The sequence below is a fragment of the Paenibacillus sp. sgz302164 genome (genome assembly GCF_056120505.1).
Genome location: NZ_JBVYOL010000023.1, coordinates 56,341 through 114,011, shown reverse-complemented (window position 1 = coordinate 114,011; position 57,671 = coordinate 56,341). Strand labels below are relative to the sequence as shown.

The 57,671-nt window shown below is 53.2% G+C and carries 52 protein-coding genes and 1 other annotated feature (1 of these 53 running past the window's edge); of the genes, 13 read left to right on the top strand and 39 right to left on the bottom strand.

What is annotated here, in order from left to right:
- Positions 1-496: 496 nt before the first annotated feature.
- The 7 genes from AC0LWT_RS30115 to AC0LWT_RS30085 all read right to left on the bottom strand — a co-directional run bounded on the left by AC0LWT_RS30115 (position 497) and on the right by AC0LWT_RS30085 (position 5,978).
- Positions 497-718 carry a hypothetical protein gene (locus AC0LWT_RS30115; protein ID WP_474684975.1) on the bottom strand — a complete coding sequence of 74 codons (222 nt, stop codon included), beginning with the start codon at positions 716-718 and terminating at the stop codon, positions 497-499.
- Between the two features lie 167 nt (positions 719-885).
- Entirely contained in the window at positions 886-2,187 is a 1,302-nt protein-coding gene (locus tag AC0LWT_RS30110; RefSeq protein WP_474684974.1) for a UDP-glucose dehydrogenase family protein, read from the bottom strand.
- A 33-nt stretch (positions 2,188-2,220) separates the two neighbouring features.
- Positions 2,221-3,102 carry a UTP--glucose-1-phosphate uridylyltransferase GalU gene (galU, locus tag AC0LWT_RS30105; protein WP_474684973.1) on the bottom strand — a complete coding sequence of 294 codons (882 nt, stop codon included), beginning with the start codon at positions 3,100-3,102 and terminating at the stop codon, positions 2,221-2,223.
- Positions 3,099-3,956, bottom strand: a complete 858-nt coding sequence (locus AC0LWT_RS30100) for a PHP domain-containing protein (RefSeq protein ID WP_474684972.1) — start codon at positions 3,954-3,956, stop codon at positions 3,099-3,101. Before AC0LWT_RS30100 ends, galU begins: the two co-directional genes overlap by 4 nt.
- Before the next feature lie 76 nt (positions 3,957-4,032).
- Positions 4,033-4,944, bottom strand: coding sequence for a selenium metabolism-associated LysR family transcriptional regulator (locus AC0LWT_RS30095; RefSeq protein WP_474684971.1), 912 nt, complete (start codon positions 4,942-4,944; stop codon positions 4,033-4,035).
- 122 nt (positions 4,945-5,066) lie between these two features.
- A complete protein-coding gene (locus AC0LWT_RS30090; protein WP_474684970.1) occupies positions 5,067-5,504 on the bottom strand; it encodes a hypothetical protein in 438 nt (145 codons plus the stop codon).
- A gap of 210 nt (positions 5,505-5,714) precedes the next feature.
- Entirely contained in the window at positions 5,715-5,978 is a 264-nt protein-coding gene (locus AC0LWT_RS30085; protein ID WP_474684969.1) for a YlbG family protein, read from the bottom strand.
- A 49-nt stretch (positions 5,979-6,027) separates the two neighbouring features.
- Between AC0LWT_RS30085 and AC0LWT_RS30080 the strand changes: the two genes are divergently transcribed.
- Positions 6,028-7,032, top strand: coding sequence for an asparaginase (locus AC0LWT_RS30080; RefSeq protein WP_474684968.1), 1,005 nt, complete (start codon positions 6,028-6,030; stop codon positions 7,030-7,032).
- Here the strand turns inward: AC0LWT_RS30080 and AC0LWT_RS30075 are convergent.
- The 9 genes from AC0LWT_RS30075 to rfbH all read right to left on the bottom strand — a co-directional run bounded on the left by AC0LWT_RS30075 (position 7,029) and on the right by rfbH (position 19,173).
- The gene (locus tag AC0LWT_RS30075; protein ID WP_474684967.1) at positions 7,029-7,475 is read right to left on the bottom strand and encodes a YlbF/YmcA family competence regulator; all 447 of its coding nucleotides are present in this window, start codon (positions 7,473-7,475) and stop codon (positions 7,029-7,031) included. The two genes, AC0LWT_RS30080 and AC0LWT_RS30075, sit on opposite strands and share 4 nt — an antisense overlap.
- A gap of 66 nt (positions 7,476-7,541) precedes the next feature.
- On the bottom strand, positions 7,542-9,557 hold the full coding sequence (locus AC0LWT_RS30070; RefSeq protein WP_474684966.1) for a helicase-associated domain-containing protein: 2,016 nt from the start codon (positions 9,555-9,557) through the stop codon (positions 7,542-7,544).
- The gene (locus AC0LWT_RS30065) at positions 9,535-11,289 is read right to left on the bottom strand and encodes a DNA repair helicase XPB (RefSeq protein WP_474684965.1); all 1,755 of its coding nucleotides are present in this window, start codon (positions 11,287-11,289) and stop codon (positions 9,535-9,537) included. The genes AC0LWT_RS30070 and AC0LWT_RS30065 overlap by 23 nt, the downstream gene beginning before the upstream one ends.
- Before the next feature lie 459 nt (positions 11,290-11,748).
- Positions 11,749-13,008 (bottom strand): glycosyltransferase family 2 protein, encoded by a 1,260-nt coding sequence (locus AC0LWT_RS30060; protein ID WP_474684964.1) that lies wholly within the window; start codon positions 13,006-13,008, stop codon positions 11,749-11,751.
- Between the two features lie 18 nt (positions 13,009-13,026).
- On the bottom strand, positions 13,027-14,133 hold the full coding sequence (locus tag AC0LWT_RS30055; protein WP_474684963.1) for a glycosyltransferase family 2 protein: 1,107 nt from the start codon (positions 14,131-14,133) through the stop codon (positions 13,027-13,029).
- A gap of 48 nt (positions 14,134-14,181) precedes the next feature.
- A complete protein-coding gene (locus AC0LWT_RS30050; protein WP_474684962.1) occupies positions 14,182-15,945 on the bottom strand; it encodes a thiamine pyrophosphate-binding protein in 1,764 nt (587 codons plus the stop codon).
- 3 nt (positions 15,946-15,948) lie between these two features.
- Positions 15,949-17,067: a CDP-glucose 4,6-dehydratase gene (rfbG, locus tag AC0LWT_RS30045; RefSeq protein ID WP_474684961.1), complete on the bottom strand. Its 1,119-nt coding sequence runs from the start codon at positions 17,065-17,067 to the stop codon at positions 15,949-15,951.
- Positions 17,068-17,080: 13 nt separating this feature from the next.
- Entirely contained in the window at positions 17,081-17,851 is a 771-nt protein-coding gene (rfbF, locus tag AC0LWT_RS30040) for a glucose-1-phosphate cytidylyltransferase (RefSeq protein WP_474684983.1), read from the bottom strand.
- A complete protein-coding gene (gene rfbH / locus AC0LWT_RS30035) occupies positions 17,848-19,173 on the bottom strand; it encodes a lipopolysaccharide biosynthesis protein RfbH (RefSeq protein ID WP_474684960.1) in 1,326 nt (441 codons plus the stop codon). Before rfbH ends, rfbF begins: the two co-directional genes overlap by 4 nt.
- Positions 19,174-19,306: 133 nt before the next feature.
- On the opposite strand from rfbH, the gene AC0LWT_RS30030 reads away from it, so the two are divergent.
- On the top strand, positions 19,307-20,779 hold the full coding sequence (locus tag AC0LWT_RS30030; RefSeq protein ID WP_474684959.1) for a glycosyltransferase: 1,473 nt from the start codon (positions 19,307-19,309) through the stop codon (positions 20,777-20,779).
- 200 nt (positions 20,780-20,979) lie between these two features.
- Positions 20,980-21,504: a thermonuclease family protein gene (locus tag AC0LWT_RS30025; protein WP_474684958.1), complete on the top strand. Its 525-nt coding sequence runs from the start codon at positions 20,980-20,982 to the stop codon at positions 21,502-21,504.
- Between the two features lie 30 nt (positions 21,505-21,534).
- On the opposite strand, the gene AC0LWT_RS30020 is transcribed toward AC0LWT_RS30025, so the two are convergent.
- A complete protein-coding gene (locus AC0LWT_RS30020) occupies positions 21,535-21,723 on the bottom strand; it encodes a hypothetical protein (protein WP_474684957.1) in 189 nt (62 codons plus the stop codon).
- A gap of 117 nt (positions 21,724-21,840) precedes the next feature.
- Here AC0LWT_RS30020 and AC0LWT_RS30015 point away from each other — a divergent pair, with 117 nt between their 5' ends.
- The gene (locus AC0LWT_RS30015; protein ID WP_474684956.1) at positions 21,841-22,752 is read left to right on the top strand and encodes a LysR family transcriptional regulator; all 912 of its coding nucleotides are present in this window, start codon (positions 21,841-21,843) and stop codon (positions 22,750-22,752) included.
- On the opposite strand, the gene AC0LWT_RS30010 is transcribed toward AC0LWT_RS30015, so the two are convergent.
- The 4 genes from AC0LWT_RS30010 to AC0LWT_RS29995 form a co-directional block, all read right to left on the bottom strand.
- Positions 22,712-23,785 (bottom strand): Gfo/Idh/MocA family protein, encoded by a 1,074-nt coding sequence (locus tag AC0LWT_RS30010; RefSeq protein ID WP_474684955.1) that lies wholly within the window; start codon positions 23,783-23,785, stop codon positions 22,712-22,714. The genes AC0LWT_RS30015 and AC0LWT_RS30010 overlap by 41 nt on opposite strands.
- A gap of 33 nt (positions 23,786-23,818) precedes the next feature.
- Positions 23,819-24,967 (bottom strand): Gfo/Idh/MocA family protein, encoded by a 1,149-nt coding sequence (locus AC0LWT_RS30005; protein ID WP_474684954.1) that lies wholly within the window; start codon positions 24,965-24,967, stop codon positions 23,819-23,821.
- 183 nt (positions 24,968-25,150) lie between these two features.
- Complete coding sequence (locus AC0LWT_RS30000) at positions 25,151-25,588, bottom strand: CBS domain-containing protein (protein ID WP_474684953.1); 438 nt, start codon at positions 25,586-25,588, stop codon at positions 25,151-25,153.
- Positions 25,589-25,680: 92 nt separating this feature from the next.
- A complete protein-coding gene (locus tag AC0LWT_RS29995) occupies positions 25,681-26,850 on the bottom strand; it encodes a M20 family metallopeptidase (RefSeq protein ID WP_474684952.1) in 1,170 nt (389 codons plus the stop codon).
- A gap of 213 nt (positions 26,851-27,063) precedes the next feature.
- Between AC0LWT_RS29995 and AC0LWT_RS29990 the strand changes: the two genes are divergently transcribed.
- Positions 27,064-27,411 (top strand): YugN family protein, encoded by a 348-nt coding sequence (locus AC0LWT_RS29990; RefSeq protein ID WP_474684951.1) that lies wholly within the window; start codon positions 27,064-27,066, stop codon positions 27,409-27,411.
- Between the two features lie 13 nt (positions 27,412-27,424).
- Positions 27,425-28,582, top strand: coding sequence for a putative lipid II flippase FtsW (gene ftsW, locus AC0LWT_RS29985; protein ID WP_474684950.1), 1,158 nt, complete (start codon positions 27,425-27,427; stop codon positions 28,580-28,582).
- Positions 28,583-28,614: 32 nt separating this feature from the next.
- Here ftsW and AC0LWT_RS29980 read toward each other — a convergent pair whose 3' ends face one another.
- Positions 28,615-28,998, bottom strand: a complete 384-nt coding sequence (locus AC0LWT_RS29980) for an Asp23/Gls24 family envelope stress response protein (RefSeq protein WP_474684949.1) — start codon at positions 28,996-28,998, stop codon at positions 28,615-28,617.
- 167 nt (positions 28,999-29,165) lie between these two features.
- Between AC0LWT_RS29980 and cax the strand changes: the two genes are divergently transcribed.
- Positions 29,166-30,212 carry a calcium/proton exchanger gene (gene cax, locus AC0LWT_RS29975; protein ID WP_474684948.1) on the top strand — a complete coding sequence of 349 codons (1,047 nt, stop codon included), beginning with the start codon at positions 29,166-29,168 and terminating at the stop codon, positions 30,210-30,212.
- Positions 30,213-30,238: 26 nt separating this feature from the next.
- Here cax and AC0LWT_RS29970 read toward each other — a convergent pair whose 3' ends face one another.
- The 4 genes from AC0LWT_RS29970 to AC0LWT_RS29955 all read right to left on the bottom strand — a co-directional run bounded on the left by AC0LWT_RS29970 (position 30,239) and on the right by AC0LWT_RS29955 (position 33,899).
- Entirely contained in the window at positions 30,239-30,526 is a 288-nt protein-coding gene (locus AC0LWT_RS29970) for an Fpa/YlaN family protein (protein ID WP_474684947.1), read from the bottom strand.
- Positions 30,527-30,647: 121 nt separating this feature from the next.
- Entirely contained in the window at positions 30,648-30,896 is a 249-nt protein-coding gene (locus tag AC0LWT_RS29965) for an HPr family phosphocarrier protein (protein ID WP_474684946.1), read from the bottom strand.
- 110 nt (positions 30,897-31,006) lie between these two features.
- On the bottom strand, positions 31,007-31,690 hold the full coding sequence (locus tag AC0LWT_RS29960) for a TVP38/TMEM64 family protein (RefSeq protein WP_474684945.1): 684 nt from the start codon (positions 31,688-31,690) through the stop codon (positions 31,007-31,009).
- Positions 31,691-31,913: 223 nt separating this feature from the next.
- On the bottom strand, positions 31,914-33,899 hold the full coding sequence (locus AC0LWT_RS29955) for a sensor domain-containing diguanylate cyclase (protein WP_474684944.1): 1,986 nt from the start codon (positions 33,897-33,899) through the stop codon (positions 31,914-31,916).
- Between the two features lie 365 nt (positions 33,900-34,264).
- On the opposite strand from AC0LWT_RS29955, the gene rpsD reads away from it, so the two are divergent.
- Positions 34,265-34,864, top strand: a complete 600-nt coding sequence (rpsD, locus tag AC0LWT_RS29950) for a 30S ribosomal protein S4 (RefSeq protein WP_474684943.1) — start codon at positions 34,265-34,267, stop codon at positions 34,862-34,864.
- Between the two features lie 370 nt (positions 34,865-35,234).
- Positions 35,235-35,462, top strand: a complete 228-nt coding sequence (locus tag AC0LWT_RS29945) for a hypothetical protein (protein ID WP_474684942.1) — start codon at positions 35,235-35,237, stop codon at positions 35,460-35,462.
- A gap of 222 nt (positions 35,463-35,684) precedes the next feature.
- Here the strand turns inward: AC0LWT_RS29945 and tyrS are convergent, their stop codons facing one another.
- Complete coding sequence (gene tyrS, locus AC0LWT_RS29940) at positions 35,685-36,947, bottom strand: tyrosine--tRNA ligase (RefSeq protein WP_474684941.1); 1,263 nt, start codon at positions 36,945-36,947, stop codon at positions 35,685-35,687.
- A 44-nt stretch (positions 36,948-36,991) separates the two neighbouring features.
- Positions 36,992-37,257, bottom strand: a binding site (T-box leader).
- Between the two features lie 140 nt (positions 37,258-37,397).
- Between tyrS and AC0LWT_RS29935 the strand changes: the two genes are divergently transcribed.
- Positions 37,398-40,553, top strand: a complete 3,156-nt coding sequence (locus AC0LWT_RS29935) for a transglycosylase domain-containing protein (RefSeq protein WP_474684940.1) — start codon at positions 37,398-37,400, stop codon at positions 40,551-40,553.
- 1,897 nt (positions 40,554-42,450) lie between these two features.
- On the opposite strand, the gene acsA is transcribed toward AC0LWT_RS29935, so the two are convergent.
- Positions 42,451-44,175 (bottom strand): acetate--CoA ligase, encoded by a 1,725-nt coding sequence (acsA, locus tag AC0LWT_RS29930; protein WP_474684939.1) that lies wholly within the window; start codon positions 44,173-44,175, stop codon positions 42,451-42,453.
- A 242-nt stretch (positions 44,176-44,417) separates the two neighbouring features.
- Here acsA and AC0LWT_RS29925 point away from each other — a divergent pair, with 242 nt between their 5' ends.
- Entirely contained in the window at positions 44,418-45,056 is a 639-nt protein-coding gene (locus AC0LWT_RS29925; protein ID WP_474684938.1) for a GNAT family N-acetyltransferase, read from the top strand.
- A 38-nt stretch (positions 45,057-45,094) separates the two neighbouring features.
- Positions 45,095-46,282: an acetoin utilization protein AcuC gene (locus AC0LWT_RS29920; RefSeq protein ID WP_474684982.1), complete on the top strand. Its 1,188-nt coding sequence runs from the start codon at positions 45,095-45,097 to the stop codon at positions 46,280-46,282.
- A 256-nt stretch (positions 46,283-46,538) separates the two neighbouring features.
- Here AC0LWT_RS29920 and AC0LWT_RS29915 read toward each other — a convergent pair whose 3' ends face one another.
- The 7 genes from AC0LWT_RS29915 to AC0LWT_RS29885 all read right to left on the bottom strand — a co-directional run bounded on the left by AC0LWT_RS29915 (position 46,539) and on the right by AC0LWT_RS29885 (position 53,912).
- The gene (locus tag AC0LWT_RS29915; protein WP_474684937.1) at positions 46,539-47,240 is read right to left on the bottom strand and encodes a 5'-methylthioadenosine/adenosylhomocysteine nucleosidase; all 702 of its coding nucleotides are present in this window, start codon (positions 47,238-47,240) and stop codon (positions 46,539-46,541) included.
- A 43-nt stretch (positions 47,241-47,283) separates the two neighbouring features.
- Positions 47,284-48,288: a catabolite control protein A gene (gene ccpA, locus AC0LWT_RS29910; RefSeq protein WP_474684936.1), complete on the bottom strand. Its 1,005-nt coding sequence runs from the start codon at positions 48,286-48,288 to the stop codon at positions 47,284-47,286.
- 169 nt (positions 48,289-48,457) lie between these two features.
- A complete protein-coding gene (locus AC0LWT_RS29905) occupies positions 48,458-48,865 on the bottom strand; it encodes a hypothetical protein (RefSeq protein WP_474684935.1) in 408 nt (135 codons plus the stop codon).
- A gap of 141 nt (positions 48,866-49,006) precedes the next feature.
- On the bottom strand, positions 49,007-49,537 hold the full coding sequence (locus AC0LWT_RS29900; protein WP_474684934.1) for a type 1 glutamine amidotransferase domain-containing protein: 531 nt from the start codon (positions 49,535-49,537) through the stop codon (positions 49,007-49,009).
- Positions 49,521-51,278: a phosphoenolpyruvate--protein phosphotransferase gene (gene ptsP, locus AC0LWT_RS29895; protein ID WP_474684933.1), complete on the bottom strand. Its 1,758-nt coding sequence runs from the start codon at positions 51,276-51,278 to the stop codon at positions 49,521-49,523. The genes AC0LWT_RS29900 and ptsP overlap by 17 nt, the downstream gene beginning before the upstream one ends.
- Entirely contained in the window at positions 51,275-53,164 is a 1,890-nt protein-coding gene (locus AC0LWT_RS29890) for a glucose PTS transporter subunit IIA (RefSeq protein WP_474684932.1), read from the bottom strand. The genes ptsP and AC0LWT_RS29890 overlap by 4 nt, the downstream gene beginning before the upstream one ends.
- A 109-nt stretch (positions 53,165-53,273) precedes the next feature.
- A complete protein-coding gene (locus AC0LWT_RS29885) occupies positions 53,274-53,912 on the bottom strand; it encodes a hypothetical protein (protein WP_474684931.1) in 639 nt (212 codons plus the stop codon).
- Positions 53,913-54,116: 204 nt separating this feature from the next.
- On the opposite strand from AC0LWT_RS29885, the gene AC0LWT_RS29880 reads away from it, so the two are divergent.
- Positions 54,117-54,680: an NAD(P)/FAD-dependent oxidoreductase gene (locus tag AC0LWT_RS29880; RefSeq protein ID WP_474684930.1), complete on the top strand. Its 564-nt coding sequence runs from the start codon at positions 54,117-54,119 to the stop codon at positions 54,678-54,680.
- A gap of 84 nt (positions 54,681-54,764) precedes the next feature.
- On the opposite strand, the gene AC0LWT_RS29875 is transcribed toward AC0LWT_RS29880, so the two are convergent.
- The 4 genes in view from AC0LWT_RS29875 to crcB are tightly spaced (at most 32 nt apart) and all read right to left on the bottom strand, a layout consistent with a single transcriptional unit that may run on beyond the window.
- Entirely contained in the window at positions 54,765-55,190 is a 426-nt protein-coding gene (locus AC0LWT_RS29875) for a CoA-binding protein (RefSeq protein ID WP_474684929.1), read from the bottom strand.
- Between the two features lie 11 nt (positions 55,191-55,201).
- The gene (locus tag AC0LWT_RS29870) at positions 55,202-56,011 is read right to left on the bottom strand and encodes a C39 family peptidase (RefSeq protein WP_474684928.1); all 810 of its coding nucleotides are present in this window, start codon (positions 56,009-56,011) and stop codon (positions 55,202-55,204) included.
- A gap of 32 nt (positions 56,012-56,043) precedes the next feature.
- The gene (gene aroA, locus AC0LWT_RS29865) at positions 56,044-57,339 is read right to left on the bottom strand and encodes a 3-phosphoshikimate 1-carboxyvinyltransferase (protein ID WP_474684927.1); all 1,296 of its coding nucleotides are present in this window, start codon (positions 57,337-57,339) and stop codon (positions 56,044-56,046) included.
- Positions 57,340-57,354: 15 nt separating this feature from the next.
- Positions 57,355-57,671 carry the 3' portion of a fluoride efflux transporter CrcB gene (crcB, locus tag AC0LWT_RS29860; protein WP_474684926.1) on the bottom strand. It continues 43 nt past the right edge of the window, so only the last 317 of its 360 coding nucleotides appear in the window; its start codon lies off the right edge, out of view — the gene reads right to left on this strand; it ends in the stop codon at positions 57,355-57,357.

The window sequence follows — 57,671 nt, the reverse complement described above, 5'->3', positions numbered from 1 at the left end:
GTTGAGCAAACGTACATTGGAGAACCGCATCTCTATTAACGGTTAGATAACTTGCGAAAATTTGATTGTTAATCAAGTGACAGGCTAGTGGAACCGGGGAGGGCACAGCCTCTCCTGCACGGGTTGCGGCGCTGAAGTGGGGGCAACGGTGGCTTCGCGGGGAGAAAACCTGCAAAAGTGCAGGAATTTTCCGGAAAAGCGGATCGTTTTGCTGAAAAGCCTGCGATAGTGCAGGAATTTTCGATGAAAATGATTCTAAACCTACGTTCGCGGCAAAATTCCTGCTCAATTGCAGGAATTTTTCACGGCTAGCGTATCAACCGTGCAAAAACTGTACTTTTGCAGTTTTTTTCGCTCAAACAGGCAAATTGTGCAACCGGCTCTGGCGTGTGGGTTTCTGGGCAACCTGAAAAGTACAAGTATATGCTCCTAGGAGTCTATCCGCCGGAGTTACTTTTGTGCATACCGGGTGAGTAATGACTGCATATATTGCCGCTTACGCTGCATAATGACTGTCATTTTGCTTATATATACCTTCTACGTGGTTGATCGGACAGACTCCTAGATGGCCTTGTTTCGAACTATTCCTACAAATCGGCAGTTTTGACCGCTCAAAAGCGGGCTCAAACGCGTCATGACCGGGAGTTCTTGCATTTTGCAGGTTTTCCCCAGTGGCCCCGCCTTCTTCTGCAACGATGTTCTGCATCACTGGTGACATGCCCAGCGGCTCCTTTCCAGCTTTCACATCGTACGGAATGTGCTAAGAGCCTAGCCGGGCACAGAGGCCTGAAATGATGCCTCCGCAACGCAAAAGACGCCTCCATCCCACGCACATCGTGGTTTCGGGGCGTCTTTTGTGTTGCTCGAGCCGGTTTCGCACGGTTCTTAGGACCTTCCGATGGAAACATAGCGGAAGCCCTGCCTCCTCATCTCGTCAGGCTCGAACATGTTCCGGCCGTCGACGATGATCGGCTGTTTCAGCAAATTGCGCACGGTCTCATAGTCCAATGTGCGCAGAGAATCCCATTCGGTGGCGATGATCATTGCATCAGCGCCGATCAAGGCTTCGTAAGGGTCGGTGAACAGCCCGACCCCGGATAGCAGCCTGGCCGCAGGCACCGCGGCAGCCGGATCGTAAGCGGCGACATCGGCGCCCTGCCGCTGCAGCGCGACGATGATATCCAGCGCCGGCGCATCCCGCAAATCGTCCGTGTTCGGCTTGAAGGCGAGCCCCATGACGGCCAGGCGTTTGCCTTCCACGGTGCCGCCCAGCGTCCTGCGGATTTTGCGGACGAACCGTTCCCGCTGCAGCTGGTTCACTTCAATGACCGAGCGCAATATTTTGAAATCGTAGTCAACGTTTTCGGCAATTTTCAGCTGCGCTTTCGTGTCCTTCGGAAAGCACGAGCCGCCGTAGCCGATACCGGCGTTCAAAAAATGGGGACCGATCCTGCGATCCAGTCCCATGCCGCGGGCAACGATGTTGATGTTGGCCCCGACTTTTTCACACACGTGCGCCATTTCGTTAATAAAGGAAATTTTGGCGGCCAAAAAAGCGTTCGATGCATACTTGATCAACTCTGCGCTCTCGCGGTCCGTCATCAGCATCTCCACGTTCAAAGGCGCGTGAAGGGCGGCGATCCGCAGGCCTGCTTCGGCATGGTCCGAGCCGATAACGACCCGGTCCGGATGGAACGTATCGTAAATCGCCGATCCCTCCCGCAAAAATTCGGGATTCGATACGACGTGCGCCGATATGGCGCCTGGCAGCAGTTCCTTGAGCTGGTTTTCGATCAACCGGCCCGTTCCGACCGGAACCGTGCTTTTGATAACGATCGTTTTGGAATCGTTCATATGAGCTGCAATGCTGGCGACTGCGCTGCGGACTTGCGTCATGTCCACGTCGCCGTTGTCAAACGCCGGCGTGCCTACGGCAATGATGATCACTTCGGAATTCAGAACAGCCTCGGCGATAGAGGTTGTAAAGGAGATTCGTCCCGCTTCCAGGTTGGATGCGACAAGCTCTTGCAGCCCCGTTTCGTATATCGGGATATCCGCCTGCTGCAAACGGGCGATTTTGACTTCGTCCCGGTCGACGCAAATGACCCGATTACCGAGTTCGGCCAAACAAGCCCCTGAAACCAACCCCACATACCCTGTTCCGATGACTGCGATCCGCTCTGTCATTGCCGCTCTACCTCCCAGGCTTGGCTGAAGTCTCTATTCCATGTCCCACTGCCGGCTCAGCGCTTGCAAATATGCTTTCACTTCGCTTCCAAGATCCGGCCGCTGCAGCGCCAGTTCGATCGTCGCTTCAATATAGCCCAGCTTGTCGCCGACGTCGTACCGCTTCGCCTGCATCAAATAAGCGACCATCTGCTGCCGCTTGTTCAGCGTGCGAAGCGCGTCGGTCAGCTGGATTTCTCCGCCTCTTCCGGGCTCCTGCTCCTCCAAAATTTGAAAAATGTCCGGCTCGATAATGTACCTGCCGATCACCGCCATATTGGATGGAGCGGATTCCCGGTCCGGCTTCTCCACCAGATCTTCGATCAAGCTGTAGCCGCCCAAGTTTTTGGCCGGAGAAACGATCCCGTATTTGCTGACATCTTCCCACGGCACTTCCTTTACGGCGATGACCGAAGTCTCGGTCTGCTCGTAAATATCGATCATCTGTTTCAGCCCGGGCGTCTCCGCTTGCAAAATATCGTCGCCGAGCAATACGGCGAACGGCTCGTCGCCGATAAATTTCCGCGCGCACAGGATCGCATGACCGAGTCCCAGCGGTTCCTTTTGCCTAATGTAGTGCACATCAGCCAAATTGGAGACGGATTGCACCGTTTCAAGCAGCGCCAAATTTCCTTTTTCCTCCAAAATCGACTCCAATTCGACAGATTTGTCAAAATGGTCTTCGATGGCCCGCTTGTTGCGGCCCGTAACGATAATAATATCTTCAATGCCGGAAGCCATCGCTTCTTCGACAATATATTGAATGGCAGGTTTGTCTACAATCGGCAGCATTTCTTTGGGCTGCGCTTTGGTCGCCGGCAAAAATCTCGTGCCCAGGCCGGCTGCCGGTATAATCGCTTTGCGAATGTGCCTCATCGCTGATGTCCCTTCTTTCTGCGCAGATCGTCAAGTACGCCGACGCCGATTCTTCTGGCTCCGATCGGAGCATGGAAGACGACGCCTCCCCGTTCGCCGTGAAAATCCGAGCCTGCGGTAATAAGCAGCCCGCTTCGCTGTGCCAACTGCAAATACTTGGCTTCCTCTTCGGGCGTATGGTCGGAATGAAACGCCTCAATGCCGTCCAGGCCTTGGGCGATAATCTGTTCGACCAGCTCATCGTCGTGGTAGATGCCTGGATGGGCAAGCACGGCCGCTCCTCCCGCTTCATGAATCCACTGGATCGCCTCAGCCGGCTCGATTCTCGGCGGATTGGCGTATGCCGCGGCGCCTTTGCCCAAATATCGGTCAAAAGCTTCGCTGACCGATGCGACGGCTCCCTTTTTCAAAAGCACGGCCGCAATGTGCGGCCTGCCGACCGTGTCGCCTTTCGTTTTCACATTCGCGACTTCGTGCAGCACTTCCTCCATCGTGATGTCGATCCCCAGTTGCTGCAGCCGCTCAATAATCATTTCGTTGCGGCGATCTCTCGTTTCACGCAGCGTTTCGAGCCTTTGCTGAAGCTGCGGATCGTTAATATCGATATAATAACCGAGCACATGAATGTCCTGATTGCGGGCAACTGTGCTGATCTCTACTCCGGGAACGACTTCAATGCCGAGCTTGCGGCCTTCCTGAACGGCTTCCGCAACGCCTGACACCGTGTCGTGATCGGTTATGGCAATAGCTGCAAGTCCCGCTTCGTAAGCCATTTGAACGTTCGCCGCGGGCCGCTGCGTACCGTCAGAAGCTGTCGTATGCGTGTGCAGATCCGCTTCCGTGCGTGTGGTCATGGCGATTTCCTCTTTCCTCATTTTAATTGATTTGTATGAACGGACGGTAAAGCAAGCTGCATAGTTGTGTTAAAATTTACAGCCATTGGCTCAAATTTTCCTGACGGAGAAACGTCATGAAGCTGACCGCCGAAATCGGCAGCAGCGTCGAGCTCAAATAAATGGCGTAAAAGCTGCGCTCGAAGCTGATGTTCTCGATCTGCTTGATGTGCAGCAAGCCGAGCGTGACCTCGTGCTTGACGGAAGACTGCGACAAAATGGAGATGCCGAGCCCCGCCTCCACCGCCGATTTGATCGCCCCTGTGCTGCCGAGCTCCATCACGATGTTCATCGCGCTGTAATCGATGCTCCGCCGGGCCAGCTCCTCTTCCATTACCCTTCTCGTGCCCGATCCTTGCTCGCGAAGGACGAACGGATATTTCAGCACCTCGTCAAAGGAAACGGTTTCGAGATCAGCCAGCGGATGGTTCGCCGGCACGATCAGCTTCAGCTCGTCGCTCAAAATCGGTTCCGTATGTACGTCCGGGTGCCGGATCGGCGCTTCGACAAGCCCGAAATTCAGCTGATGCCCGAGCACCTCGTCCAAAATCTGGGTCGTATTCATGACCTTCATCGATACCGAAATGTTCGGGTACTCCTTGCTGAAAGGCCCGAGCAGCCGCGGCAATATGTATTCTCCCATCGTCAAGCTGGCCCCGAGCTGAAGCCTGCCTTCGATCATTCGCGTAAATTTGGACATCGCAACATCGGTCTCGCGAATCAGTTCTATGCTGCGCTTGGCAAACGGCAGCAGGGCTCGTCCCGCTTCGGACAGCTCGATTCTCTTGGTGCTGCGGTGGAACAGCTTTACGCCGAAATAATCCTCCAGCGCCTGCACCTGCATCGTCACGGCCGGCTGTGTCATATGCAGCGCTCCGGCGGCATGGGAAAAGCTGCCCTTTTCCGCCACGGTAAAAAATATGTGCAATTGATGAAAATTAAGTGCCATCGCGTACCGCCTCTCTTTGCTCCATTATATGAAAAACGCCAACCGGAGTCCATTCGCCGCAGACAAACACAAAAAGAGCATGCCGAAAAGTTCCGCATACTCTGCATCCAAGTTTTATTCGGTTACCTGCGTTTACGGCTGTTTTTGATCAAAGTCATTCGGCGCGAATGGCGGAGCCAAGAGTAATAAGATTTTAAATCCCGAAGCTCTATCGTCTCCGACATTTTTCCGAGGAATGTGACAATAATCATCTTGTGCAGCGGATTGCCGGCAATGTCGGTTTCCTGTTCCAGTTCCGTAAACTCGGCGACAACGACAAGATCTTCATCGATCAAATACACATCCTGCTCGTTGCGGTAATAGGAAACGATCTTGCCTGTTTTCAGCTTTTCCCATAGAAAAGCGCAAATCTCTTCCAAAGAACCGTTGTCTTCAGATACCCGATCTGTCCATCTCAGCTTTGCGTGATTGGTGATCACGACATCCGCTACTTTTTTGTCGCCTAGTTGAACGAAGAATGGTTCGTAAGTACTCCATCGTCCCATTGCCTTATCTTTCATGATCACAACCCCTCTCCTACCGAAAATGAGACCGATTACCTATTGTTAGAGATAAGTATGTTTTATTTTACTTTAACTCATTCTGTTTTTCCATGTCAAATTCTATGAAATGATACATACATATTTACGAATTCTCAAAAAAATACCTCTATTCGGAAAATTCACACAAAAAGAAAAAGCTTCTTTCGAAGCTTCTTTTGCACTGTCGCCTCAAAGGGTGTAAAATCTAGTTTTGTCCGGCATATTACTATTGTATTCCGTTTTAATTTCGTTGCGGTAAGAGCGCTCTACCTTTTTGACGTACGGCAGCTTTTGGAGACTTTTTATCGTTTCGTCCAGCTTGCTTGTATGAATATAGAGTACCGCGTAGCTCATCTTTTTGGATATGTAATGGAGAGAACCGAACCGTTCCAAATTTCTGGCCGCTTTCGTGTCGCTCACCCAGACAATTAATCCGCTTCGCTCAATGATCATCTTTCTTGTCCCTCTTTTCGAAAAAACCTGTTATGGAGTGAAACCAGCTATGAAAATGAGCCATTCAATCGTCCGCGTCGGCCGCGGAACGATTACGGAAAGCATCCACCGCGTACATTTCGCGGCGGTGAATACACAGGGGACGCTGCTGCATGAAGCAGGCGACCCGCACCTGCTCACCTTCGCCCGTTCCACGGCGAAGCTGATTCAAGCGCTGCCGGTCATCGAATCCGGCGCGGCGGACCGTTTCGGCCTGACCGAGGCCGAAATCGCCTTATGCTGCGCTTCCCACAACGGGGAAGCGGAACATGTCGGCGTCGCCCAGTCGATTCTGGGCAAGCTCGGTTTGACGCATGCGCACCTGCAATGCGGCGCGCATGAGCCTTACCACGCGCCGACTGCGCAGCGGATGCGCGAGCGGGGCACGGCCCCGACCACTTTGCACAACAATTGCTCGGGCAAGCATTCCGGGATGCTCACGCTTACGATGCATCTGCAGGCGCCGACGGAGTCGTATATGAGCATCGACCATCCGGTTCAGCAGCTCATGCTCGAAGCCGTCTGCGCGATGTCCGGCGTAGCCAAAGAACGTATGTATTTGGGCATAGACGGCTGCGGCGTGCCCGTATTCGGCATGGAGATCGACCGCTTGGCGCTCGCTTTTGCCCGGTTAGGACAGCCTGACGGGCTGGACCCGGCGCGTGCAAGCGCTTGCCGTCGGATCGTCGACGCAGTCCGAAAATACCCCGCCAACCTCGCCGGGCAAGATCGTTTCGATACACAGCTTATTGAAGCTACGAACGGGCGAATTGTCGGCAAAATGGGGGCGGAGGGCATGTTTGCGCTCTCGATTCCCGATCAGGGCTTGGGCTTCGTACTCAAAGTCGAAGACGGCAACCAACGGGCGCTGTACCCGGCCGTCGTCGAAGCTTTGAAACAGCTCGGCCTGATCAGCGAATCCGAGACGAACGCCCTGGCCGCCTTCCATTCACCGGCGATTCACAACTGGCAAGGAACCGAAGTCGGGCAAATACGCCCGGATTTCCGGGTTTAACCGCAGTTGCCGCTGCAGCTTCCGCCTGAGCCGCAGCCTTTGCCTACGGGCAGAGGATTGTTGCTCGGCACTTTGATCGATTCGGATACGGCATGAGCGATCGTCGTGGACACCTTATACAACAAGTCGTCCAACCGGTCCTCAGCCTCCTTGAATCGGCGTACGGCCTCCACCGCGTCGAGCTGCTTTTGGACTTCGCCAACCGCCTCCAGCGCTTCGTGGTAACTGGGGTGATAGTGTCCGAACCGCTCGCATTCCTCGAAAGCGTCTTTTTTTCTCGCGAACACGGCTTTCAACTGCTTGACTTCGGAGCTGTTCTCCATAGCGGACTTCCAATATAAATAATCTGCCACTTCGGCAGAGGAATTAATCATATCGCCCATGTCGTATGCCTGCATAAGAATCGCGGACATATCAAGCGTTTCGGTCTCCGTCATACTCATCGTTTCATCCCAGCCTTCCTCTCTCTTTGTCTGATAGCAGCTTGCCTCTTCATCATATCACAGTTCTTATAGACTTTCTTCCTTTTCTTCATCATTAATGCCCGGCAAAATAATTTTCATTTGCTCCCAGCCGTCGCCGGAGAGCTGAATTTCGCGCTGCTCCTCAACGCCGACAAGCGTCCAGCCCGAACGGTCCTCATGGAGAGCTTGCGGCACGATGATCCTGTCGCGCCCTTCCTGGCGCAGCTTGACGAAGCTTTTCCACCCGATCGCTTTGCGGATCATTTCTTTGCGGGTCGACCCGTGGTACGTGCCGAACTCCTTCAGCCATCTCGCAGGAACGTCCTGCAAGTCCGGATAAAGCTCCTCCCAATCCGGCAATGACGAATCGATTTCGTACAGCCGGATACTATCCCGCGAATAAAAAATGCCCTCCGGCTTCGGCGCCTCCGCAGTCGGCCCTGCCGCGTCGGGCTCCATATCCTCGAATGCCGCGCGCTGCGCGGGTGCAGGCTGCATTTTTTTCGGATTGTAGCCGATCTGTTCGATAGTTTTGCGAATCAACGGCAGGTGCTCGCGCCCCACGATAAAATCGCGCGCCCCGATTTGCTCCAGCAAATACGGCTTGCATTTTTCATTGCTGCCGATGGATTCGGCAATTTCCGCAGACTGGCACCGCAGCAGCAGCGCCTCCTCAAAATACAGCTTGCCGACCTGCTGTTCCCACTGCGTCAAAGTAACCGCTACATGTTCCGGCACTTCAAAATAGGCGTGCTGCCGTAAAAAGCCGATGATCCGCTCTGCGCTCCCGCCTTTTCCGGAAGCCCGGAGAAAGCTTTCTTTGGTCACTTTGTAGACACGAACCGTGTCCGAGCTTTGCAGGTCGGCGAAAGCCGCAACTTCCCACTCGGTCAAAAGCGGCACGTCGGGAGGAAGCAGCAGCTCGAAATCCGGCTGTACGTAAAATTGGGCTTTCCGCTCGCCGCTGCCGTTTCCCTTAGCGTTGCTAGTTCCTGTCGATGCATGCAGATGAATCAACGGGCGGAACCAGAGCATGCCTATCGCATCCGCGGCCAGCTCCAGCCAGCCGAACAAGCGCAGCGGCTCGACCCATTGCTCAAGCAGCGCCGAGCGAATTTGTTCCTTATTCGCGAAATGCTGCGGTCCCGAACATCGACCGATTTCGGCCGCGATGTCATCCAGCGAACGCCAATGAAAGTTGTCCGCTTTGTCCATGAGAGCGATCCCGTGCTGAAGCCATGCCGGGGCAGGAACGTACAGCTCGCGCCAATGCGCATAAAGGATCGACTCCTGAGTCTCGTACGGAAGCGCAAGCCAATCCGTCAGAGCTTTGTGCCGGATTGCCAATCCGGCAGGCGCCGTACCGAGCACGTCAAGCCGGATGGCGAGTTCCAGCATCACGGCCGTGAACGGGTCGTACACATCTTTGTACGCATACGCAAGCCCGGTCCCCCGCAAAATCGCGCCGCCCAAATCCGGGTGTCCGATCAGCTTTTGCAGCTGTTTTTTATGCAGTGTCCCTTTCGATGTGAGCGGAAGCCCGTCTTGTCTCGAACAGTTCGCCATAAAATGGAAAAACTGCTGAGCCAGCCCTCTTGGGCAAGCTGCGGCAGGTGCAAGCACCTCCAGTTCGGCCTCCCGCTCTTCCGGCAGCGTGCGAATCCGGATGTCGGGAAAAAGCAGCGTTTGCCAGGCTGCAAAGCCGTCCTCCGGCAGTACAAAAAGCTTTTCTCCCCAAGCTTTGCGAAAGGCGGCAATGACGCCGTGCTTGCGCAAACCGGCAAGACCCGCATGGATTTCCGCTCCGGACATCCGCTTGCCGGCTTCTTTTTCCAACGCTTGTCCTGTAAAAGGCTCGCATCCGAATGCCCCCAGAATGAGCCTGAGCGTATTCGTCTCGGCTCTGGTCATCGACTGAAGCAGCCGTTCCAGAAATTTCGCCTCCGTCAACAGGACGTGCACCGTCACGCCTTCGCGGACAAAGTCCTGCACCCATGACTGCCGCTCCATCGACTGTTTGAAAGCAGGGGGCAGTTTGCTATGTATATGCTCGTATTTCATCGTATCCGCCTTTCTGATCGTCCTGTATCCGTTCCCAATCGATCGAACTGTATTGATACCCCTGCTCGACAAGGAAAAGCTGCCTTTTCAGCGCAAAATCCTGCTCCTTCGTATCCCCGCTGATCACGGAATAAAACACCGCTTTATTGGCAGCTCCGCTTTTCGGCCGCAAAATACGCCCGAGTCTCTGGGCTTCTTCCTGCCTCGAACCGAAACTTCCCGACACCTGGATCGCCACCGCGGCGTCCGGCAGATCGACTGCGAAATTCGCCACTTTGGAGACGATTAATACGGGAATGCTGCGCTCCTTGAACTGCCGGTACAGCTGTTCCCGCCGCTCATAAGGCATTTCTCCGTTGATGACTGGGGCTCCCGTCAAAGCGGATATTTGCTCGAGCTGCGCCAAATACTGGCCGATGATAAGCGTCGGTTCATTCGCGTGAAGCTTGAGCAGGCGGGCAATGACCGCAAGCTTGGCTTGATTTTCCCCGGCAATCCGAAACTGGCTCCTGGCGCCGGATGCTCCGTACCGCTCGCGATCGGCGGTTTGCAGCGGCACACGGACCTCCTTGCATTCGACCGCAGCGATCCAGCCTTGGGACTCCAGTTCCTTCCAGGCCATTTCAAACCGCTTCGGACCTACGAGCGAAAATACGTCTTCCTCCCTGCCGTCCTCCCGAATGAGCGTGGCGGTAAGCCCCAGCCGGCGCGTCGCCTGAATATCGGCCGTAGCCCGGAATACGGGGGCCGGAAGCAAATGCACTTCGTCGTAGATGATCAGCCCCCAATCCCTGTCGTTTAAAAGATGCATATGGGAAAAAGCGTCTTGCTTGGAAGCCCTGTGCGTCAAAATTTGATAGGTGGCGATGGTGACGGGGCGAACTTCCTTGCGGGCTCCGTTATATTCGCCCACCTGCTCTTCGGTCAGCGTCGTTTTCGTTAATATTTCGCTCTTCCACTGCCGTACCGAAGTTACGTTCGTTGTCAGAATAAGCGTCGCGCAATTGAATCTGGTCATGGCGGCGATGCCGATGACGGTTTTTCCCGCTCCGCATGGGAGCACGAGCACTCCGCTGCCTCCGTTGCCGCTCCCGCTTCGGTTTCGGCCTGCCGGTCCGGTGCCCCCGAATGCGTCTACAGCGCTTTTTTGATAGTCGCGAAGTTGAAATGGCTCCGCCGCCGCGGATTCGACATAATCGCGAAAACGGATAGGCACATGCTCGCCGTCCCGGTAAGCCGCCAAATCTTCGATCGGATACCCCAGCTTGATCAGCTCCTGCTTCAGCACGCCTCTGCTTTCCGGGGTTATGGCAATCGCTCTGTCGCCGCGCGAGTCGACAATATAATTTTTCACGGATTCGCAGGCCGTAATTTCTTTGAGCACAACCGTATCCTCGCTGACCAGGTACAGCTCGTTCCCGACATTTTCCATCCGCAGCAATCCGTATCGTTGGGTGTATTTGCGAATGCCGCTTAGTACGGCGGTCGGCAAGCCAAACTTCGCATGAAGCTGCAAAAATGCCGTCATTTCCTCCACTTTCACGCCGGCCGCTGCTGCATTCCAGAGCGACAACGGGGTGATCCGGTACGTGTGCAGATGGTCCGGGCTTTTTACCAGGTCTGCAAACCGGGACAGCATGCTGCGCGCGGCCTCGAAATCGTCGTGATGCGTTTCGAGCAGAACGGTGAAATCATTTTGCACAATGAGAGGCCGGGCCGGGTCGAATTTCAAAATAGCGCACCTCCTTCAAAACTGCTTTTTTATAGTATGAAAGTAAACATTATGATTTAAACAGGCCGGGCATAATTTTTGGCGCAGCCATTTATTAAACGGCTAGGCCGGGCAGTGCGAAAAACCTGCGAAAATCCCCATGACGTCGTGAATGTCACCCCACAGAATGAAAATAATCAGGTCTGCTGGCTTTTGAGAGACCCGTCCGCCAGATCCGGCCTGACTGGCCTCACGCGAAGAAAGCCTGCGAAAGTGCAGGCTTTTTCCGGGAATGGGGTCCGTTTTGGCGAAAAGCCTGCGATTGTGCAGGAATTTTCGACTAAAACGAGTCTGAGCCTATGTTTGCGGCGAAAAGCCTGCACATTTGCAGGAATATTTCCTTGCCAGCGTTTCAACGAGCAAAAAAACTGCACTTTTGCAGGTTTTCTCCGCAATGCTGGGCAAATGTGCCGCTTGCTCTCATTGCTGCTCCACGCTTCTCACCTGAATGCCGCTGTCTATCCGATATCTCCCACTGTCCGGATTGACGGCCAATTCCTTTAAACGCTGGAATCCGCTTTTTTTCCGGGTCATGAATCGGTAACGCGTTTGTTCTTCATGATCCTGAATTTCGGCGGTTTCTTTAAAGTTTATGTGGCGGATCAGCGTAATGGTTTCAACTTCATCGTCAATAGACAGTTTCAATCCGGTAAACTTTCTCTGTTCTTCGGCAGCCAGCGTGTCGCCGGCCTCCAGCCAAAGCACGAAATCCTGAGTCGCCATATCGAAAGCGAACCGATAGGCGGCAGCATCGTCGTCGTCCCCGAAAAATTCGTAAATGTCCGACGTATACGGGTCTGCAAGGCCGATCGTTTGATCGGTCGAACCGCAATCGACAATGATAATTTCATCGACGATGTCCGCCACCGAAGCCAGGGAAGATTGGATCAGGTGCCCCGCATTTTTCACAATCATGCAAAGGCTGACCGTCATCGGCTGCTTATAAATTAAATGATGAATGTTGTCCCCCCATTTGTCAGATGCCTTTTGCCTGTTTTCCGCAAGCAGCGTACCCAAATTTACGTCTTTCAAAATGTTCATAGTCGCATGTCCGAAATGATGGATATACGAATCCTGCGCAACCAGCAGCGAATAGCCTTGCCGTATAGCTCTCAGGCAAAGATCGTCATCTTCGTAATTTCCCAGGCCGAATCGTTCGTCAAATCCACCGATCTCATCCAGCATGCTGCGCTTCGCAAGCAGACAAAAGCCGATCAAGCGCCGTACTTCCATCCGCCTGCCCTTATTTTCACGGCAATACCGCTCCGAAAATGAATCCAATTCCGTTAAATTGGTATAGGATACGGCAATCTTTTGATGACCGCTCGAATTGTTGGTTACAGGACCTGTCATGCCTACTCGATCACTGCTGTACAAAGCCTGGAGCATATTCTCGAGCCAGTGCTCCGTTACGATCGTATCGTTGTTCAAGAACAGAATTTGATCCCCTGACGATAGTTCCACTCCCTGATTGCAGCCTTTGGCAAAGCCGAGATTTTCGCTGTTTTCGTGAAGAATGATATCCGGCTGGGTTTTTAAATACCCGGTCGTGCCGTCCGTCGATCCGTTATCGACGACAATAATTTCATAATCCTGCGGCGTATGCTTCCGTATGCTCTCCAGACAACAAACCGTCATGGCAAGTTGATTATGCGTCAAGATCACGATGCTCGTTTTCACAGTGTCACCCGTCTTTCCTTATTTCTTTTTGGTACGGTTGATTTCCACGTATTTCTCGCCCAGCAAGTTTTTAAAATAGTTCCGGTTATAGATCATGCTCGGATGGGACGGGTAATATTGGATCGCCAGTTCGTTATGGTAATTGGCCTTTTGATGCTGCCCGAGCCTGTCGTAGCACAAGCAAAGCTGAAGATGCGGCAGCCATGTCGTGGAAGCTGCGTTCGTCATGCTCATGGACTCTTTGGGAACCGGGAGTTGAACGGCCTGCTCGAACCAATGGATCGCCGTTTGATACTGCCCTTTCTCAACCAGCCATGCGCCCAGACGGCAGCACATCTCGGCTCTCGGCTTATCGTACTGCAGCGTTTTGCAAAGGCTTTGAAATTCTTTTTCCTTGTCTCCGAGCTTGCCGCAGCATTCCGCCATTTTCAGACAGGCCCATATGTTGTCTTCGATCCAGCCTTGGCCCGTAGCCAAAAACTTATCATAATAGTCGACAGCCTCTTGATGAAAAGCATGGTCGCGCAGCTCGTTGGCAAAATAATACAGGTCGCGGGGCGAGAACTGCTCGCCTTGCTCCGCCCTCCTGCGGTATATGCGCAAATTGCGGTCCGTATATTGTTTATCTTTTTTATGTGTGATGCAGATGTCACAGGTGAATATCTGGCCTCCGACCGCCAAATATTCGTGAACCGGGCCGATCCACTGGAATTGGCAATCCCGCCTGACCAGCCTGTTGCGGCGCAAGCTTGACGTTACGACTCCTTCTTTGTCGAAAGAAAGATTGTAGGGCATCGTTACGCTGTGGTAATCCGCCGGGAGCGTCTTTTTCAGCTCTTTGAAAAGCTCGCGGTCCTTCTCTTCGATCGTATCGTCGGCATCGAGCCATAAAATATACGCTTTCGTCGCTTTGCTGAATGAATAATTGCGCGCTGCGGCAAAATCGTCAATCCATTCGAAGTCGTAAATGTTGGCGCCGAATTGCTCGGCCACTTCCTTGGTCCGATCCGTCGATCCCGTATCGACAATGACAATTTCGTCGGCAATCCCCTCCACCGAAGACAGACATTGGTGCAGACTGTTTTCTTCGTTCCGCACAATCATGCACAAGCTGATCGTAATCATCGATAACCTCCCGAAAGTTTTGCGAAACGCAACTTGTCTGAAATGCGCTCAATCGACGGTGTCGATGAGCATGGCCGCCTCCAACTCTTTCCTGTCGAGCAGAGGCGACATATCTTCGATAGGCCTGTGGACGGCAAGCTTGGGATTGACGGTCGTGGCTATCTCTAGCTTTACCTCTACGAAAACCGGGCCTTCGGCTTCCAACGCGGCTGTGATGACGGACTGCGCATCTTCCATCGTCCGGATCGTCAAAGCCGGAATTCCGTAGGCGTCCGCAATTTTCACCAGATCAGGACAACTGTAGCTGTCAACGGTAGACTGGCGTCGGCCGTCGAAGTACATATCCTGGAACTGCCGAACCATGCCCAGATTGTTGTTGTTCATGACAAACATTTTGACCGGCAGCTTATGTCTGGCGACCGTATCCAGTTCCTGGATGTTGACTTGAGTGCCGCCATCCCCTGCGATCACGACAACCCGGCTGCCCGGAGAAGCTTTGGCCGCGCCGATCGCTGCAGGCAGTGCAAAGCCCATCGCGCCCATGCCGCCGGCGTTCAGCAGCCGCTGGCCTTCACGCAGCCGGAACGACTGGCTGGCCCACATTTGATGCTGTCCGACATCCAGAACGACGATGTCGCCTTCGCCGCTGCAGGAAGCCAGCAGCTCCATAAAGCGGTTCGGCGCAACCGCTCCTGCCTGCACCGGCGGATCTCCGCTCGGATACTTCGCTCTGTAACCGGCGATCACGCGGTACCACGGGGCATAGTCGCGCTTCGGCTGCCCTTCCAGCGCTTTGTTCATCCCCACAAGGAAGGAGCTCACGTCGGCGTGAATGGCCAAATCCGCAGGCACTTTCGCATTCAATTCAGGCGCTTCGATGTCGACATGAATTTTGACGGCAGCGCGTGCAAACGTATCCGGCCGCGTTCCGGTCTGGCGCGTATCCAGCCTGGACCCGAGAATGAGCAGACAATCGCAATTGGCTAAAGCGAGATTGCTGAACCGGTTCCCGTAGGAACCGATCAGCCCGCAGCTTGACGGGTGGGTCCCGGGGAGCGCGTCAAGCCCCATTAACGAATGAACGACGGGAATTCCGGTTCTGTCGACGAACTCGCGTAATTGCGGCACAGCGAGAGACGCTCTGATGCCGCCTCCGGCGAGAATGACCGGGCGGCTCGCCCGCTCCAGCAGACGAACCGCCTCCGCGATCGCTTCGCTCCCGCAGGGCTGAACGGACGCGTTGTACTGCCGGTACTCTTCGCTGTCGAAAAAACTTTCCTGCCGGTCCGGCTCGATTTCCGCGCGCTGGATATTCATCGGCAGGTCCAGCAGCACGGGCCCCGGACGGCCGTGGCCCGCCAAAAATACAGCTTTCTCCAGGTGATAGCGGATGCGCTCAGGGTCAACGACCATTTCCGCATATTTCACGATCGGCTTCACAATGCTGACGATGTCGGTTTCCTGAAAACCGACCTGCCGCAAAGGCTTATCGAACTTGTACTCGTACGTATTGACTTGACCTGTCACAAACAGAGCCGGGACGGAATCGAAATAGCAGCTGCCGATCCCGGTCAGCATATTCAGCGCGCCCGGCCCGCTCGTCGCCATGGCGACGCCGAGCTTGCCATTCATCCGGGCATAGCCTTCCGCCGCAAAAGCGGCGGCCTGCTCGTGGTGCATCGACACGCAGCCGATATCTTTTCTGCCGTACGTCGAATCCAAAAGATGGGCGATCGCTCCGCCGATCATTTCAAATATATGGGCGACTCCTTGCTTGCTAATTTGTTCAATGACATAATCGGACAGCTTCACGGCTCACTCCCCTTTCGGAAACGGAATACAGTTCCCGGTTTCCCCGTTCGTATAATCGCGAATTTGCTTTAGACATATGTCCGCTATGTCTCCTTGTTCCCGGTAAACGCGAAACCATTCGACCGTTTTTTCCAGCGCCTGCTCCACGCTCCATCTGGGCCGCCAGCCCAACTCATGCCGCGCTTTGGAGCTGTCAAGCTGCAAATTCGCCGCCTCATGGGGATGCTCGCCCTGATCCCATTCATAGAACGACCCAGTTCCCCAAAGCGCTCCAAGCTTCGCTACGACCCATTCCACCGTTTTTACGCTGTCCTCCGCCGGTCCGAAATTCCATGCTCCCGCATATGTCGGCCCCTGCTGCACCATGCGCTGCGCAAGCAGCAAATACCCTTGCAGCGGTTCGAGCACGTGCTGCCACGGGCGTGTGGCAAGCGGGCTCCGCAATTGCAGCCGGCTGTCCGAGAGCAAGGCGCGCATGCAATCGGGGATCAGCCTGTCCTCAGAACCGTCGCCGCCGCCGATGACGTTGCCCGCTCTCGCGGTAGACAGACTGACCCCGTGCGATAAATAGCGGTCAGGATGAAAATAGCTGCTGCGGAAGGCGGAAGTCACAAGCTCCGAGCAGGCTTTGCTGTTGGAATACGGGTCAAAGCCCCCTAGCGGGTCGGTTTCCCTGTATCCCCAGTGCCATTCTTTGTTCTCGTAACATTTGTCCGTCGTTACGTTGACCACCGCTTTGATGTCCGTGCCGTTTTCCACTGCGGCTCTGACCGCTTCCAGCAAATAGACGGTTCCGAGGACGTTCGTCTCATACGTTTCCGCCGGCTGCCGATAAGAGCGCCGGACAAGCGGCTGGGCCGCCATATGAATAACGACCTGAGGCTGCGCCTCCCTGACCGTTCGTTCCAACGCATCGCGGTCGCGAATGTCGGCGATGACCGAGCGCATCCTTTTGTCCAGACCGCTCAAGGCGAACAAATCCGGCGCTCCGCCCGGCTGCAGGGCATATCCGGTTACGTTCGCTCCCCATGCGCTGAGCCACAGGCATAGCCAACTTCCCTTGAATCCGGTGTGGCCTGTAACGAGCACCTTTTTCCCTTGCCAAAACGCTTCCTGCCGCATGATTTCACCTTTTTCATTTCTTCCAGTATGCTTTTCCCGACTGCCACAATTGCTCCAAATAATGGCGGTCCCGGAGCGTATCCATCGGATGCCAAAACCCCGAATGCTTGTAAGCCATAAGCTGGTTCTCCCGGGCAAGCCGGCGGAGCGGCTCCTGCTCCCACACGGCGGAATCCCCTTCGATCAAGTCGAAAACTTCCGGCTGGAGCACGAAAAAGCCTCCGTTCACCCATCCGCCGTCCCCTTTCGGCTTTTCGTCAAAGCCCGCTACCACTTGGTCGGCCGCAAGCCGAAGCGCCCCGAAGCGGCCTGTCGGCTGGACGGCCGTCACGGTCGCCCATTTGCCGTGTGCCTGATGGAACTGTACGAGCGAGCCGATATCGATATCGGACAGTCCATCCCCATAGGTCAACATGAACGGCTCCTCGCCGACATATTTCCGGATCCGCCGGATTCTTCCCCCGGTCATCGTATTCAATCCCGTCTCTACCAGCGTGACCTTCCAGGGAGCGAGATACTCGCTGTGGACGATAATGTCGTTGTTGTTCCCGAAATCGAAAGTAACGTCCGTGCCGTGCAAATAATAATGGGCAAAATATTCCTTGATGACGTGCCCTTTATAACCCAGGCAGACGATAAATTCATGGAAACCGTAAGCCGAAAAAATGTTCATGATGTGCCACAGAATCGGCTTATCCCCAATTTCGATCATCGGCTTCGGTTTCAGATGCGTTTCCTCGCTGATTCTTGTGCCGTAGCCTCCCGCCAAAATCACGATTTTTATAAGGAATCCCTCCTCCCGAGCAGCTTGTGGAACACATCCGCAACGTATTGGAGCATTTCCTGAGTCAACCCCGGATAGACGCCGATCCAAAAAGTTCGCTTCATAATGATGTCCGTATTCGCAAGCTCGCCGACGACTCTGTGCGCAATGTGACGGTACGCCGGCTGGCGCAGCAAATTACCGGCAAACAGCAGCCTCGTGCCGATCCGGTGTTGTTCCAGCGCCTGCACGAGCTGATTGCGCGAAAGCGGAGCGTCCTCCCTTACGGTAATCGGAAAACCGAACCAGCTCGGCTCGCTTCCCGGCGTCGCTTCGGGCAAAATGAGCGCGCTGTCCAGCGGCTTAAGCGCCTCCTGCAAAAAAGCGAAGTTTTGCTTGCGCTTTGCGACAAATTCGGGCAGCTTTTGCAGCTGCGCAGCGCCGATGGCGGCCTGCATATCGGTCACTTTCAGGTTGTAGCCGATATGGCTGTAAGTGTATTTATGGTCGTAGCCTTGCGGCAGATCTCCAAGCTGCCAGCCGAATCTTTTGCCGCAAGTGTTATCCGTACCTGGCTCGCACCAGCAGTCTCGCCCCCAGTCGCGGAAGGACTCGATAATTTTTTTCAGCTTGGGCTGCGACGTCAGCACGGCTCCCCCTTCCCCCATCGTGATATGATGCGCGGGAAAGAAGCTGACTGTCGCCATATCCCCGAACGATCCGACTTCCCGCCCCTCATAAAGCGAGCCTACCGCATCGCAAGTATCCTCGATCAGCCACAGGCGGTACTTGTCGGCAATCCGTTTCACCTCGTCGATCCGAAACGGATTGCCGAGCGTATGAGCGATCATGATCGCCCTTGTCTTCTCGCTGACGGCGGCCTCCAGCAGACTCGTGTCCACATTGTAGGTCGGAATGTCGACATCCAAAAAAACCGGAACAAGACCATGCTGGATAACCGGGTTCACCGTCGTCGGGAAACCGGCTGCGACCGTAATGACCTCATCGCCGGGATGAAGCTGTCTTTCGCCGAGCTGGGGGGAAGTGAGCGCGGAAACGGCCAGTAAGTTGGCGCTGGAGCCGGAATTGGTCAGAATCGAGTACCGCCGGTTCATATATGCGGCAAATTCGCGCTCGAACCGTCCGGCATAGCGGCCGGTAGTCAGCCAAAAATCCAACGAGGAGTCGATTAAATACGACAATTCCTGATGATCGAACACTTTTCCGCTGACGGGGATGTAGTCCACTCCGGGTCTGAAGGCTCGCTGCGGCCATTTTTGCGCGAAATAGGCGGCAGAAAGCTGCAGGATTTGATCCCGCAAGTCTTGCTCGGAAGCATTCATGAATCACAAATCCTCCTACCGGCCATATTTTCAATAAAAAGGAATGAAAGAAATGCAGAGGAATACATATTTTACTGTATGTATATGTGATTGGGTGAGAAATAGCTCCGGCTTTTTTCGCGAGGAGGAAAAAATGGCGTTTATCAGTGAAGCATTAGCCTCACGCTTTTACCACTACGGCTCGAACACCTATGTTCAAGAAGGCGGCCAATTCGTATACCCGGAGGATATTTCCATCGGCAATCAAGTGTTCATCCGGTCTCATTACTGGTTCAACATTATTGCCCCGGGCACCCTCCCTTCGCCGAAAATCGTTATCGGCGACGGCTGCCAATGCAATCTCGGACTTATCGTATCCGCCGTTCACCGCATTGAGCTGGAAGACAACGTATTGGTCGGGCCGAACGTCTACATTTCCGATACGGATCATCAATACAGGGAGGTCGGCATTCCGATTCATTCCCAGGGCATCACGTCGACCGAGAATACGGTTGTCATCGGGGAAGGCGCCTGGCTCGGGGCCAATGCCGTCATTGTCGGGAATGTGAGAATCGGCAAAGGCAGCGTCGTTGCGGCGGGCAGTGTCGTCACGTTCGATGTGCCCGATTATTGCGTAGTCGGCGGCGCGCCGGCGCAAATTCTCAAAGTTTACGACCCCGGCTCCGGAGAGTGGGTCCGCGCAAAGACGAAAAAAAAGGCGCAAGAGCTTCTCGACAAACGCCGGAAACTGCCCCTTCTCTCGATCTGCATACCTACCTACAACCGTGCCGGGGATTTGGAAAAGTGTCTGGAATCGATCTATTCACAGATCGGAAATACCGATCTGATCGAGGTCCGCGTCTCCGATAACGCCTCCGATGACACTACGCCGGAAGTGGCGGCGCGATTCCGCTCCCGGTACGACAATTTTTTCTACGGGCGAAATGCGGATAACATCGGGTCGGACCGCAACATTCTCCATGTGCTGGAACAAGGAACGGGAAAATTTCTGAAAATCCAGGGCGACGACGACTTTTACCAGCCGAAGACGATCATTCCGCTGCTCCATGTGCTTCACACTTACAAGGACTGCTCCGTCATTCATATCGATTTGCTGCGGCCGACCGGCCAGGTCGAAGCCGGCAGCGGGCTTTCCGCGTATCTCGCCGCTTCATCCATTTACTCCTCCTTCATTTCCGCTACGATTTTGCGCCGGGAGGATTGGGAAAAAATTGCGGACCGCACGCTGTTTATCGAGTCCTCGTTTAACCAGATTTACTGGCAGTACGCCATGCTGGAGCACAACCCCCGATTTTGCGTCCTTCACCGCAGCATGTTCTCCTACGCAGGCAATGAGCCTGCAGGCTACAACTTTGGCCGTGTGTTCATCGACAGCTACCAGCGCATTTTGCAAAGCTTTGTAGGACGCGGTCTGACCGAGGACGATATTCGCATGGATAAACTACGCGTGCTGCATGCTTTTATTTTGCCCTGGTACCAGCGGTTTGCGGCCAGCGGTGCGCACGACGCGATCGAAGGGTTCGAGCACTACTTCACGGAGCATTACCGGAATGAAAGCTATTTTGAAAATATGTTGAACCAAATACGAATGATCAAAAGCTTGTGATGCAAGCGTGTCGACGGCGAAAGGGACACTATGCAAAAAAACGCTAAACTTCCTTGAATTATCAAGGATGCTTGGCGTTTTTTCATAACGGAATGCGGCCTTGTGAAATCGTGCGCCGCTTATTTCCTCCTTGATAAAATCGCTGTCCCGTGCTAACTTCGAATTATTCGTCAATTTTTGGAGGTGCTTTACTAAGCTTTATGAAAAAAATCGTCATTATGCTGCTCGTTTTCCTGCTAACAGGATGCTCGCAACAAGCTGCCAAGCCCGGCTCAAGCGAAATCCAGTCCATTATCGGGCAGTATCCCGAACTTAAAGATCATGCCTACGTGGCCACAGAAGTGAAGCGTGTCGTTGACGGGGATACGTTTGAAACCAAATCCGGCGAAAAAGTGCGGCTGATCGGAGTCAATACCCCGGAAACCGTGAAACCGAACAGTCCGGTGGAAAAATACGGCAAAGAGGCAAGCGATTTTACGAAGCAAAAATTGTCCGGCAAAACCGTCTATCTCTTTACCGATGCCGGCGATACCGATAAATACGGAAGACTGCTCAGGTACGTATTTATTAAGGGCGAGAAAGAAATGTTCAACGAGACTTTAGTCAAAGAGGGCTATGCGAATGTGATGACGGTGCCGCCGAACGTGCTCTTCTCCAAAAAATTCGTCGGTTTGGAGCGAACGGCGAGGCAAAATAAGAAGGGGCTGTGGCAGGATGAGAAGTAAACTCCTGCTTCTTCCCCTCCTTCTGTTCCGTTAAGCCGTGGAAAAATAGCCTGCCCCGAGGACGGCCAGTACGACGGCCAGCACCGCCGTTCCCGCCGCGATCCCTATCCATGCCCGCCGGCCCGGCGGTTTTTCATACCAATAGGCATAGCGCGCGCGCTTCTCTAATTCTTTCATATGCCGCTCGTAATTTTTCTCTACTTCGTATGGATTCCACATCGCTAATCCCCCTATCCGTTGATTGCGATTGATTTTACCATAGTCATAACTTCCATAGTTATCTATAATAATTGATAGTTTCCATCGAAATTTTTGATCGATAGGAGGGGTTGAAGGATGGATTTAACGGTTTACAAAACCGCGCTTGAAGTAGCCAAATGGCAAAACTTTACGAAAGCCGCCGATATGCTGGGATACGCCCAATCCAGCGTCACCTCGCAAATTCAAAGACTCGAAGCCGATTACGGCATCGAAATGTTTGAGCGGATCGGAAAAAAGATGAAGCCGACTCCCGCCGGCGAGGAACTGCTGCGCTATGCGGCCATGCTGATCAAGCTGTATGAGGAATCCAAAGTTTCTGTTGCGGGCCAAACCTCGGGAAGCTTCGTGATCGGCACGCATGAAACGACCATGTCGTCCTACATATTCCCTCCTTACTTGGGCGCTTTCAAAAAGCTGTATCCGCAAATCAACATTGTCATCAGCGAAGTTGCGGAGAACGACATCTACCGCTCGTTAAAAGCCGGCGAATGCGACCTGGGATTCGTCGTGGACCAGGAGCGCTGCGATCCCGACCTGCGCTTTGAATTCGTCAAGGAGGAGGAATTCGTCCTGATCGCGAGCAGCGACCATCCTTTGGCCGGGCGCACCTCGATCCTCCCCCAAGACCTGAACGGCAGCGAGATTCTTATGTCCTACCAGCAGGGCCGGTGCCGGTTGCTGCTTGAAACGATGCTTCGTACGCATCAAGTCAGCTATACGCTGGCCTACGAAATCAACAACTACGAAACCGTGAAAAAATGCGTCATACACGGGCTCGGAATTTCCATCGTGCCGAAGACTACGGTATTGACCGAAATGCAAAACGGGCAGCTGGCGGTATTACCGCTCCACTACCCGAATTTCAAGCTGAACGTACAGCTATGCTATCATGTGAAAAAACAGCTCTCCAAACCGATGAGGGCTTTTATACAATCCATGTGCAGCACTACTCTACCCGGAGAGCCTGCTGCTGGGCCAGCATGCTAAGCTCTGCCGCTTTGAAGGCGTGCTCCTGCGTCATCGCATGTTCAGTGCGATGAATGCAGTCCAGGATCAGCTGTCCGAAATAAGGATAGCCGACCTGGCCCTGCAAGCTGTAATGCTTCTCGCCCTGCCCGTTGACCAAATACAATTGGTCGCCCTTCGGATCGCGGGCTATATCGATATATTTGCGAAGCTCTATATAACCTTCCGTGCCTAAAATAACGGTCCGTCCGTCCCCCCATGTGCCGAGCCCTTGCGGCGTCAGCCAGTCCACGCGAAAATAATGGGTCGCTCCGTTATCCCCGACAAGCGTCGCATCGCCGAAGTCTTCCAACTCAGGATAATCCTTGTTGTTATAATTCCCCACTTTGCTGCTCAGCACCTTGGCATCCTTGCAGCCTGTGAACGATAAAAACTGTTCGACCTGATGGCTGCCGATATCGCAAAGAATGCCGCCGTATTTCTCTCTTTTGAAAAACCAATCCGGCCTGGAAGGGGCATTGAGCCTGTGCGGCCCCAGACCGAGCACTTGGACAACCCGGCCGATGGCGCCTTCCTCGATCAGCTGTCCGGCAAATACCGCGCTTTCCACATGCAGCCGCTCGCTGTAATATACGGCATACTTGAGACCTGTTGCCGCTGTTTTCGCTTTTGCGGCCGCAAGCTGCTCAAGGGTCGTGAACGGAGATTTATCCGTGAAATAATCTTTTCCATGATCCATAACTCTCAGTCCGAGCGCGCACCGTTCCGAAGGCACGGCCGCCCCGGCTACGAGCCTGACTTCCGCATCCTGCAAAATCTCCTGCTCGGAAACGGCGACCCGCACATGCGGATACGTTTTGCAGAAAGCTTGAACTTTCAGCGGATCGGGATCGTAAACCCATTTCAGCTCCGCACCCGCTTCCTGCAGTCCGTTGCTCATCCCGTAAATATGCCCGTGATCGAGACCGATTGCCGCAAACACGAACTCGCCTTGACCTACGACCGGGCTTGGCTTTCCTTTTGGCGCATAATTCATTCCGTCACTTTTTTGCATCTGTTTTTGCTCCTCCCCGGCTCTCCGGCTAATTTATACGTCAAACGTACGCTGTTCGCCTGTTTGTTTTGCTTTGGATTGCTTGATTTTTTCCTGCAAATGGTGGTAGAACAAATCTTCGTCGATCGGCAGGTCGACCCAGCCGTCGGTCCAGGTGGAGAGCAACATCGCGTTGGACAGCATCAGCCCTTTGATGCCTTCCTCTCCCGGAGCGACAAGCGGTTCGCCGTGCAAAATCGCGTTTACCCAGTTCTGGGTAATCCCTTTGTGTCCGCTTTCCTTGCCCTCGATCGGAATGTCGCACTTCCAGCATTCCGGCTGCCCGAAGCCGCCGCGGTACGTCGCATTGAACTCCCGCTCGGATACGCGGAGCCGCCAGAAAGTGAGCTTGCCCTCTTCGATCACGATTTTGCCGCGGTCCCCCGAAAGCTCGAAGCGGTTCGTTCCAGGAGCTTCGCCCGTCGTCGTGACGAACAGGCCAGTGGCCCCGTTTTCGTATTCCACAAATGCGGTAACGTCGTCTTCGACTTCAATGTCGCGGTGCTTGCCGAAGTAGCAAAAAGCGCGCACCCGCTTCGGCATCATATCGATGGTCCACTGCCACAAATCGAGCTGATGCGGGTCCTGGTTGATCAATACCCCGCCGCCTTCTCCGGCCCAGGTCGCGCGCCAGCCGCCCGAATCGTAATAGCTTTGGGAGCGGTACCAATTCGTAATAATCCAGTTCGTTCTGCGAATCTCGCCGAGCTCGCCGGAGGAAACGAGATCCTTCAGCTTCGTATACAGCGGATTCGTTCTTTGGTTGTACATCATGCTGAATATTTTACCGGAAGACGCAGCCGCTTCATTCATCGCGCGAACTTGTTTCGTGTACACGCCTGCCGGTTTTTCGCAGAGCACGTGAAGCCCTTTTTGAAAAGCGCGGATAGCCACATCCGGGTGATCGAAGTGAGGAGTGGCGATCAACACCCCATCCATAGCGCCCGAAGACAAAAATTCGTCCAGGTTGTCGAACAGCCGAACACCGGCGCCGAGATTTTCCTTGGCCCACTCCAGGCGATCAGGTCTTGTCTCGCAAATAGCCGTAAGCTCAGCGCCCTTTACTTCCTTATTTGCCAAATACTTGGCATGTCCGGTTCCCATGTTGCCAAGACCGATGATGCCGATACGTACTTGTTCCATTCTTCTTTCACCTTCTCATCATAATGGTCACCTAATGAATACGTTATCAATGTAGCATATTTACAGCGGGGCATCTTGTCGCCGATTGACCACCTTATTGCATTCTTTGACAGACCTTGCGAAAGAGGGCAAAAAACAATCCGCACTCCCGAAGGAATGCGGACTGATTGTGCCGGATTACTTTTACTTGGCCCCGACCGGCTGGCGGTTCGAAGAAATGTGGCTCAGCGCCTCGCCAGCCTCATTCTCGAAAATATCGCGGACGGCGAGGTCGCCGATCGCCACGACTCCCACAAGCTCACCGTTCTCTACGACGGGCAGGCGGCGCACCTGCTCTTTCGCCATCAGCTTGGCGGCTTCATCGACGGTCGTGTTCGCATCGATCGTTGCGATACCGTTGGACATCACTTCCTCGACTGCCGCCGAACCCGATCTTTTCTCGGCATAGCCGCGGATAACGAGATCCCGGTCTGTCACAACGCCGATCAGCTTCTTCCCTTCGACAACAGGGATGAAGCCTATATCGTGCTGTTTCATTTTCGTTGCGATCTCAAATACGTTATCCTGCAAAGTAACGGTGACGCAATCTTTCGCCATCAGTTCTTTGATTGTTTTTGCCATAACCGTTATTCCTCCTTCGTAATGTGGACGCAAATCCGCCGCACGGGCGAGCCTGCTTCCATAATATCGTTTGTCGAAAGAGGAAAAACGATTCATTCCATATAATCCAAAGCCATCGACAGCAAAAGCTTCGCGGAAAATAGCATCGACCGTTCATCGATGTCGAATTTCGGATGATGGTGCGGATATACGATTCCGGACTCCGCATTCCCGGCGCCGACAAACATGTAACAGCCCGGCCTGTGCTGCAAATAATAGGAGAAGTCTTCCCCGGCCATAATAAGGGGGGATTCGTGAACCGCCGACTCGCCGTACAAGCCGGTTGCGACTTTGAAAAACCGCTCCGCCTCACGGCTGTCGTTAATGACGGGCGGGTAGCCCATTTTATATTCAAGCTCATACGAAGCTTGGTACATATCGCAAGTGGCGGCTACCGTACGCTCGAAACGGCTTTTCACATCGGCCCGCAGCTCGGCGTTAAACGTCCGCACCGTGCCCTTGAGAGTGCTCGTCTCGGCGATGATATTGAAGCTGCTGCCGCCTTGAAAAGAGCCTATCGTGACGACGCACGGTTCGACCGGGTCTACCTGCCTGCTGACGATCGATTGCAGATTGACGACCAGCTGCGCCCCTGCATGGATGCTGTCAACCGCCTGATGAGGCAAACCGCCGTGTCCGCCCTTGCCTTGAATGCGAAGGACGAATTCGTCCGGCGCAGCCATCATCGGGCCCGCTTTGGCGTACACCTGTCCGACCGGAAACGGGGTCCACAGGTGGACGCCGAATACGGCATCGACGCCTTCCAGCGCACCGTCTTCGATCATCGAGGCAGCCCCGCCCGGAGTCGTTTCTTCCGCATGCTGAAAAAGAAACACCAGATTGCCTTTAAGCTTCTCCCGATAGCGGCTCGCAGCCTTGGCGATCCCGAGCAGTGTCGAAGTATGCGCATCATGGCCGCAGGCATGCATTACACCGTCCACCTTGGAAGCGTACGAGCAGCTTTTTTCATCCTGGATCGGCAGGGCGTCCATATCGGCCCGCAGTGCCACGGTCGGCCCCTGTTGTCCGCCGCGGAGCAGACCGACTACGCCATTGCCGCCAACCTGCGTACGCACTTCGATTCCCCAGCTGTTCAAATGCTGGGCTACAAATTCGGCCGTACGATATTCTTGAAACGAAAGCTCGGGGTTTTGATGCAAATACCGTCTCCACCCTACCATTTCTTCATAACCTTCCTGTAACCCGGCCAACATTTCTTTCATATGGGAATCCTCCGCTCATCCTAAGGCATCTGTTTGTTAATTTATCCGTCTCTTTGTCCCTTATTCTATCAAATATAGCTCTGCGTTTCATCTGCAAACTGACAAGTTCGTTCAGATCAAGCCGGCCGCCCTGCACACTGTTCACTTGCAGAACTTTTGGAAACATACTATCATGAATAAAGAGTGCATACATACAATTTGGAGGCGTTAACCGTGATTATTGAAGCAACCGGCCTAAAAGGCTTGAAGAGCGATCTGGCTCATCTCGATGAAGTAACGGCCAAACTCGGATTTGTTCGTTGGCAGTGGGAATATACCCGCGCGACCTATGATCTTAAAATTGAAGATAAACCTGGAAACGCCGTTTATTTCCTGCGCGTGAACGCACGGGTGGAATCCGGCAAACTTGAATCCCCTTACGCGGTGCTGTATTTGGAAGATGCCTATGCAGGACGGGAAACGTTCCCTCACGGCCTGGATTACAATTCACCTATTCCGGACGCTGTGAATAAAGTGATCAAGCAAAAATTAGAGCAGTTGAAGCAGCTGTTGGCCGACTAAGCGGGGAGACCGTATGAATTCCCCGCGCAGAGGAACGCCGGACTTTCTGCTGCTTTTTTTAACGCTGGCTCTCGTCTGCTTCGGACTTGCCATGGTATTCAGCGCCAGTTCCGCAACAAGCGCTTTTAAATGGGGCGATCCGTGGGCCATTACGAAAAAACAGCTGCTCGCCGCAGCCTTGGGCGGCGGAGCCATGCTGATGTGCATGAACATCCACTATTCCAAATTCAAGAAGCTCGTCATTCCTGCATTTTTCATCGTTGTCGTAGCGCTGATTTTCGTTATTTTCACACCCAATGCCAACGGCGCCAGCAGTTGGTACAATATCGGCAATTACGGCATCCAGCCTACGGAGTTCGCCAAATTGACCGTCATTCTTTATTTGGCTACCCTGATCAGCAATAAGGAAGAGAAATTTCGCGATTTCAAAAGAGGGCTGCTTCCCGCCCTGCTCATTGTCGGATTCGTGAGCTTTCTCATTATGCGCCAGCCCGACCTGGGCTCCTGCATGATTCTTCTGGCTTGCTCGGCCATCGTCATCTTCGTAGGCGGGTCTAATCTCAAGCATGTTTTTGCGCTGGGGACAGGTCTCGTTGCGATCGCCGCGATGGTCATCGGCCTTTCCGTCATGAACAAATCGGCGGCTGCCGGCGGCGAAGGATATCGGATAAGCCGTCTGAAATCTTTTCTCGATCCTTGGGCGGATCATTCCGATACCGGGTATCAGGTGATTCAATCCTTATACGCCTTTGGCCACGGCGGGCTGGCAGGCGCAGGATTCGGTCAAGGCATCCAGAAGCTGCACTATTTGCCGGAAGCCCACAACGACTTTATTTTCGCTATTATCGGAGAAGAGCTTGGTTTCATCGGCAGCGCCATGTATATTCTCGTCTTCCTGCTGTTTATATGGAGAGGCATCCTCGTTGCCGTTCGCAGTCCGGATTTGTTTGGCATGCTGGCCGGAGTCGGCATTATGGGCATGTTCGCATTCCAGGCCGCTATCAACATAGGCGGGGTGACAAGCACGATTCCGCTGACCGGGGTGACGCTGCCCTTCATTTCTGCCGGCGGCTCCTCCCTGATCGTTTGTCTCATCAGCATGGGCATCCTGCTCAGCATATCGCGAGAACAAGCGCGCAAGCCCGATGCACCGGCAAAAAAAAGACCCTGACCGAAACTCGATTCGGTGGGGTCTTCCTTTTTTTATTTGACGCGATGAGGATCATCGATTTCTTTCTCTTCTTCTTTGAAGGCAACGCCTTCCACTTTTACATTCACTTCCACGACAGAAAGTCCCGTCATATTCTCAACCGCTTCTCTCACATTTTCCTGAAGATCCCGGCATACATCCTGAATGCGGGAGCCATAATTCACAATCACTCTGAGATCGATGGCGGCTTCTACTTGTCCGACCTCGACGGAAACGCCCTTTTGCACGTTTTTACCGCTCAAGCGTTTTGCCAATCCTTCCGAAATGCCCCCTGACATGCCTGCAATTCCTGGTGTTTCCAGAGCGGCAAGTCCTGCAATTGTCGATACTACGTCATCGGAAATACGAATTAAGCCAGTTTGGTTGTCTTCGGACATACGGATCACTCCCCTTGCTTGATATAAATCTATTGTAATAAGTTCAAAAGACGAAAGCAAGAACAGCACAACTCTGTAAAACTGAATTTACTTTGCATTCAAAAATCGGTATAGTAAAATAAGTTCAAATATAGATTTGTCATTTTTTCACAGTCGGAGGGTTCGTATTGAAAGGGAAACTGTTTTATGGCGGTCTCATCGCAACTTTCGCCTTAAGCGCGGCAGCCCACTTTTTGCATGTTAACCAAACCGTGCAATTTGTCATTTCCGCCATTGCGGTTATTTTTGTGGCCGGATTTTTGGGTAAAGCGACAGAGAGCGTAGCGCACTACGCCGGCGAAAGGATGGGCGGATTTTTAAACGCGACATTCGGCAATGCAGCCGAACTGATCATTGCCATCTTTTTGGTCAAAGACGGGCTGTTCGATGTCGTAAAAGCCAGTTTGACCGGCTCCATTATCGGCAATCTGCTGCTCGTGCTCGGGCTGAGCGTCTTTGCCGGGGGGCTTAAATTCAAAGAGCAGTCATTCAACGTGAAGCTCGCGTCGCACAACTCGTCCCTGATGCTGCTTGGGGTTATCGCCTTGTTCATTCCGGCGGTATTTGCCGGCAGCCTTACTACCAAAGAGACGTCTTCGATGAGCATGATCGTCGCTATTTTGCTGGTGGCCGCCTATCTGCTGTGGCTTCTGTTCTCCATGGTTACGCACAAGAACATACTGTCCGATGAAGCCGTCGAACATGGCGAGCCCGCCTGGTCGAAAAACACATCGATCGTCTTTCTGATTTTGGCGACCGCCATGGTGGCGTTTACAAGCGAATGGCTGGTCGGCACGCTCGAAGAGGTGACCCATAAGTTCGGATTATCCGAACTGTTTGTCGGCGCCTTCCTTATTGCCATTATCGGCAATGCGGCGGAGCACAGCGCTGCGGTAATGATGGCGTTGAAAAACAAAATGGGCGCAGCTGTTGAAATAGCGATCGGCAGCTCCCTGCAAATCGCTTTGTTCGTAGCTCCCGTCCTCGTGCTCGTCAGCTTCTTTATTGGCGGCACGCCTATGAACATCGTATTCTCCAATTACGAGCTTGCGGCGATTGCAGTAGCCGTCTTTATTACGAAGTCGATTTCGCAGGACGGCTCCACCAACTGGTATGAAGGGCTGCTGCTGCTCGTCGTCTACATCATCCTTGGTGTCGTCTTCTACCTTGTTTAGAACAAAAAAAGTAACCCTTTATCGGGTTACTTTTTGGCATTTAGCGCTTCATATAGCTGTGCAAGATTGCGTTCGAGCTTGCTGAGAATATCTTTGCCCGCAGCTTCGGAAATAAGTCCGGCCCGAATGGCAAAGTCCACTTCTCTGGACAGTCCGTACATCTGCGTATCCAGCACCTCTTCGTACAACGGGCATTGACGTGTCGTCAAATTTTCCATCTGTACTTCGATCAGCTTTTCGATTTTATTGGCATCTTCTTGCAGAAGACTGAGCGCTTTTTGATTCAAATTAACCAGTAGATCAGATGAAGACATCTCACTTCCCCCTCGTACGCAAAGTCATCCGTCCTTATATGATTATGATAAGCGATATCGCTTCAATATACAAGAGAAGGTACCCTCAGAGATTCTGAGAATACCTTCTTGCGCTCGCTTATTAGTCTTCAATAATGTTGACGCCCAGGTTATGTTTGGAGAAAACGTCAGCCATAGCCTTCTTCGCTTCATCCGCATCCGGACCGTGCACGTGGAGATCATAATTGCTGGAGCTAAGCAGAGTTGTAAACAATCCCAGAATGCTTTTCACATCGATATACTTATTATCGTACTGCAGAACGATAGACGATCTGAATTTGTTGGCGGTTTGGGAAATTTCAACGATAGCGGCATTATTTGCACTTGGCATGTTACATTCCTCCATTTTTCACTAAAAATCGGTCGCTTGCTTCCTCTATGATAACTTGGAAAGGCGTGAAAGCGCAACAAAAAATTTTCCTGCTTTATCCTTAACCGGCTTTACTTTCGATTCGATGTAAGCATTTTCTTGACCCAGTTTCCGGCGAGCATCAGCAATATGAAAACGACGACAAGCAGCATCAGTCTGCCTTTATATTTGCGGAAGTGAAACAGATCGTGGGCAATCATCGATTCCAAAAACACGATGGGCAATTTGCCCAGCAAAGTTCCGTAAAAGAACTGCGAGAACGGCATCCGCGTAAGCCCTGCGGCGAAATTGATCGCCGATGAAGGCACAACCGGAATCAGCCTTCCGATCAACACATAAAAAAAGCCCTGCTTCTCCATGCGCCGGCTGAACTGCATGGCTGCCGGAAAACGCTGCAAGCGCTTTTCCACCCACTCATGGCCGTAATACCTGGCGAAATAAAATGAAACCACCGCCCCGATACACGACATCACATAATTGACGACAAAGCCCCATTTGATTCCGAAAATGACGACATTCGCGCCGGCCACGAGCACAAAAGGAACAAAGGGAAAAAACGTTTGAACGAGTACAAGCAGCATGCCGAGCAGTTGGCCGTAGATGCCAAGCGATCTTAAGTGCTCGGAAAGCTCCTGCATGTTGCTGTGCAGCAATTTGCCTCCGGTATGCGTAAAAAAGAAAAAGTAGACCAGACCTGCGACCAATGCCAGTCCGATTCCGATTTGCAAAAGCCGTTTTCTCTTTAATATCGGCAAATTTCGACCACCCTCTCCTCAGTTCCAACTATTGTATCATGTTCGCACGGGATCAGAAAGCGGGAACCGGGATGACGGTTCGGCCTGTTCGCGAACACCGCTCCCTGCCATCCGAAGCCGTTATCGTCCTAATTGAAGTTTTCCCCAACAAAGCCAAACTATGACAAACGGATGTAGCAATTGAAAAAACACCCGTCCTATTCCAGGACAAGTGCTTCTGCCGCTAGCCTATCTGAATCTGGTTGCGTCCGTTATGTTTGGCCTGGTACAACGCCATATCCGCCCGGTAAAAGAGCGACTCGACGCTGATTTTGTCCTCTTCCCAGTTCCAATCCGATACGCCGCAGGATACGGTTACGCCCGGACTTGTTTCCTGCGAAACCCTGACGCGAATGCGTTCCGCAATGCGCACGGTCTGTTCCTTGGCCACTTGAGGCAAGTATACGGCCAACTCCTCGCCGCCCCATCTGGCGGCAATATCGCTGTCACGGATGCTGCTTTTGATAATATGGCTGACCTGGATCAAAATTTTATCTCCGACCTGGTGCCCGTATGTATCGTTGACTTTTTTGAAATTGTCGATATCGACAACGATCAGAGAGCCGCAAAAATCTTTCTTTTGCATCAAATTGGCCTGCTCGTCCAAATAATGGCGCACATACAGTCCGGTTAAATTGTCCGTGATCACCATCCGCCTCACTTCGGCGTGCAAAGAAGCGTTGCTCATCGCCAGTCCGATATGGCCGGAAAGCACCTGCAACAGCTTGTAATTTTCGTACGAGAAAAAGTTCGGCTTGCGGTGAACGACAAGAATGACGCCGACGACCTCCCCGTTTACGAGAATCGGCGAACCGATGAGAGACCGCGAGCGGCTCATCTCCATCAGCTTGGATTCCACTTTCGAATTCATCCAGTAATCGGAAATGATGACCGGCTCTTTCGTCGTGCAGATGAGGCCGGAAAAGCCTTGATCCAGCGAAAACGTTTCGTGGAAAATCGACGGCAGGTTGCTGGCCTGCACGACCAATTTTCCCGCTTCCTTGTCCGTCTGCAAAATACAGCTGTAATCGGCGTTAAATATCGTCAGCAGCTCGCTTGAAGCGAAGCTGAAAATTTCGCTCAGACGCAAGCTTTGGTTCAGCCGCTTCGTAATTTCATTAATTAACCGAAGTTCATTTATGAGCACGTTGGACTGCTCGTACAGCTTCGCATTCTCAAATGCGGAACCGGCCGTATCGGCCAGCACGGAAATAAACCGCAGGTCGGAGGAATGAATCAAGTCGTGCTCGGAGTGCAGGTGCAGCACGCCGTACACGCCCTGTTTGCCTGACAGCGGGACGGCAATATCGCCGCAGCTCGGCCCTTCGTCTCCGGAAACCGGCTCGAAAATGATGTGCCCTTCCATAAAAGCCTTGGTGTTGATATCGTCGTCCAGATTTTGAAAATTGAGCGGCTTCACCGGCAATCCCGTATTATGGCTGTCCTGGGAAAGCAGCAGATCCACTTCGATGTTGGGATACACGCTGTGCAGACTCGCGATGACTTCCGCTAAAACGGAGTCGACATCGATCTTGGCATGCAGTTTCTTGGAAGCTTCGAACAAAACTTGCTGCTTCTTCGATTCCCGTTCATTGTGCTGATTGTGGCGCTGCAGCAGCTCGTACTTGCGCCGCTCAATCAGCAACTGGGCGCTGCTTTTCAAAGATACGACGATCATATAAAGCAGCTGCACCAGATCCTGCGCCTCGCTCACAGCGGCGGAAAACAACCCGAGGTAGCCGAGCGGATGGCCCTGCTCATTCACAATCGGCAAGGAAACGCCGGCCACCGGTTGCAGAGCGCGGGATTCCATTTCTCCTCCGTTCATCCTGCACAGCGTCCGCAGCGCGGCGCTTCTGGCGAACGGGTTATCCCCCTGCTCGGCTACGGTCCACGACTTGGCGGAACGGATCCGGCCCATTTCCCCGGCCGTCTTGCCGGAGCAGGAATCGAGCGCGCCCAAAAGCGAATCCGTTAAAATCAACAGCGTCTCCGGAGGCAGCATCTCCGGCGCGTTCTGGCTTTTCCAGCCGGCAAAAGCCTGCTGCATGAACGGCATGTCTTGCGCCATATTTGAAGCATCATTGGAGAGAAGCAGCCCTTGACGAAGCAACTCTTCGAAGTGACCGGCAATCATATATTGACTCTGACTACGAAGTAGTTCACTCATAGGCTTCTCCTTTGACGACTGATTATGTCTTACTCTGCAGCGATATGTTTACTTCATTTATCATACTATGTTTCTATGTGTATTGCACGAGTTTTTCAATCGGCTTCGATAGCGTGCGGTAGAATTCAGCTTGACACTCGGTCATGTTTTTTATAAAATTAGAAGTCGAGTACAAACATGATTGCGGTGAATGCCATTTGTGATCACCCTCACTGATTTTGCTCCTGTCAAGACAGCGGCTGAACTATTCTTGCCAGGGAGTCCCCTTATTTTACGACTCGTAAGCAAAACCAGGCACGTGTCTTCACCCGGACATCTAAGACGCATCTACTAACTATATGTGAAAAGAAGGAGTTTTTCCTAACATGGCACGTTATACAGGCCCTAAATTTAAATTAAGCCGCCGCCTTGGCATTTCCCTGAGCGGTACAGGCAAAGAATTGAAACGCCCTTTCCCTCCGGGCCAACACGGTCCAGGACAACGTAAAAAGCTGAGCGGCTACGGCGTTCAACTTCAAGAGAAACAAAAACTTCGCCATATGTACGGCTTGAACGAAAAACAATTCCGCAACCTGTTCGACAAAGCTTCCAAGCTGCAAGGTATCGCGGGTGAAAACTTCATGATCCTGCTGGAAAGCCGTCTGGACAACCTGGTATATCGCCTTGGCCTGTCCAACTCCCGCGCGGGCGCTCGTCAATTGGTCGCTCACGGACACGTAACTGTGAACGGCAAAAAAGTAGATATTCCTTCTTACATCGTATCTACTGGCGACGTAATCGGCCTTCGCGAAAGAAGCAGAAACCTTTCCGCAGTGAAAGAAGCTCTTGCTAACCGCAACTACCTGCCTACTTATCTCGAATTCAGCGAGAACGCTATGGAAGGCAAGTACATCCGTTTGCCTGAGCGCTCCGAGCTTCCGCAAGAAATTGACGAGAAACAAATCGTCGAGTTCTACAGCCGTTAATAAACAACCCCTTAGGGACTTCCCTAAGGGGTTTCTTTGTTCATTGTGGGGCCGAAGCCTCTCAAGGACGCAAAGACGGCGGGGCCGTTCATGAACGGGTTGAGGCGCGTGAAACCTGCGAAAACACCCGAAAATGCAGGCTTTTACGCCGGGAAGAGCCATATTGGCAAAAAAGCCTGCGATTGTGCAGGCTGCCCGAGAAAGTCGCGCGCGCAGCTCCCAGCACGCTATGTACGCTGCATGACGGCGGTCGGTCAACGCGACACTTTGTTTGGGCTAGAGGAACCAGTAGGGTCCTCTGCCGCTTTTTCCCAACGTGTGCCCCTCCCGGGGCTGGCGCCGTGGAACTGCACAACTGGCAGGAGACAGCTTGGTTGGGGAAAAACCTGCGAAAGTACAGGTTTTTCCTCCGGAATTGGCTTGTTTTAGCGAAAAACCTGCAAAAGTGCAGGAATTTTCGCTGAAAATGAATCTGAGTCCATGTTCGCGACGAAAAGCCTGCACTTTTACAGGAATTGTTCGTAGCCAGCGATCAAGGCTGCAAATTCCTGTATTTTTGCAGGTTTTCTTCGTGCAGCCAGCCGGATGGGGGCTATAGCCTTTGACGCGAGGCTGGGCTCAGCCACCTTATGGACGAGATTCCTGCATAATCGCAGGCTGTTGAAAACATCGCGGCGCAAATTCACGCACTTTCGGCTTTTGCAGGATTTCCGCGCGTCGGCTAGTGCCGGCGGTCTCCCTCCCAGCGCGCGGCGTTGCACTACATGACGGCGGTCGGTCGACCGCCTGCCATGAACGCCGTCGATCATTGCCGGCACAATCAGCCTGTGAACTGAGCCAAATAGTAGTTCTTTTTCCCGCGGCGAATAATAATGTACGAGCCGCCGAGCTTGCCAAGCTCGCTCGCCTTGGCTTCCAGCTGTGTGACCCGGACGCCGTTAACCGTCACCGCACCGCTTTCGATATCCTGACGTGCCTGACGCTTCGACGGCGCAGCCTGCACCGCTACGAGCAGGTCGATCAGACCGATGTCTTCCTGATCCAGCGTCGTGGACGGCACGTCCTTGAACGCCTCTTCGATTTCCGCCCGCGACAGCTCCTGAATGTTGCCGCTGAACAGCGCAGCCGTAATGTTCAAGGAACTTTGCAGCGCCTCTTCCCCGTGTACCAGCTTCGTCACTTCGCTTGCCAGCACTTTTTGGGCCTCGCGTTTTTCCGGCTGCTGCTTCACGGCTTCTTCCAAACGGCCGATTTCCTCATGACTAATGAAAGTAAAATACTTCAGAAAACGCACGACGTCATTATCGTCGGTATTCACCCAGAACTGATAGAATTGGTAAGGTGACGTTTTGGCCGCATCGAGCCAGACGGCTCCGCCTTCCGTTTTGCCGAATTTTTGCCCGTCGCTTTTCGTAACCAGCGGCAAAGTCAGGCCGAAAGCGCGGTGATCGGTCGTTTTTCCGATAAGCTCCAGCCCTGCCGTAATGTTGCCCCATTGATCGCTGCCGCCGATTTGCAAAGAACAATTTTTCGTCTGGGCCAGCTTCAGGAAATCGTACGACTGCAAAATCATATAGCTGAATTCCGTAAAAGAAATCCCTTTGCTGATCCGGGAATCGACCGAATCTTTGGCCAGCATGTAATTGACCGTAAAATTTTTGCCGATGTCGCGAAGAAATTCAATCACATTCAGCGAACCAAGCCAATCGTAGTTGTTCACCAGCTCCGCGCTGTTGTCCAGCCCCTCCGAAAAATCCAAAAACCGCGAAAGCTGCGACTTGATGCTCTGCGACCATGCTTGTACCACTTCAGGACCGTTAAGCGTTCTTTCGTTCGCTTTGCCGCTCGGATCGCCGATCAATCCGGTGCCGCCGCCGACAAGCGCCAGCGGAATATGTCCCGCCTGCTGAAAGCGCCGCAAGGTCAAAATCGGAAGCAAGCTCCCGATATGCAGGCTGTCGGCCGTCGGATCGAAACCGCAGTACAAAACTACGCGCTCGGAGGAAAGCTTTTTATCTAAACCCTCCCGGTCCGTAACTTGCTGAAGCAATCCGCGAAACTCCAAATCCTGTAAAATATTCACTGCCATTCCTCTCCTTTGTCAAAATAAAAAAGCCTCGCCGTCCACAAAGGGACGAGAAGACTTCAACTCGCGGTACCACCCTGATTAAAACGGCTGATGCGTACTACTGCGTTAACCTGTACTAGCCATTTTCACTCACAGCCGATAACGGGGCTTCTCCGGCAAAAGCTACTTCCGGCGCACTCGCCGCAGGTTCCCTTTTGCTGCTCCTGACCGTAATTCGCTAGCGTGCAGGTACCGATTCGCACCATCCATCGGCTCTCTGAAAGCATCCGCAAGCTGACTACTGCTGATCCATCTACGCATGTTGAATGTCGTATTCAACCCAATTTATAACACAAGCCTGCTGCGGTTGTCAAACCTCTCTGCCTCATTCATTTTACATCATTACCGAATAAGGCGCGATTATGGTATACTAGTAGCGTTCATGTTAGGAGGAAACTGGAACTTATGAGTAAATTTTTCACCAAACATCCCAGGTTAAGAACTACACTGAAAGTATGTTGGATAACTTTGAAGTGGACGATCATCACCGCCTTCCTGGCCGGATTATTGGGCGGATTTGCCGCATTCGGCTATGTCAGCGCGCTGGTCAAAAAAGATCCGGTACGCAGCGCGGATACGATCCGCCAGCAAATACAGGACAATGCCGTCACTGGCTTCGCCTACTTCAATGATGACGCGGTCATCGGGCAGCTGCGGACGGAGGAAGACAGGCGGCTCGCCACGCTTAACGACATTCCCCAAGTCGTGCTGGATGCGGTTCTAGCCATCGAGGATAAAGATTTTTACAATCATCGGGGCATCGATTTCCGCGGACTGTACCGCGCGGTTACCCAGAAGCTGCTGAATGAAGACGTACAGACGGGCGGCAGCACGATCACCCAACAGCTTGCCCGGCGCGTATTTTTGACGCTCGACCGGGACGACGGGCGCAAAGCCAGAGAGATTTTGCTGGCGCTGCGATTGGAACGCCTGATGTCGAAAGACGAAATTTTGCTCGCCTATTTAAATAAAATTCCTTACGGAAACGGCTATACCGGCTATAATCTGTACGGCATCAAAGCGGCGGCCAAAGGCTTGTTCAACATTGACGACCTCAACAAGCTGAACGTTGCCCAAGCGGCTTATCTGGCGGGACTGCCCCAGCTTCCTTCCCAGTACTCCGCTTATACGAGCAAGCCTGAATTCGATCCGGACGGATTCAAACGGGCTGTAACCCGTCAGCAATTAGTGCTCAAGCGAATGCTCGAGGAGCAAAAAATTACGAACGCTCAGTACCAGCAAGCGCTTAATTTCGATCTCAAATCAACGATGCCGCAGCCGTCGCAAAAAGCGTACACGACATACCCTTATTTGATGATCGAAACCGAAAGAGAAGCTACCGAAATTTTGCTCAAGCTGCAAAAGCCCGACCTCGATCCCAAAAAAGATCAGGCCGCCTATAACGAAGCTTTCAAAGGCATGCAAGCGCAGCTGCTGCGCGGCGGCTACCAGATTTACACGACGATCGACAAGACCATCTACGATTCCATGCACGAAATTTCCGGCAACGACAAAAATTTCGCGCCGAAGGACAAAAGAGGCACGGAACAAGTTGGCGCCATCATGCTCGATAGCAAGACGGGCGCCATCAAAGGGATGATTGAAGGCCGCGACTTTTTCCAGGAGCAGCTGAATCATGCCACACAGGCGTTCCGGCAGCCCGGCTCCACCATGAAGCCGATCGCCGCATACATACCCGCCCTGGAGAGTGGTGCAATTCAACCGGCCAGCGTTATCGACGACGTGCCGATTATTCTCAAGGATGGCGTGAAAGGCTTCCATCTTCCGGAGAACTGGGATCACAAGTTCCACGGTTTGATGACGGCCCGGAGAGCCTTGAACCAATCGTACAACATTCCCGCCATCGATCTGTTCCTGAATAAGGTCGGCATCGACGAAGCCTGGGATTTTGCCAAAAAATTAGGCATTACTTCGCTGCAAAAAGAAGACTATTATGCGCAGACAGGCGTTATCGGCGGTTTAAGCCGCGGTACCTCGGTCAAAGAATTAACCGGCGCCTACGCTTCGGTTCCAAACAAAGGCGTATTTAATGAAACGTATATGATACGCGCAATCAAGGATTCCAACGGAAATACAATTTATGAACATAAGTCCGAGCCCGTAACCGCCTATTCCGAGCAGACGGCCTACCTGATTACCGATATGATGAAAACGGTCATTTCCCAAGGTACGGCGACGGATCTGATGAAAAAATATAAATCGTACGGCAAAATCGAGATTTCCGGTAAAACCGGCTCGACGCAGGACGACGCCGACGCCTGGTTCATGGGCTTCACGCCGGACATTACGGTTGGCGTATGGATCGGCTACGATCAGCCGGTTAACAAATTGTCGGCGAAAACATTGCAGACCTACCATGCCAAAGATATTTGGGCGCTTATCATGAATAGTGCGATTGAGAAAAAACCGGAGCTCTTCCCGACCAAAACGTTCGAGAAGCCGAAAGGCATCGTCTCAGCAACTGTTTCCGACCTTTCCGGCAAGCTGCCTAGCGATCTGACCAGCAAAACCGGGCATCTGGTCACCGATATTTTCAATCAGAAATATGTGCCGTCAGAAACCGACGATGTTATGGTCAACGCGAGAATCAGCACTTACGACGGGCTTAACTACATTGCCCAGGAAAATACGCCGGCTGATTTCGTACAGGAAAAAACCGTAATCAAACGGCAAAAATCGATCAGCCAGCTGTTAAGAGAAGTTCAGGCCGCCATGAACAAGCTTCCTGAAAAAAGCAGGAAATCGATCGATAACTACAAGCCTGTCGATTACGATTCCGACGCGCCTTCCGAAGTCGACCCGCGCGTCGACGACGGCAAAGAACCGACCGCGCCGACCTCGGTTGTCGCCACCAAGTCCGGAGATACGTCTGTCATAACGTTCCAGGCCAGCCCTAATCCCGACCTTGTCGGTTATCGCATCTACCGTTCCGACAACCACGGCAAATTCCAGCTGCTCAGCGGAAAAGTCGTTATGGCAGGCGACGAGACGAAATTTGTAGACCAGGTTCCGGCCTCGGCTTTAATGGGCTATTACATCACCGCAGTCGATGTGGCCGGCAAGGAATCGCCGCCAAGCCGATCCGCCTACACGGATGGAAGCTCGCTGGATACGCTGTTCGTCCCTCCGACGGACGGCACCCAAATCCCCGGAAACCCCGGCGGCGAAACCGGCGGCGAGGGCAAGAACGGCGCTTCCCCTTCGCCGGGAGCGACAAGCGAGCCGGAAAGCTCGCCTAACGGCGGACAACAGGGCGGCAGCGCGAAAGACGTACCTTCCGCGCCGACAGGCTTGAAGGCCAAAGAGGACGCCAACGGCATCGTCATATCGTGGAAAGCCAACGCCGCCAAAGACAAAGTGAAGCAGTATATCGTCTACTACAGCGACAAAGAAAAAGGAACCTACACCAAGCTCGGTTCCGTGAAAGATGCTACCGAGTTTCACTACTTCGCCTCGTCGTACAACGGCTACTACAAAGTAGCCGCCGTCAACGAGGCGGGCGAATCCAAAGCGTCGGCTGCGATCGCTTATAACAATTAAAATGAAGAAAGACCCGGGAAAACCGGGTCTTTCTTCATTTTCAAGCGGGCCGGCACGGGTCGCCGTGCTGCACGGAGGGCTAGCCGGGATGGGACGTTTGCCCGTATGGCACAGGCACGGGCCGTTAGGTTGCTCGGAGAGCTGCCGAGATGCGAGCTGACCCGCTAGCCCTTGCCGAGACGCTTGCTCTCTAACACAACAGCACGGCCGACAGGCTGCTCAGAGGCTGCCGAGATGTGGGCCGGCTGGTACCCCTTCGCAGAGTGTCTGGCGCATCCACTGCAGTTGCGCGCAGAAAGCCTGCAAATGTGCATCTTTTTGCTCCTTGTTACCCGTGCCGCGGGACTATTCCTGCAAATGTGCAGTTTTTTCGGCTGAAATTTGGGCTCAGCCCCATTTGGCCTGGAAAAGCCTGCACATTTGCAGGCTTTTCCTCCAAACGGCCCGATCCGGCCGAAAAAGCCTGCACTTTCGCAGGCTTTCCAGCGGTAGCCGGGCTGCTGACCGTGTCGAGACGCTTGCTCGTCTCGTCCCACTAGCAGTTGCGCGCAGAAAGCCTGCAAATGTGCATCTTTTTGCTCCTTGTTACCCGTGCCGCGGGACTATTCCTGCAAATGTGCAGTTTTTTCGGCTGAAATTTGGGCTCAGCCCCATTTGGCCTGGAAAAGCCTGCACATTTGCAGGCTTTTCCTCCAAACGGCCCGATCCGGCCGAAAAAGCCTGCACTTTCGCAGGCTTTCCAGCGGTAGCCGGGCTGCTGACCGTGTCGAGACGCTTGCTCGTCTCGTCCCACTAGCAGTTGCGCGCAGAAAGCCTGCAAATGTGCATCTTTTTGCTCCTTGTTACCCGTGCCGCGGGACTATTCCTGCAAATGTGCAGTTTTTTCGGCTGAAATTTGGGCTCAGCCCCATTTGGCCTGGAAAAGCCTGCACATTTGCAGGCTTTTCCTCCAAACGGCCCGATCCGGCCGAAAAAGCCTGCACTTTCGCAGGCTTTCCAGCGGTAGCCGGGCTGCTGACCGTGTCGAGACGCTTGCTCGTCTCGTCCCACTAGCAGTTGCGCGCAGAAAGCCTGCAAATGTGCATCTTTTTGCTCCTTGTTACCCGTGCCGCGGGACTATTCCTGCAAATGTGCAGTTTTTTCGGCTGAAATTTGGGCTCAGCCCCATTTGGCCTAGAAAAGCCTGCACAATTGCAGGCTTTTCCTCCAAACGGCCCGATCCGGCCGAAAAAGCCTGCACTTTCGCAGGCTTTCCAGCGGTAGCCGGGCTGCTGACCGTGTCGAGACGCTTGCTCGTCTCGTCCCACTAGCAGTTGCGCGCAGAAAGCCTGCAAATGTGCATCTTTTTGCTCCTTGTTACCCGTGCCGCGGGACTATTCCTGCAAATGTGCAGTTTTTTCGGCTGAAATTTGGGCTCAGCCCCATTTGGCCTGGAAAAGCCTGCACATTTGCAGGCTTTTCCTCCAAACGGCCCGATCCGGCCGAAAAAGCCTGCACTTTCGCAGGCTTTCCAGCGGTAGCCGGGCTGCTGACCGTGTCGAGACGCTTGCTCGTCTCGTCCCACTAGCAGTTGCGCGCAGAAAGCCTGCAAATGTGCATCTTTTTGCTCCTTGTTACCCGTGCCGCGGGACTATTCCTGCAAATGTGCAGTTTTTTCGGCTGAAATTTGGGCTCAGCCCCATTTGGCCTAGAAAAGCCTGCACAATTGCAGGCTTTTCCTCCAAACGGCCCGATCCGGCCGAAAAAGCCTGCACTTTCGCAGGCTTTCCAGCGGTAGCCTGCTGCTTCACACACATGGCTGCGCTCCCAACGACGCAGCCGATCCAATCAAAAAGCCCCTGTTCCACCGCTCGCTGCGGTGGAACAGGGGCTTTTCGCGATGATCAAGCTGAACCAACTAATCTTCGATTGTAGACAAATCGCCTGTCGGCAAGTTCAGCTCCCAAGCTTTTAACACGCGGCGCATAATTTTTCCGCTGCGGGTCTTCGGCAGCTTATCTTTAAATTCGATTTCACGGGGAGCCGCATGTGCGGACAGTCCTTCTTTTACGAATTTCGAAATGTCCGCTTTCAGCTCGTCGGATGGCGAGTAGCCTTCGCGCAGCGCGATGAACGCTTTAATGATTTCGCCGCGCATCGGGTCCGGCTTGCCGATTACGCCCGCTTCCGCTACCGCCGGATGCTCGACGAGCTTGCTTTCCACCTCGAATGGCCCTACGCGCTCGCCCGACGTGTTGATGACGTCATCGACGCGGCCCTGGAACCAGAAATAGCCGTCCTCGTCCCGGTAAGCGGAATCGCCGGAAATATACCAGCCGGCAATGCGGAAATATTCTTCGTATTTGGCCGGATTGTTCCAAATTTTGCGCATCATCGACGGCCAAGGCGTCTTGATGGCCAGATTGCCCATGCGATACGGCGGAAGCTCATTGCCCGCGTCATCCAGGATGGCAGCCTGAACGCCGGGGATGGGACGCCCCATCGATCCCGGTTTGATCGCCATGCTCGGATAGTTGCAAATGAGATGGCCGCCGGTCTCCGTCATCCACCATGTATCATGGATGCGCTGTCCGTATACTTTAAGTCCCCAGCGAACGACTTCCGGATTCAGCGGCTCGCCGACACTGAGAACATGGCGCAGCGACGACAGATCGAACTGCCCCACAACTTCGTCTCCCGCCCCCATCAGCATCCGGAAAGCGGTCGGAGCGCTGTACCATACGGTTACGCCGTACTTTTGAATCGTGTTGTACCAATCCTGCGGGCTGAACCGGCCGCCGCGGATCACATTGGTAGCCCCGTTCAACCATGGCGCGAAAATCCCGTAAGAAGTGCCGGTAACCCAGCCCGGGTCGGCCGTGCACCAGTACACGTCGTCTTCCTTCAAGTCAAGCACGATTTTACCTGTATAATAGTGCTGAATCATCGCGTTGTGAACATGAAACACGCCTTTCGGCTTTCCGGTAGATCCCGATGTATAATGAATGATGAGTCCGTCCTCGCGGTCGACCCATTCGATATCCAGCTCCATGGATGCGGTCGCCATTTGCGCGTAATAATCGACTTGGCCTTCGCCAAGCTCAATGTTCTCGCCGACAAGAATGACGTGCTTCAAATGAGGAAGCTGGCTCACCGGTACGCGAGACAACAAAGCCGGCGTCGTGACGATCGCCACTGCCGCGCTGTCTTCCAGCCGGTCCCTCACGGCGGTTTCCATAAAAGCCTCGAATAAAGGTCCGACAACCGCGCCTACTTTAATCGTGCCCAGCAAAGCGTAGTAAAGCTCGGGAGTCCGGGGCATGAAGATGAAAACCCGCTCACCCTTACCCACGCCCAAGCCGCGAAGCACGTTGCCGAACTGGTTTGATTTCGCTTTCATTTGCCCGAACGTAATCGCTTCTTCCCTTTGAGCGTCGCTGTAATACAAAGCGATTTTATCTTTCCTGGATGAATCCGCATGACGGTCGATCGCTTCGTAGGCCAAGTTCAGCTTTCCGGTTTCATGCCAAGAGAAGCTCTGCTCGATTTCCTTCCAGTCGAAAGCCTCATATGTCTGCTCGTAGCTGTTCATGTTGGGGTTCGTAGACACCGGTTCAATGAGTTCCGCTTTCATTTGCTCCATGATAAATAAAACCCTCCTCGCGCATCTTAAAACGCTTTCATTTAAATGAAATTTTCGCGCAAAATGTGATCAATTTTTGACTTATTCTATTATAACACAATGAAATTTTTTCGCCTACGCCAAATTGTTTGCGTTGCTGCTCTTTTATTCGGCCGGAAAGTCTGCTATAAGTTAACTATAACGACCTTCATCCGAAGAGAAATTTCACCATCATGCCGTTTTTTAAAAGGAGAGCCGAAGTTATGCAGCATATCAAACGGTATCACTCGCACAGCTTTCGCAACGCTCCGGATCAGCCCGAAATCGTCGTCGAAGGTCCCGTTTCACCGGGAAGCTTGCAGGAACTTGCGATGCATCCGAAGCTGGATGCGTTCCGCAGGCCGAAGGAACAACTTGAAGCGTTGATCGAAATCGCTCAATTGCCCGAAGGGCGGATTGTCCTCGCCCGGGACGGAACGACGATCGTCGGGTATGTGACCTTTCATTATCCGGATGAAATCGAGCGCTGGTCGGAAGGAAACATGCAAGATCTCATTGAGCTTGGCGCAATAGAAGTCGCGGACGATTACCGGTCTATGGGACTGGGTAAAAAACTGATCCGGCTAGCTTTTGAGGATGGCCAGCTTGAAAACGTCATATGCTTTACGACCGAATATTACTGGCATTGGGACCTCGAAAACAGCGGCCTGAGCGTTTGGGAGTATCGCCAAATGATGGAAAAATTGATGAAAAGTGTGGACATGATCTGGTTCGCCACCGACGATCCCGAAATTTGCTCGCATCCCGCCAACTGCCTTATGGTGCGCATCGGAAAGCAGGTTCCGCTTTCGTCCGTCGAGCAGTTTGACCGCATTCGCTTTCATCAGCGGTTCATGTATTAAATTTTGGACGCAAGCATGTGCCCAGGGGAGTAAACGATATGAAAAAGAACGACAAACGCCCCGTCTTTATTTATGATGACGGTGAGACCAAGTATAAATTCAACGATGAGCATCCTTTCAATCAAAATCGGCTGGTCATGACCGTAGACCTGCTGCGCAAGGCAGGCGCGCTCCCGGACAGCGCGCTGAAAGCTCCGCGGGCGGCAGCGGACGACGAGCTGCTGCGGGTTCACGCTCCCGCTTACATCGAAGCCGTGAAAGCGCTTAGCTTGCCCGTGCCGGAGGAGCGTTGGGTCCGTGAAGCGGAACGCTTCGGACTCGACACCGACGACACGCCTTATTTTGCCGGGATGCACGACGTCACGGCAACGGTCGTAGGCGGCTCCATCGCCGCAGCGGAGCTGGTGATGTCCGGCGCGGCCCCGCACGCCCTGCACCTGGGCGGCGGGCTGCATCATGCGCTGCGCAGCAAGGGCGCCGGCTTCTGCGTCTACAACGACGCATCCGCGGCGATTGCGCATGTGAAAGAGACGTACGGCGCGAAGGTGCTGTACGTCGATACCGACGTGCATCATGGGGATGGCGTTCAGTGGGGCTTTTACGCCGATCCGCAAGTATGCACGCTTTCCATTCACGAGACGGGGAAATTTTTGTTCCCCGGCACGGGAGCCGTGGGCGAGCGCGGCGAGGGCGACGCGTTCGGCACGTCGCTGAACGTCCCGGTGGAGCCCTACACCGAGGACGAGTCGTGGCTGGAATGCTTCGGCGAAGTGCTGACCGAAGCCGTCGCCCGCTTCCGGCCGGACGTGATCGTCTCCCAGCATGGGTGCGACGCCCATGCTTTCGACCCGCTTGCGCATGTGCACTGCTCCATGCGCGTGTACAAAGCCATGCCCGAGCTGATCCACTCCCTTGCGCACCGTTGGTGCGAAGGGCGGTGGATTGCGCTCGGGGGCGGCGGGTACGACATCTGGCGCGTCGTACCGCGGGCCTGGAGCCTGCTCTGGCTCGAAATGAGCGAGCAGGCGCTGGCCGGGCAGCTGGATGCGGAGCCCCAGCTGCGGCTGCCCCAGGCGTGGCTCGACGCCTGGCAGGGCAAAAGCCCGGTCCAGCTGCCGCAGACGTGGCTGGACCCGGTGCAGGAGTGGCCGCCGATTCCGCGGCGCCGGGAGATTACCGAGCGCAACAGGCAGACGAAGGAGCTTGCCATGATGTACCTGAAATAGCGCATAGCCGCCTTGCAAGGAGTCCTATCTTTTCATTCACCGCCGGTCTAACCGTTTGCTCTAAGCCCCCCACCCGGGGACACGAAGCCAATTGACTTTTGTTGTGCCAATGCGGAAGGGAGCGCTGCAAGTCGGGCTTGGACCCTGTTTTTCATCGCAAATCGAGCGCCCCACGCAAAAAGACGCCTCATCCCCACTTGTTATCGTGGTTATGGAGGCGCCTTTTTTCATGTCCGGCCACTTGCTCTTGCCGTTATTACAGGTGTTTGACGATGTCTTCCACCATTTTGTGCGAGTTCTCGGATGCTTGGATCGTGAATTCGGCAAAGTTCACATGGGCGGAACCGTCGGCCTTGTCCGACATGGAGCGGATGACGACGTACGGAATGCCGTTCATCGAGCATACTTGCGCGACGGCCGCTCCCTCCATCTCCGTGCAGGTCCCTCCAAGCTCCCGATGGAGCTGTGCGACCAGTTCCCGGCTCGCGACGAATTGATCGCCGGATAACACTTTTCCGAGCTTCACTCTGCCTGGAAACAGCCGCTCTCCCGAAGCGACGGCAAGTTCGACCAGCTTCGCGTCCGCTTCAAACAGCGATTTGGCTTCGTAAGGAATGACGCCTCTCGGGAAGCCTAACGCCGTCACATCCATATCGTGCTGCATGCACTCGCTGGAGATGACCAGGTCCCCGATGTTTAATTCAGGGTCCAGCGCTCCGGCGACGCCGGTAAAGATGACCGCTTCGACTCCAAAATGGTCGATAAGGATTTGAGTCGTTACCGCTGCGTTTACTTTGCCGACGCCCGAACGGCAGACGACAACCTGTTTCCCGAAATATTCGCCTTCGCGGAATGTAATGCCGGCTTTGACGGTTTCGCCGACATGCTCCATAGAGCCAAGCAGCAGTTCGATCTCTTCGTTCATGGCGCCGATCAGCGCGATTTTATTCCATGTCATGATCCGTTTTCCCCATCTCTGACCAAAATAGAAAGATGGCTCATTAGGAATGAGCCACCGATTGACGGTAAATAATTTCGTGCGGCAAAATGACCTGCATATTGTCCGTGGACTCTTTGTTCATCAGCTTTGTCAACAGACGCATCGATACGGCGCCGATGTCGTACATCGGCTGAGCCACTGTCGTCAACGTCGGTCTGACCATGGAAGCCATGCGGATGTTGTCTACGCTGATGACCGCGATGTCCTGCGGCACCTTGAGTCCCGAATCTTGAATCGTATGAATGGCCCCGATCGCCATTTCGTCCGTCGCGGAGAAAATAGCGGTCGGTCGCGGCGAAAGCTCCAGAAAATATTTAACCGCTTCGATACCGGACTCGTAACGGTAATTGCCGATCCTGACGAATTCGTCGCGAACTTCAATGCCCGCCGCTTCGAGAGCTTTTTTGTACCCCTGATAACGGGCGAAACCGTTAGCCGGGTCCTGCAGCGTTCCGGAAATCATCGCGATATCGCGATGCCCTTCCGCAATCAGCACGTTCACAGCGTCAAAAGCGGCCTTCTCGTGATCGATATCCACGGACGGCATCGTATGGTTCTCGTCTTTCGTACCACACAACACAACTGGGACTGAAGACGTACGGAACGCCTGGATATGGTCCTCCGTGACTACGCCGCCCATGAATAGCAGTCCGTCAACCTGCTTCTCCAGCAGCGTATTGATGACGCGAATTTCTTTTTCCTTCTTTTTATCAGCATTACACAAAATAATGTTGTAATGGTACATATTAGCAATATCTTCGATTCCGCGGGCAACTTCAGCAAAAATCGAGTTGGAAATATCGGGAATGACGACGCCGACAGTCGTCGTTTTTTTGCTCGCGAGACCTCTCGCAACAGCATTCGGGCGGTACCCGAGCCGTTCGATCGCTTCAAATACTTTTTTTCGTGTTTGAGGTTTTACGTTCGGATTGTTGTTCACGACCCTGGAAACGGTCGCCATGGAAACTCCTGCTTCGCGTGCTACATCATAAATGGTTACGGTCACGTTTACTCTCTCCATATTCAAAAGTATTCTGCGATCCTAGCATGTTACAGTTATGATACGACAAATTCATGCATCTTGCAACGCATATTGAAAATGGATTGAAAATTTTTTGAAAATAATTTCATTTCATTTGCAAAAGCCAACCTCGCGGGAGATTGGCTGCGTGTTTTTATGTCGATATCGTACTTTGCGTAATTTGCGCCAGACGCTTGCGGACTTCTTCCGTCCAAGGCATATCTCCGAGCGATTGCGCCAGCAGCAAAATGTCAAGAAGTTCATTGATCCGTTCTTCGACAATTTTTTCCATCGAATCATTCATATGCTCTTTTTCCGTTACTTTAAGCAGCAAATAAGCGACTTCGGAAATTTCTTGAAAAAAGAACTGCTGCTTGTCAGGCTTGCTTCCCAATTTTCCGATCAGTCCTGTAAGCTCTGGTTTGACATGGGGAACTACCTCGCTGCGGCCGCATGCTTCGCAAGAGTAAATAGGCACATTTTCAATGTCAACTTTGTTTTGGTAGATCACCGTCCGCAGACGTAAATTCATCGAACGTCCGCATTTGCAATACTTTTGCATCCTTAGCACTCCTTCATAACAGGCGGCATGTACGTTACTTGCTCTTGTACTATGGTATTCTACTTCTTCTCGTAATTTCCTTCCGAAAAATAAGTAGTAGTTTTTGCCACCTCTGGAAGCGGGATGCCGAATTGCAGGTAATTAACCAACAAACTTCGCGAGCACATCCACGAACTGTTTCGTAAATGCCGGAAGGTCCGGCGGACGGCGTCCGGAAACGATATTCCGGTCGACGACAACCTCCTCGTCAACCCATATAGCGCCTGCATTTTCGAGATCGTCCCGAATGCCCGGGGTCGACGTCATGGTATAGCCCTTGACGATTTTGGCCGAAATGAGCACCCAGCCGGCATGGCATATTTGTGCGATCGGCTTGGATGCGGCATGAAATTCCTGCGTTAGCCGCAGCACATCCGGATAGCGGCGAAGCTTGTCGGGAGCCCATCCGCCCGGAACGTACAGCCCGGCGTAATCCGACGATTTCACCTCGGAGAAAGCGTAATCCGTAGTAATCGGAACGCCGTATTTGCCGTGATAGACGGTTTGTGCCTTCGGTCCTACGATATCCACGACGGCGCCCGACTCTCTTAACCGCAGCACCGGATACCACATTTCCAGATCTTCAAACTCTTCGTCGACAAAAGCGAGCACTTTGTTACCTGTTAACACCATTCGAATTCCCTCCCGAAGCAGTTGCCGCCTGTTCGGCCTGAACAAGCAGCTCTTTAATTTGTTCGCTTGATTTGCAAGCGATGATTTGGTCGACCAAGTGGCGGCATTTGGAAGCGTCGCTGCTTAACAACCGGTGCTTCACCTGCAGCAGCGACTGCACGGAAATGCTGAGCTCCTCGATGCCGAGCCCCAGCCAGATCGGCAGCGCCCGAATGTCTCCCGCCATTTCGCCGCATACGCCGACCGGAATTCCGGCGCTTTGCGCGGATTCGATCACGTGCTTCAACAGCCGGATCACCGCAGGATGAAAAGGATCGTACATATGCGCGATATTTTCGTTCATGCGATCGACGGCGAGCACGTATTGGACAAGATCGTTCGTGCCGATGCTGATAAAGTCGACCTCGCCGGCGAGCACATCGGCAATAAGCGCGGCCGCCGGCACCTCGATCGTAAGGCCCACTTCGATGTCCTCTTTGAAAGCGGCTCCCTGGCTGCGCAGCTCCTGCTTGGCTTCTTCCAGCAAAGCTTTCGCCTGGCGCACTTCGCCCAAAGTCGTAACCATCGGATACATGAGCTTGACGTTGCCGTAGCTGCTTGCTCTTAATATAGCTTTCAGCTGCGCTTTAAACAAGTCCTTGCGGTCCAAAGAAATGCGGATGGCGCGGTAGCCGAGAAACGGATTGTCCTCTTTGGCCAAGGGCAAATAGTCGAGTTTCTTGTCTCCGCCGATATCCAGCGTCCGGATGATGATCGGCCGGCCTTGCAGCTGGATAGCCGCGTGCCTGTACACTTCGAACTGCTCCTCTTCGCTCGGCAAAGATTCGCGGTCCATGTAAATGTACTCCGTGCGGAACAGCCCGACCCCCGATGCGCCGCTTTTCAGCACCTGATCGATTTCCATGACGGAGTTCATATTTGCATGAAGATGGACCAGCTTTTGATCCACGGTCATCGGCGGAACATTGGCAATCTCCTGCAGGCTTTCCTTGAACTCCAGCCAATTCCGCTTTCTGGCCTTGTACCGCTCGATGGTGACCGGATCCGGGTTGATGTAAAGCGTCCCCTCCTGACCGTCAATGATCAGGAAATCGCCGTTCTGGATCGGCCTTAGCAGCTTGCCCTCCAGGCCGAGAACGTATGGTGCCGACATCGCCCTCGCCATGATGGACACGTGGGAATGCGTCCCGCCGAGTATGGTCACCAGCCCCAGCACTTTGGCCGGATCCAGATGGGCCAACTGCGACGGCGTCAGCTCCTTGGCGACCAAAATATAAGGATGGTCGATAGGCGGCACATTGCTGTCGGTATCGCCGAGCAAATGCTTCAGCAGCCTGTTGCCGACATCTTTGATGTCCAGCGCCCGCTCCTTCATATATTCGTCGTCAATAAGATTGAACATGCCGACGAACTTGTCGATGACCTCTTTGACCGCCACTTCCGCCGCTTTGTACTGCAGCTCGATAATGCCTTGAATTTCGTTCATGAATATCGGATCTTCCAGTATCGCCAGATGAGCGTCGAATATATAAGACTGATCCTGTCCGACAACTTCCTTGATCTCCTGCTTGATCAGCTCCAGCTCATGCTTGGAGGATTGAATCCCGTCGTACAAGCGCTCGAATTCATACGCTAAATCCGTTACATCAATCATTTTTTCAGGAAAGTCCCACTCCCATGTCGGGATCACGAAAGCTTGACCCATCGCGATCCCTGATGACGCTCCTATCCCTCTGATCATCCGTTAGTTCCCCCCGGCGTTTTTGTAGGCTTTAAGACGACGGACATCACGGATGCTTGGCCTTTTTTAACAGCTTTAAACGGAGCGAAGCTCCAGGATCTAACCAAATCCGGATTTGTAATAATCATAGGTGTCGCCAGTGATGAAGCTAATTTTTTCACTTTGTTCAAATTGAATTTGACGAGCAGCTGCCCGGGTTCTACGTGATCGCCTTCTTTCACGACCGCCGTAAAGCATTTGCCCGGCAAGCTTGCCGTATCGATTCCGATGTGCAGCAGCACTTCGAGCCCCTCCTGAGTCTGGATCCCCAGCGCATGCATCGTCGGATAGACGTGCATAATAGTTCCCGCTACGGGTGAAACCAATTCGCCTTTCTCAGGAATAAAAGCGACTCCGTTGCCGACCAGTTTGGATGCAAAGATGCGATCCGGCACTTCTTCAATCGAGATCATCCTGCCTTGCATCGGCGCGCTGAACAGCACCGGCTGGATGTCTTTTCGCAGCACCTTCACGATCTCTTCGCGTATTAGCTCCGAGAACGTACCGAACACGACTTGCACATTGCCTCCCCCAAGACGTATGACGCCTGCCGCACCCAAATGGCGTAAAGCCGTAATGTCCATCAAACGATCGTTGGCAAGGGTAAGCCGCAGCCTGGTGATGCAGGCTTCAATTTTTTTGATATTGTCTTTGCCGCCGAGCGCCTGCAATATAAGCGGGGAACGGTACGGAATATCTCCCGCCCACTCCTCGAGTGAGGAGCCTTCTTCCCGCCCTGGCGTCGGAATCTGGAACCGGCGTATGGCAAAGCGAAATAAAAAGTAATAAAGCAGCCCATAAATAATTCCCAGCGGCAGCAAAAGCAGCCCGTTGTGCGACAGGTGCAAATTGATGACATAATCAATCGCCCCGGCCGAATAGGAAAAACCGTGATGAATGTCCAGCTCATAGGCGATCCACATAGCGGCGCCGGACAAAAGCGCATGAATAAAAAACAAGTACGGCGCGACAAAAATGAACGCAAACTCGATAGGCTCAGTAACGCCCGTTAAAAAAGAAGCCAGCGCGGCGGTTAAAAATGTCGCTTTGATTTTCGGCTTCAGGTCTTCCCTGGCTTCCTGAATGATGGCAAACGCGATCGCCGGCAAGGCGAACATCATGATCGGGTATAATCCCGCCATGTAAATCCCTGCGCTCGGGTCCCCTGCAAAATACCGCGGCAAGTCTCCGTAGACCATCTTTCCGTCCGGCGTTTCATAGGAGCCGATTTGAAACCAGAAAAAATTGTTCAGGATGTGATGCAGCCCTGACGGAACGAGCAGACGGTGAATGACGCCGTAGAGAAACGTACCGAAGCCTCCGAGCCCGAGCAGCCATTGGGTGAGCTTGCCCATCGCCATTTCCAAGGAAGGGCCGATCCAAATCATCAGGTAAGAGACAATAAACGTGGCCAGCCCCATGACAAGTGGCACGATGCGCGGACCGCCGAAAAACTGGATGTATTCCGGGAGTTGGAACTCCTTGAAACGGTGATAGATGATCGCAGCGATAAGACCGATCATTATTCCGCCGGATACGCCGAGTTGAAATTGCGCGCCCAGCGCATGCTCCACAAGACGCGTGAACATAAAGTAACCCAGCATCGCGGACAGGCCGGCAATGCCTGCGCTTTCCGTAAGCCCAAGCGCGACACCGACTGCAAAAATGATCGGTATGTATTCGAAGATGGTATTCCCGGCCAGCAGCAGCATATCCCCGAAGCCGGACGCATGAACGGCATCCCACGGAAGATCCCCCAGGCGAAGCAGCACAGCAGCGATTGGCAGAGCGATCGTAGGCAGCATTAAAGAGCGGCCGAGCTGCTGCAAAATTCCCATCCAGTTCACACAAATGCTACCTCCTCTCTCTATACCAAATCGTATAGCTTGTCAGCCTGTTTGTCAAAAACAAAAAGCAGGCCGATGACCGACCTGCTCCTGCATAGGTTTCCCGTTTTTAATACGCGGAGTTAAATCCGAACTGCTGGCCGGCTTGGTTCATCCCTGTGCTGAAGGAGGAAAAGCTTTGACCGCCCATTCCGCTTTGATAGCTGCCGGATTGATGCTGCGCCGGATTCATGGAATCCGAACGCAGGTAGTTGTCATGGCCGCTTTGATTGCCGCGGTATTGAGTGGTATGGTATGCCGTCGGAGATACCCATTGCTGACCGTAGGATTGATTGCCGGTTGCGGCGCGGCCGAATTGATTGGAGCTGTATGGTTGCTGTTGTTGACCGTATTGTTGTTGATTTTGTTGGCCAAACTGGGATTGACTGGACCCGAATTGGTTTTGCGCTTGATTCATGCCGGAATAAGACGGAATTGAAGCTTGGTAATGGCTAGGATTTTGCGAATCGGAACGGAGGTAGTTGTCATGGCCTGTTTGGTTGCCGCGGTATTGGGAAGTATGGTAAGAAGCGGAAGACGCTCCTTGTGTCCCCCAGCCTTGGCTGCCTTGTGCGGCGTTCGCTCCATAGAAGGATTGAACATAACCTATAGGTTGGTATTGCTTTTGGAAGCCTTGATATTGGGAGCCCCCGCCTTGAGACGACTGCCCGAAGGAAGAAGACCCGAAATTGTTAATATTGTTGTACACGCGTAAATCCTCCTTTAATTGTCAGTTGATTGAGCCTCCTTTAAGAAGCCTTTTTTATTCTAACCGTCTGCGTTTTTTTTATTTATGGAAGCTATTGGATAGCGATTAAGCATACTTATTATACATAGAAATTGACTATGTAGTTTTTTATATGTCATAATCTTCTTGAATCCCTATTTTTCAAATTAAAAGGAGTGACGCTACATGTACGATGTTATCATTATCGGATCAGGCCCGGCAGGTGCAAGCGCAGCGCTATTCACAGCCAAAGCGGGAAAATCGACGCTTGTAATCGACAACGATCAAAGCATTACCAAACGAGCATGGGTGGAAAATCATTACGGTGTCGACGCCATTTCCGGACCGGACCTTGTGGAAACCGGAAAGAAGCAGGCAGCGAAGTTCGGAACCGAGTTCGTACAAGGCAAAGCCCAACAGTTGGAAAAAACGGGTGAAGGCTTGCGCGTATCGACCGAAAACGGTTCTTATGAAGGCAAGCACGTTATTTTGGCGACAGGCTTGTCCGTGGAGCTCGCCGAAGCCGCCGGCATTCAGACAAAGGCAGGCACAGAGCCGCGCATTAAAAACGTTGTCGATGCGGACGCACAAGGCAAAACAAGCATGGCCGGCGTATGGGCCGCCGGAACAACCGCCGGCGTAAGCGTACATACGATTATTACGGCAGGCGATGGGGCCAAAGTAGCCATCAATGTCATCAGCGAATTAAACGGCGAGCGTTATGTCGATCACGACGTAATGAAATCGTAAAAGCCATGAAACAAACAAACCGCCCGCTCTTACTTTCGTAAGAACCGGGCGGTTTTGCGCGTTGTGGCTGCAATGCTTAACATACTACTGATTTCTGGGATTCAACACCGCGTCTTCGACTTTAATGCAGCGGTCCATGATGACCTCGAGTCCGGCTTCGGCGGCAATGCGTCCCGCCTCTTCGTTGACGATGTCAAGCTGCAGCCAAAACACGTTGGCCTTGATTTTTACCGCTTCCTCGGCGATGGGAACGACCTGGTCCGCGCGGCGGAATACGTTCACGATATCGACCGGCTCGGGAATGTCCGACAACGACGGATAGCAAGTTTCGCCTAAAATCGTCGTCGCGTTCGGATTTACGGGAATAATCCGGTACCCTCTGCTCTGCATAGCCGCTGCAACCATATGACTCGTCCGGTCCGGATTGTCCGACAGACCTACGACAGCGATGTTTCCCGCTTTTGCCAGCAGTTCCTTGATGCGTTCCCGCGGCGGATTTTCAAATGCCATACGTTTCCCTCCTATTTGCTCGAATACGTCAAGCCCTGTTTTCCCATAGCTTCCCAGCTTTCGAGAAATTGAGCTTTATCGACTTGAAACTGCTTCTTGCCGCTTAACGGATCATTCAAATAAACGTTGTTCTCATCATATCCTACCAATAAAACGGCATGCTCCGCAAATGACGTTTGGATAGGTCCGATCGGTGTATCCCAAGTGACCCATTTGTAAGGGATGTTAAAGTCGATCGTCGTCCAGACCATAACCGGAATTCCCTTCGCCACTTGCTCTTCGTATGTACTAAAATCTTGATTCGTCACATCCAAGGCTTGCGGAATGTACTGCTTGAGAAGCGGAAACAGGCCGGCATGATAAATGCCGAAGCCCCGCTGTTTCCTCGTTACATCGCCGACAAAGCCCGTATTCGGATTCCCCCAAAACTGAATGGAACCGTCGCTGTTCAAAACAACCGGCGTCTTGTCGACAGGCAATTCGGCAGCCAGCTCCATTTTCGTTTTGGAGATGCCGTTGAACTGCAGCAGCATCGTGAGGCTGGTGATCTCGCATCCTGCCGGAAGCTCCGGCAGCTGTTTGATGATAGGCGCATCAATCATGGCGGAGGCCGGCTTTTGCCATGGAGCAGGCGTCGGGGTGCCGGCAGACGCGGCCGTCGCCTCGGGAGCGACCAGCGCCGTGCCGGATGCGAAAAGCATTGGTTCCCTTCCCGTTGCTTTGCCATACAGCAAAACAGAAAAGACGGCGCTGGCAAATATAAGCCCTGCTATGAGAAAAAAGCCAAACGTCACCTTTAATCCTTGCCATAGTATCGTCATGCTGATCACCTGTTCGCTATTTTAGAAAATTGCTATTCGCTAACCAGTTCTACTTGGGCGCCGATAGAACGCAAATGATCGAAATATTGCGGGTACGATTTGGCGACATGGTGCGCATCTTTTATAACGAGCCCTTTCTCCGAGCGAAGGCCGACGACCGTCAAAGCCATGATCACGCGATGGTCGAAATGAGCGTTAATCTCTACCCCGCCTTCTACGCCCTGAGGCTTGCCGTGCACGATGATTTCGCTTTGGCGCTCTTCCACATCCGCGCCGGCTTTCCGCAGCTCGTTCAAGTAATCCGTGATGCGGTCGCACTCTTTGTAGCGCAAGTTTTCCACGTTGTAAAACCGGGAGGTGCCTTCGGCAAACACCGCGGCAGCCACCATGGCAAGCACCGCATCCGTAAAGTGATCCCCGTCGAACTCTCCGGCTTTAAGCTGCTGATTGCCGCGAACATGGACTACTCCGTTGTTATGCGTCAGATTGACGCCCATGGCCTGCAGAACGTCCACGCACGCCTTCTCGCCCTGCTTGCTGTTCTCTTCCAGACGCAGCACGCGGACATCCGAGTGAGTTACGGCCGCCGCCGCCAATACGGCCGCGGAACCCGGGTAATCGCCTTGGATGACATATTCTTTGGCCTGATAAGCTTGTCTGCCCGGCACTTTGTAATGCATCAAGTCTTCGCTTGCCTCGACTTTAATTCCTGCTTGTTCGAGCACTTCCAGCGTCTGTCTGACGATGATTTTCGATTTCAAGTCGTGCAAAACTTCAATTTCGCTGTCTTCTTCGAGCAGCGGCGTCATAAACAGCAAAGAGCTTAAAAATTGCGAGCTGACATTGCCCGAAACGGTAATTTTGCCGCCGCGTGGCTGTCCGCCTTTTATCGTGATCGGCAGCCGCCCGTTATTGTGCTGCACTTCGACGCCCATTTGCTGCAAAGCGTCGATCAAGTCATCGTGCGGGCGTTTGCCCAAAGAATCGGGATACGTGTTGACGAACGTCAGGTCAGGACAAAATGCGGCGGTGGACATCAAAAAGCGAAGCACCGCGCCGGCGTTGCCGACATTCAGCTCGGATACGTGCTTGGGATGCTTGCCGAATCCGGTGATGACGATTTTCTCGTCGTCCTCTTCGATTACGGCTCCGAGGTCGCGCACGCAGCGCCGCATAGCATCGCTATCCTCGCTGTGAGCCGGATAATAAATCGTGCTTGTCCCTTCCGCGAGCGCTCCGATCAGCAGGTAGCGGGTTGTGTAATTTTTGGACGATAATGCGTTAATTTCTCCTTGCAGACGAGCGGTTGGCTTGACGATGGCCTTCATCAGTTCGATCTCTCCCTATATGTAATATCCAACAAACGCAAGCGCAATGCCGAGTGTATAGCTCAGCAGCGTATAAAGAAGCCAATAGTTCCATGCTCCTGCCTGCAAAAGCTTCACACTCTCAAGCGCAAGCGTTGAAAATGTCGTAAAGGCACCCATAAAACCCGTTCCGATCAGCAGTTTCCAATCGTCCGACGCATGGTATTTCATAAGCCAACCGAGCAAAAAACTGCCTAACAGATTTATAGTCAGTGTACCATACGGAATAGAACTTGGAAACCTTCTGCTCATGTAAAGGGACATTCGATAACGGCTAATTGCCCCGACAAAGC

What these genes read in the sequence shown, in the direction of transcription:
- AC0LWT_RS30115 (WP_474684975.1), bottom strand. Translation starts at nt 718, where the DNA reads ATGTCACCAGTGATGCAGAACATCGTTGCAGAAGAAGGCGGGGCCACT.
- AC0LWT_RS30110 (WP_474684974.1), bottom strand. Translation starts at nt 2,187, where the DNA reads ATGACAGAGCGGATCGCAGTCATCGGAACAGGGTATGTGGGGTTGGTT.
- galU (WP_474684973.1), bottom strand. Translation starts at nt 3,102, where the DNA reads ATGAGGCACATTCGCAAAGCGATTATACCGGCAGCCGGCCTGGGCACG.
- AC0LWT_RS30100 (WP_474684972.1), bottom strand. Translation starts at nt 3,956, where the DNA reads ATGACCACACGCACGGAAGCGGATCTGCACACGCATACGACAGCTTCT.
- AC0LWT_RS30095 (WP_474684971.1), bottom strand. Translation starts at nt 4,944, where the DNA reads ATGGCACTTAATTTTCATCAATTGCACATATTTTTTACCGTGGCGGAA.
- AC0LWT_RS30090 (WP_474684970.1), bottom strand. Translation starts at nt 5,504, where the DNA reads ATGAAAGATAAGGCAATGGGACGATGGAGTACTTACGAACCATTCTTC.
- AC0LWT_RS30085 (WP_474684969.1), bottom strand. Translation starts at nt 5,978, where the DNA reads ATGATCATTGAGCGAAGCGGATTAATTGTCTGGGTGAGCGACACGAAA.
- AC0LWT_RS30080 (WP_474684968.1), top strand. Translation starts at nt 6,028, where the DNA reads ATGAAAATGAGCCATTCAATCGTCCGCGTCGGCCGCGGAACGATTACG.
- AC0LWT_RS30075 (WP_474684967.1), bottom strand. Translation starts at nt 7,475, where the DNA reads ATGAGTATGACGGAGACCGAAACGCTTGATATGTCCGCGATTCTTATG.
- AC0LWT_RS30070 (WP_474684966.1), bottom strand. Translation starts at nt 9,557, where the DNA reads ATGAAATACGAGCATATACATAGCAAACTGCCCCCTGCTTTCAAACAG.
- AC0LWT_RS30055 (WP_474684963.1), bottom strand. Translation starts at nt 14,133, where the DNA reads ATGATTACGATCAGCTTGTGCATGATTGTGCGGAACGAAGAAAACAGT.
- rfbG (WP_474684961.1), bottom strand. Translation starts at nt 17,067, where the DNA reads ATGCGGCAGGAAGCGTTTTGGCAAGGGAAAAAGGTGCTCGTTACAGGC.
- rfbH (WP_474684960.1), bottom strand. Translation starts at nt 19,173, where the DNA reads ATGAATGCTTCCGAGCAAGACTTGCGGGATCAAATCCTGCAGCTTTCT.
- AC0LWT_RS30030 (WP_474684959.1), top strand. Translation starts at nt 19,307, where the DNA reads ATGGCGTTTATCAGTGAAGCATTAGCCTCACGCTTTTACCACTACGGC.
- AC0LWT_RS30025 (WP_474684958.1), top strand. Translation starts at nt 20,980, where the DNA reads ATGAAAAAAATCGTCATTATGCTGCTCGTTTTCCTGCTAACAGGATGC.
- AC0LWT_RS30020 (WP_474684957.1), bottom strand. Translation starts at nt 21,723, where the DNA reads ATGTGGAATCCATACGAAGTAGAGAAAAATTACGAGCGGCATATGAAA.
- AC0LWT_RS30015 (WP_474684956.1), top strand. Translation starts at nt 21,841, where the DNA reads ATGGATTTAACGGTTTACAAAACCGCGCTTGAAGTAGCCAAATGGCAA.
- AC0LWT_RS30010 (WP_474684955.1), bottom strand. Translation starts at nt 23,785, where the DNA reads ATGCAAAAAAGTGACGGAATGAATTATGCGCCAAAAGGAAAGCCAAGC.
- AC0LWT_RS30005 (WP_474684954.1), bottom strand. Translation starts at nt 24,967, where the DNA reads ATGGAACAAGTACGTATCGGCATCATCGGTCTTGGCAACATGGGAACC.
- AC0LWT_RS30000 (WP_474684953.1), bottom strand. Translation starts at nt 25,588, where the DNA reads ATGGCAAAAACAATCAAAGAACTGATGGCGAAAGATTGCGTCACCGTT.
- AC0LWT_RS29995 (WP_474684952.1), bottom strand. Translation starts at nt 26,850, where the DNA reads ATGAAAGAAATGTTGGCCGGGTTACAGGAAGGTTATGAAGAAATGGTA.
- ftsW (WP_474684950.1), top strand. Translation starts at nt 27,425, where the DNA reads ATGAATTCCCCGCGCAGAGGAACGCCGGACTTTCTGCTGCTTTTTTTA.
- AC0LWT_RS29980 (WP_474684949.1), bottom strand. Translation starts at nt 28,998, where the DNA reads ATGTCCGAAGACAACCAAACTGGCTTAATTCGTATTTCCGATGACGTA.
- AC0LWT_RS29970 (WP_474684947.1), bottom strand. Translation starts at nt 30,526, where the DNA reads ATGTCTTCATCTGATCTACTGGTTAATTTGAATCAAAAAGCGCTCAGT.
- AC0LWT_RS29965 (WP_474684946.1), bottom strand. Translation starts at nt 30,896, where the DNA reads ATGCCAAGTGCAAATAATGCCGCTATCGTTGAAATTTCCCAAACCGCC.
- AC0LWT_RS29955 (WP_474684944.1), bottom strand. Translation starts at nt 33,899, where the DNA reads ATGAGTGAACTACTTCGTAGTCAGAGTCAATATATGATTGCCGGTCAC.
- rpsD (WP_474684943.1), top strand. Translation starts at nt 34,265, where the DNA reads ATGGCACGTTATACAGGCCCTAAATTTAAATTAAGCCGCCGCCTTGGC.
- AC0LWT_RS29935 (WP_474684940.1), top strand. Translation starts at nt 37,398, where the DNA reads ATGAGTAAATTTTTCACCAAACATCCCAGGTTAAGAACTACACTGAAA.
- acsA (WP_474684939.1), bottom strand. Translation starts at nt 44,175, where the DNA reads ATGGAGCAAATGAAAGCGGAACTCATTGAACCGGTGTCTACGAACCCC.
- AC0LWT_RS29925 (WP_474684938.1), top strand. Translation starts at nt 44,418, where the DNA reads ATGCAGCATATCAAACGGTATCACTCGCACAGCTTTCGCAACGCTCCG.
- AC0LWT_RS29920 (WP_474684982.1), top strand. Translation starts at nt 45,095, where the DNA reads ATGAAAAAGAACGACAAACGCCCCGTCTTTATTTATGATGACGGTGAG.
- AC0LWT_RS29915 (WP_474684937.1), bottom strand. Translation starts at nt 47,240, where the DNA reads ATGACATGGAATAAAATCGCGCTGATCGGCGCCATGAACGAAGAGATC.
- AC0LWT_RS29905 (WP_474684935.1), bottom strand. Translation starts at nt 48,865, where the DNA reads ATGCAAAAGTATTGCAAATGCGGACGTTCGATGAATTTACGTCTGCGG.
- AC0LWT_RS29900 (WP_474684934.1), bottom strand. Translation starts at nt 49,537, where the DNA reads ATGGTGTTAACAGGTAACAAAGTGCTCGCTTTTGTCGACGAAGAGTTT.
- ptsP (WP_474684933.1), bottom strand. Translation starts at nt 51,278, where the DNA reads ATGATCAGAGGGATAGGAGCGTCATCAGGGATCGCGATGGGTCAAGCT.
- AC0LWT_RS29880 (WP_474684930.1), top strand. Translation starts at nt 54,117, where the DNA reads ATGTACGATGTTATCATTATCGGATCAGGCCCGGCAGGTGCAAGCGCA.
- AC0LWT_RS29875 (WP_474684929.1), bottom strand. Translation starts at nt 55,190, where the DNA reads ATGGCATTTGAAAATCCGCCGCGGGAACGCATCAAGGAACTGCTGGCA.
- AC0LWT_RS29870 (WP_474684928.1), bottom strand. Translation starts at nt 56,011, where the DNA reads ATGACGATACTATGGCAAGGATTAAAGGTGACGTTTGGCTTTTTTCTC.
- aroA (WP_474684927.1), bottom strand. Translation starts at nt 57,339, where the DNA reads ATGAAGGCCATCGTCAAGCCAACCGCTCGTCTGCAAGGAGAAATTAAC.